The sequence below is a fragment of the Myceligenerans crystallogenes genome (assembly GCF_039529775.1).
GTDB lineage: Bacteria > Actinomycetota > Actinomycetes > Actinomycetales > Cellulomonadaceae > Myceligenerans > Myceligenerans crystallogenes.
This window is the reverse complement of record NZ_BAAANL010000013.1, coordinates 1-43,261: the sequence shown is the minus strand read 5'-3', so window position 1 is coordinate 43,261 and position 43,261 is coordinate 1. Positions and strand designations below refer to the sequence as shown.

Annotated in this window: 36 protein-coding genes and 1 pseudogene; 27 read left to right on the top strand and 10 right to left on the bottom strand. The window is 72.9% G+C overall.

Annotation, left to right across the window (positions count from 1 at the left end):
* Positions 1 to 218 precede the first annotated feature (218 nt).
* On the bottom strand, positions 219 to 677 hold the full coding sequence (locus tag ABD208_RS20300) for an RrF2 family transcriptional regulator (protein ID WP_344106610.1): 459 nt from the start codon (positions 675 to 677) through the stop codon (positions 219 to 221).
* 164 nt (positions 678 to 841) lie between these two features.
* On the opposite strand from ABD208_RS20300, the gene ABD208_RS20295 reads away from it, so the two are divergent.
* Together ABD208_RS20295 and ABD208_RS20290 are read left to right on the top strand one after the other, a co-directional pair.
* Entirely contained in the window at positions 842 to 1,801 is a 960-nt protein-coding gene (locus ABD208_RS20295) for a sulfite exporter TauE/SafE family protein (RefSeq protein WP_344106608.1), read from the top strand.
* A 28-nt stretch (positions 1,802 to 1,829) separates the two neighbouring features.
* Positions 1,830 to 2,375, top strand: coding sequence for a MogA/MoaB family molybdenum cofactor biosynthesis protein (locus tag ABD208_RS20290; protein ID WP_344106606.1), 546 nt, complete (start codon positions 1,830 to 1,832; stop codon positions 2,373 to 2,375).
* Positions 2,376 to 2,378: 3 nt separating this feature from the next.
* On the opposite strand, the gene ABD208_RS20285 is transcribed toward ABD208_RS20290, so the two are convergent.
* The 3 genes and pseudogenes from ABD208_RS20285 to ABD208_RS20275 form a co-directional block, all read right to left on the bottom strand.
* Positions 2,379 to 2,621, bottom strand: a complete 243-nt coding sequence (locus tag ABD208_RS20285; protein ID WP_344106604.1) for a MoaD/ThiS family protein — start codon at positions 2,619 to 2,621, stop codon at positions 2,379 to 2,381.
* A gap of 113 nt (positions 2,622 to 2,734) precedes the next feature.
* Positions 2,735 to 3,202 (bottom strand): annotated as a pseudogene (moaC, locus tag ABD208_RS20280) (cyclic pyranopterin monophosphate synthase MoaC); the annotation flags it as partial.
* Positions 3,203 to 3,258: 56 nt separating this feature from the next.
* Positions 3,259 to 3,549 (bottom strand): DUF4235 domain-containing protein, encoded by a 291-nt coding sequence (locus ABD208_RS20275; RefSeq protein WP_344106602.1) that lies wholly within the window; start codon positions 3,547 to 3,549, stop codon positions 3,259 to 3,261.
* Positions 3,550 to 3,714: 165 nt separating this feature from the next.
* On the opposite strand from ABD208_RS20275, the gene ABD208_RS20270 reads away from it, so the two are divergent.
* From ABD208_RS20270 to pgi, 4 genes are all read left to right on the top strand, one after another.
* Positions 3,715 to 4,734 carry a thiamine ABC transporter substrate-binding protein gene (locus ABD208_RS20270; protein WP_344106600.1) on the top strand — a complete coding sequence of 340 codons (1,020 nt, stop codon included), beginning with the start codon at positions 3,715 to 3,717 and terminating at the stop codon, positions 4,732 to 4,734.
* Between the two features lie 11 nt (positions 4,735 to 4,745).
* Complete coding sequence (locus tag ABD208_RS20265; RefSeq protein ID WP_344106598.1) at positions 4,746 to 6,506, top strand: ABC transporter permease; 1,761 nt, start codon at positions 4,746 to 4,748, stop codon at positions 6,504 to 6,506.
* Complete coding sequence (locus tag ABD208_RS20260) at positions 6,506 to 7,372, top strand: ABC transporter ATP-binding protein (protein ID WP_425561143.1); 867 nt, start codon at positions 6,506 to 6,508, stop codon at positions 7,370 to 7,372. Before ABD208_RS20265 ends, ABD208_RS20260 begins: the two co-directional genes overlap by 1 nt.
* A 78-nt stretch (positions 7,373 to 7,450) precedes the next feature.
* Complete coding sequence (pgi, locus tag ABD208_RS20255) at positions 7,451 to 9,172, top strand: glucose-6-phosphate isomerase (protein ID WP_344106596.1); 1,722 nt, start codon at positions 7,451 to 7,453, stop codon at positions 9,170 to 9,172.
* Between the two features lie 141 nt (positions 9,173 to 9,313).
* On the opposite strand, the gene ABD208_RS20250 is transcribed toward pgi, so the two are convergent.
* Positions 9,314 to 10,471: a PrsW family intramembrane metalloprotease gene (locus tag ABD208_RS20250; RefSeq protein WP_344106594.1), complete on the bottom strand. Its 1,158-nt coding sequence runs from the start codon at positions 10,469 to 10,471 to the stop codon at positions 9,314 to 9,316.
* A gap of 63 nt (positions 10,472 to 10,534) precedes the next feature.
* Between ABD208_RS20250 and ABD208_RS20245 the strand changes: the two genes are divergently transcribed.
* Positions 10,535 to 11,296 (top strand): copper homeostasis protein CutC, encoded by a 762-nt coding sequence (locus ABD208_RS20245; protein WP_344106592.1) that lies wholly within the window; start codon positions 10,535 to 10,537, stop codon positions 11,294 to 11,296.
* Between the two features lie 123 nt (positions 11,297 to 11,419).
* Complete coding sequence (locus ABD208_RS20240; protein WP_344106590.1) at positions 11,420 to 11,962, top strand: GNAT family N-acetyltransferase; 543 nt, start codon at positions 11,420 to 11,422, stop codon at positions 11,960 to 11,962.
* Positions 11,963 to 11,995: 33 nt separating this feature from the next.
* On the opposite strand, the gene ABD208_RS20235 is transcribed toward ABD208_RS20240, so the two are convergent.
* Positions 11,996 to 13,105 (bottom strand): LacI family DNA-binding transcriptional regulator, encoded by a 1,110-nt coding sequence (locus ABD208_RS20235; protein ID WP_425561142.1) that lies wholly within the window; start codon positions 13,103 to 13,105, stop codon positions 11,996 to 11,998.
* 238 nt (positions 13,106 to 13,343) lie between these two features.
* Here ABD208_RS20235 and ABD208_RS20230 point away from each other — a divergent pair, with 238 nt between their 5' ends.
* The 6 genes from ABD208_RS20230 (at position 13,344) to ABD208_RS20205 (ending at position 22,925) form a co-directional block, all read left to right on the top strand.
* A complete protein-coding gene (locus tag ABD208_RS20230) occupies positions 13,344 to 14,642 on the top strand; it encodes an ABC transporter substrate-binding protein (RefSeq protein ID WP_344106588.1) in 1,299 nt (432 codons plus the stop codon).
* Positions 14,643 to 14,647: 5 nt separating this feature from the next.
* On the top strand, positions 14,648 to 15,685 hold the full coding sequence (locus ABD208_RS20225; RefSeq protein ID WP_344106618.1) for a carbohydrate ABC transporter permease: 1,038 nt from the start codon (positions 14,648 to 14,650) through the stop codon (positions 15,683 to 15,685).
* Positions 15,682 to 16,569: a carbohydrate ABC transporter permease gene (locus tag ABD208_RS20220; RefSeq protein WP_425561141.1), complete on the top strand. Its 888-nt coding sequence runs from the start codon at positions 15,682 to 15,684 to the stop codon at positions 16,567 to 16,569. Before ABD208_RS20225 ends, ABD208_RS20220 begins: the two co-directional genes overlap by 4 nt.
* A gap of 58 nt (positions 16,570 to 16,627) precedes the next feature.
* Complete coding sequence (locus ABD208_RS20215; RefSeq protein WP_344106586.1) at positions 16,628 to 19,066, top strand: beta-xylosidase/alpha-l-arabinosidase; 2,439 nt, start codon at positions 16,628 to 16,630, stop codon at positions 19,064 to 19,066.
* 268 nt (positions 19,067 to 19,334) lie between these two features.
* Positions 19,335 to 22,463 (top strand): S8 family serine peptidase, encoded by a 3,129-nt coding sequence (locus tag ABD208_RS20210; protein ID WP_344106583.1) that lies wholly within the window; start codon positions 19,335 to 19,337, stop codon positions 22,461 to 22,463.
* A 105-nt stretch (positions 22,464 to 22,568) separates the two neighbouring features.
* A complete protein-coding gene (locus ABD208_RS20205; RefSeq protein WP_344106581.1) occupies positions 22,569 to 22,925 on the top strand; it encodes an RNA-binding S4 domain-containing protein in 357 nt (118 codons plus the stop codon).
* 47 nt (positions 22,926 to 22,972) lie between these two features.
* Here the strand turns inward: ABD208_RS20205 and ABD208_RS20200 are convergent, their stop codons facing one another.
* On the bottom strand, positions 22,973 to 23,242 hold the full coding sequence (locus tag ABD208_RS20200; protein ID WP_344106579.1) for a hypothetical protein: 270 nt from the start codon (positions 23,240 to 23,242) through the stop codon (positions 22,973 to 22,975).
* Positions 23,243 to 23,657: 415 nt separating this feature from the next.
* Here ABD208_RS20200 and ABD208_RS20195 point away from each other — a divergent pair, with 415 nt between their 5' ends.
* The 6 genes from ABD208_RS20195 (at position 23,658) to ABD208_RS20170 (ending at position 30,514) form a co-directional block, all read left to right on the top strand.
* A complete protein-coding gene (locus ABD208_RS20195; protein WP_344106577.1) occupies positions 23,658 to 25,751 on the top strand; it encodes a hypothetical protein in 2,094 nt (697 codons plus the stop codon).
* A gap of 137 nt (positions 25,752 to 25,888) precedes the next feature.
* The gene (gene dnaK / locus ABD208_RS20190; RefSeq protein WP_344106575.1) at positions 25,889 to 27,766 is read left to right on the top strand and encodes a molecular chaperone DnaK; all 1,878 of its coding nucleotides are present in this window, start codon (positions 25,889 to 25,891) and stop codon (positions 27,764 to 27,766) included.
* The gene (gene grpE, locus ABD208_RS20185) at positions 27,763 to 28,488 is read left to right on the top strand and encodes a nucleotide exchange factor GrpE (RefSeq protein ID WP_344106573.1); all 726 of its coding nucleotides are present in this window, start codon (positions 27,763 to 27,765) and stop codon (positions 28,486 to 28,488) included. Before dnaK ends, grpE begins: the two co-directional genes overlap by 4 nt.
* Before the next feature lie 61 nt (positions 28,489 to 28,549).
* Positions 28,550 to 29,554, top strand: a complete 1,005-nt coding sequence (locus ABD208_RS20180; protein ID WP_344106571.1) for a DnaJ C-terminal domain-containing protein — start codon at positions 28,550 to 28,552, stop codon at positions 29,552 to 29,554.
* Positions 29,555 to 29,562: 8 nt separating this feature from the next.
* Positions 29,563 to 30,036, top strand: a complete 474-nt coding sequence (locus ABD208_RS20175) for a heat shock protein transcriptional repressor HspR (protein WP_344106569.1) — start codon at positions 29,563 to 29,565, stop codon at positions 30,034 to 30,036.
* A gap of 169 nt (positions 30,037 to 30,205) precedes the next feature.
* The gene (locus ABD208_RS20170; RefSeq protein WP_344106567.1) at positions 30,206 to 30,514 is read left to right on the top strand and encodes a DUF1540 domain-containing protein; all 309 of its coding nucleotides are present in this window, start codon (positions 30,206 to 30,208) and stop codon (positions 30,512 to 30,514) included.
* Positions 30,515 to 30,584: 70 nt separating this feature from the next.
* Here the strand turns inward: ABD208_RS20170 and ABD208_RS20165 are convergent, their stop codons facing one another.
* Entirely contained in the window at positions 30,585 to 31,352 is a 768-nt protein-coding gene (locus ABD208_RS20165; protein WP_344106565.1) for a hypothetical protein, read from the bottom strand.
* Positions 31,353 to 31,562: 210 nt separating this feature from the next.
* Here ABD208_RS20165 and ABD208_RS20160 point away from each other — a divergent pair, with 210 nt between their 5' ends.
* Positions 31,563 to 35,417: a sigma-70 family RNA polymerase sigma factor gene (locus ABD208_RS20160; RefSeq protein WP_344106563.1), complete on the top strand. Its 3,855-nt coding sequence runs from the start codon at positions 31,563 to 31,565 to the stop codon at positions 35,415 to 35,417.
* A 1-nt stretch (position 35,418) separates the two neighbouring features.
* Here ABD208_RS20160 and upp read toward each other — a convergent pair whose 3' ends face one another.
* The gene (gene upp, locus ABD208_RS20155) at positions 35,419 to 36,054 is read right to left on the bottom strand and encodes a uracil phosphoribosyltransferase (RefSeq protein ID WP_344106561.1); all 636 of its coding nucleotides are present in this window, start codon (positions 36,052 to 36,054) and stop codon (positions 35,419 to 35,421) included.
* Between the two features lie 98 nt (positions 36,055 to 36,152).
* On the opposite strand from upp, the gene ABD208_RS20150 reads away from it, so the two are divergent.
* The 5 genes from ABD208_RS20150 to ABD208_RS20130 all read left to right on the top strand — a co-directional run bounded on the left by ABD208_RS20150 (position 36,153) and on the right by ABD208_RS20130 (position 40,492).
* Positions 36,153 to 36,590 carry a nucleoside deaminase gene (locus ABD208_RS20150; protein ID WP_344106614.1) on the top strand — a complete coding sequence of 146 codons (438 nt, stop codon included), beginning with the start codon at positions 36,153 to 36,155 and terminating at the stop codon, positions 36,588 to 36,590.
* A 97-nt stretch (positions 36,591 to 36,687) separates the two neighbouring features.
* The gene (locus tag ABD208_RS20145; RefSeq protein ID WP_344106559.1) at positions 36,688 to 37,428 is read left to right on the top strand and encodes an NUDIX hydrolase; all 741 of its coding nucleotides are present in this window, start codon (positions 36,688 to 36,690) and stop codon (positions 37,426 to 37,428) included.
* Positions 37,425 to 38,279, top strand: a complete 855-nt coding sequence (locus tag ABD208_RS20140; protein WP_344106557.1) for a hypothetical protein — start codon at positions 37,425 to 37,427, stop codon at positions 38,277 to 38,279. Before ABD208_RS20145 ends, ABD208_RS20140 begins: the two co-directional genes overlap by 4 nt.
* 153 nt (positions 38,280 to 38,432) lie before the next feature.
* Entirely contained in the window at positions 38,433 to 39,380 is a 948-nt protein-coding gene (locus ABD208_RS20135; RefSeq protein WP_344106555.1) for a hypothetical protein, read from the top strand.
* Positions 39,377 to 40,492 (top strand): adenylosuccinate synthetase, encoded by a 1,116-nt coding sequence (locus tag ABD208_RS20130; protein WP_344106553.1) that lies wholly within the window; start codon positions 39,377 to 39,379, stop codon positions 40,490 to 40,492. The genes ABD208_RS20135 and ABD208_RS20130 overlap by 4 nt, the downstream gene beginning before the upstream one ends.
* Here ABD208_RS20130 and ABD208_RS20125 read toward each other — a convergent pair.
* Positions 40,473 to 41,384 carry a Sir2 family NAD-dependent protein deacetylase gene (locus ABD208_RS20125; protein WP_425561140.1) on the bottom strand — a complete coding sequence of 304 codons (912 nt, stop codon included), beginning with the start codon at positions 41,382 to 41,384 and terminating at the stop codon, positions 40,473 to 40,475. The genes ABD208_RS20130 and ABD208_RS20125 overlap by 20 nt on opposite strands.
* Before the next feature lie 291 nt (positions 41,385 to 41,675).
* Between ABD208_RS20125 and ABD208_RS20120 the strand changes: the two genes are divergently transcribed.
* Complete coding sequence (locus ABD208_RS20120; protein ID WP_344106551.1) at positions 41,676 to 43,112, top strand: family 43 glycosylhydrolase; 1,437 nt, start codon at positions 41,676 to 41,678, stop codon at positions 43,110 to 43,112.
* The last annotated feature ends 149 nt before the right edge of the window (positions 43,113 to 43,261 follow it).

Sequence of the window (43,261 nt, the reverse complement as noted above, 5' to 3'; positions counted from 1 at the left end):
CCGGAAGCTCAGCCCTACAGCGCCGATGGTACTGCCCTTGTGAGGGGGTGGGAGAGTAGGACGCCGCCGGACTTCTTCTGGTCGAGAACCCCGCAGCCACCAGGCTGCGGGGCTCTCCCGTTTCAACACCCGACAAGCCCCCGAGCCACCCGGCCCGGGGGCTTCTTCCGTTCTCCGGCCGGATGCCGGCCGACACCGGCCGAGGGCGACCTCGCCCGTCACGCGTTCTCCCACGCCTCTTCGCTCTGCACCAGCAGGCGGACCTGCTCCGGCAGCCCGTCGGTCACGAGGTCCGCGAGCGTCACCTCTTCCAGCACCATGCGTACGTTCGCGCGCAGCGCCACCCACACGCGAAGCAGCGGCGCGGCAGCCCCCTGGTACTCCAGGTCCGAGGGCCGCGTGCCGCGCACGAACACGAGCGGGCCGTCGACGGCCCGGATCACGTCGGCGATCGTCACCTGGGTGGCCGGCCGCGCGAGCCGGTACCCGCCGCCGGCACCGCGCTGGCTCACCACGATGCCGTCCCGCCGCAGGTCACTGAGGATCCCCTCCAGGAAGCGATACGGGATGGACTGCGCGGTGGCGAGCGCCTCGGCGCGTACCGGCCCGTCCTGGTCGGAGGCAGCCAGTTCTGCGGCGGCTCGTACTGCGTAGTCGGCTCGAGCGGAGATCCTCATAACCGCATTGTCCATCGGGATCTGCGGGTTACGCACAACGCTTCCATGAGCAGCACCGATGCGAGGGAAATCCCGACAGATGGAAAGTGCTTGAAACCCACCGGAATACTAGGATACTCTCCGGGCGGAGGGGCGCCCCCAGCCCCTGGAAGCGGAGACCGCACATGAGAACCCTGATCCTGTTGGCCTTGGTCGGCCTCGGCGCCCAGCTGGTCGACGGCAGCCTCGGCATGGCCTACGGCGTCACGTCGACGACCCTGCTGCTCGCCATCGGCACGAATCCCGCGGCCGCCTCGGCCACGGTGCATCTCGCGGAGATCGGCACGACGCTGGCGTCGGGCGCCTCGCACTGGCGGTTCGGCAACGTGGACTGGAAGGTCGTCCTGAAGATCGGTCTTCCCGGCGCGGTCGGCGCGTTCGCGGGCGCGACGTTCCTGTCGACGCTCTCGACCGAGGTCGCCAAGCCCGTCATGTCCCTGATCCTGCTGGGCCTCGGGCTCTACGTGCTGCTCCGCTTCACCGTGCAGGGCCTGCCGGCTCGCTCGGAGAAGCCGCTGCGCAAGCGCTTCCTCACCCCCCTCGGCCTCGTCGGCGGCTTCATGGATGCCACCGGTGGCGGTGGCTGGGGCCCCGTCGGGACCCCCGCGCTCCTGGCGAGCGGCCGGATGGAGCCGCGCAAGGTGATCGGTACGGTCGACACCTCCGAGTTCCTGGTCGCGATCGCGGCGAGCACCGGCTTCTTCATCGGCCTCGCGGGTGAGGGCATCGACGGCGCCTGGGTGGTCGCGCTGCTCCTCGGTGGCCTCATCGCCGCGCCGATCGCGGCCTGGCTCGTGCGCCACGTCCCGCCGCGCGTGCTCGGTTCGCTCGTGGGCGGCGTCATCGTCCTGACCAACTCGCGCACCCTGCTCGACAGCGACTGGATCGCCGCGCCCGACGCCGTGAAGATCCCCGTCTACGTGCTCATCTGGGCCGGCTGGGCGGCGGCGGTCGCATGGTCGGTGCGCGCGCACCGCGCGAACAAGGCCGAGGCCCTCGCCCAGGCCGAGGACCCGGCCGACGGCACGACGCGGGACCCGGCCGACGACGATCTCGCGCCCGTCCGGGCCGCGGATCCCGCCTGACTCCGGCCGCGCACCCTATGGTGGGTCCGTGAACACGGACCGCGCCGCAGTCATCACCGTGTCCGACCGCTGCGCCCGCGGCGAGGCGGAGGACCGCTCCGGTCCCCTGCTCACGGCCCTCCTGGCCGAGCAGGGGATCGAGGACGTCGTCACGCTGACGGTGTCCGACGGCGTCATCCCCGTCCGCGGGGCGATCCGGCACGCCCTCGCCCGCGGCGCCCGCCTGATCCTCACGACGGGCGGCACGGGCGTCACCCCGCGCGACCTGACGCCCGAGGGCACGCGCGAGCTCCTCGTGGCCGAGCTCCCGGGGATCGCCGAGGCGATCCGTGCCCACGGCGCGAGCTCCGGCGTCCCCACGGCGGTTCTCTCCCGGGGCCTGGCCGGCATCGTCAGGACCTCCGACGCCGAGCAGAGCGCCCTGGTCGTCAACCTCCCCGGCTCCACGGGCGGCGTGCGCGACGGCGCCTCGGTGGTGCTCCCCCTCTGGCCCCACATCCGGGACCAGCTGGCCGGAGGCGACCACGAGGCCCCCGAGCCCACCCAGGAACAGGAACCGGACCAGGCGCGGTAGCGGTCAGCCGCCCGCGAACGGGGGCAGGACGTCGACCGTGACGCCGTCCGGGACCGGGGCGTCGTCCGACGTCGTCCGGGCGCCCGCGACCAGGAGCACGCACCTGGGCAGGACGTCGGCCAGGGCCTGCCCGTGAGCCGCGGCCAGCGCGGCGCGGAGCGCCGCCGGCGTCGTCGGGCCGGGAACGTCTTCCGCGGCGAGGCCCGCGGCCTCGCGGGCACCCGCGAAGTAGCGGACGTGGATCATGCCGGGCTCACCGGACCGGTCGCGTCCGGCCCCGGGAGGCCCGGCCCGGGAGTGTCCTGCCGCGGGACGACCGGCGCGATCGGCTGCGGCTCCGCGAGCTCCGGCGCCGGCGTGTCCGGGCGGTACCAGTCGCCCGACTTGCCGCCCGTCTTCGCGATCAGGCGGACGTCCGCGAGCGAGACGGACTTGTCGAGGCCCTTGACCATGTCCACGACCGCGAGGCCCGCCACGGCGACCGCCGTCAGCGCCTCCATCTCCACGCCGGTGCGGTCCGCGGTACGGACGGTGGCGGTGACGTCGACGCCGTCGTCGGTCACCTCGAGGTCGACGACGGCGCCGTGGACCCCGATGACGTGGGCGAGCGGCAGCAGCTCCGCGGTGCGCTTGGCGCCCGCGATGCCCGCGATGCGGGCGACGGCCAGCACGTCGCCCTTGGGGACGTCGCCCGAGCGCAGGGCGGCGACGACGGCGGGCGAGCAGGACACGTGGCCCGTCGCCGTCGCGGATCGTACGGTCGGCTGCTTGGCGGTGACGTCGACCATGCGGGCCTGCCCGCGGTCGTCGAGATGCGTGAAGGTCACGCGCCCAGCGTAAGCCGGATCGGGGGACCGGCTCCGCCCGGTGACCCGGCTGGCTACTACGCGGCCGACCTCGCCGCGGACCGTGCGGCGATGCGGGCCGCGGCGCGGTGCGCGCCCTTGGCGGCCATGCGCTTCGCGAACATCGCCGTGCCCGCGGCGACGGCGGCGAAGACGGTCGCCTGGACCAGGTCGAGCTCCGGGTCGTCCGGCTTGTTGGGCGCGTCCTTGCCGGTCACCTGCTTCCACACCAGGGCCAGGGCCTTCTGGGCGACCCAGCCGGCGGCGAAGGTCAGCGCGATCGTGCCGATCTTCACCGCAAGTGTCGGTTCCGTCTCATTGTCGGTCACATACCTACCGTAGCGGCTTCGGTGTCCGACAGCAGAGGTACGCTGCTGCGAAACCCGACAGGGGAGCGCCGCAGGCAGAAAACCGCGGAGCTGAGAGTGCGGACCGCCGCAGACCCTTGAACCTGACCCGGTTAGCACCGGTGGAGGAAGTCGAAAGGAACGACCATGTTCGTGTTGCGCCGAAACCGTGCGCTCGCCGTCCTCACGGCCGCGGCCGGGGCGGCAGTCCTGCTCGCGGGCTGCACCAGTCAGCCCGACGGCGAGGCCGAGCCGGACGCGCCGGCGTCGCCGGACACCGTCCGGCTCGTCACCCACGACTCCTTCGTGCTGAGCGAGGGCCTCGTCGAGGACTTCGAGAAGGAGAGCGGGTTCACCGTCGAGGTGAACAAGGCGGGCGACGCCGGGGCGCTCGCCAACGAGCTGGTGCTGACCCGGGGCGCGCCGCTCGGCGACGTCGTGTTCGGCGTCGACAACACCTTCGCGTCGCGCGTCACGGACGCGGGGGTGATCGACGGCGACCTCCGGCCCGTCGACAAGGGCGACGTCTGCGTCAACGCGGACAAGGCGTGGTTCCGGGAGCAGAACCTCCCGGTCCCGGAGACCCTCGACGACCTGGCCGACCCGCGGTACCAGGGGCTGCTGGTCGTGACGAACCCGGCGTCGTCGTCCCCGGGGCTGGCGTTCCTGCTGGCGACCGTGGGCGCGTACGGGGAGTCCGGGTTCGGCGACTACTGGGGCGCGCTCGTCGAGAACGACGTGAAGGTCGTCGACTCCTGGGAGGACGCGTACTTCGTGGACTTCTCCGGGTCCGAGGGCAAGGGGGACCGGCCGCTGGTGCTGTCCTACTCGACGTCGCCGGCCTCGACCGTGACCGACGACGGCGAGTCGACCACCACCGCGCTGCTCGACACCTGCTTCCGGCAGGAGGAGTACGCCGGGGTGCTCGAGGGCGCCGCGAACCCGGAGGGCGCGCAGAAGTTCGTGGACTTCCTGCTCGGCGAACAGGTCCAGGCGGACCTGCCCGGGTCGATGTACATGTACCCCGCGGACGACGACGTCGAGCTGCCGGCGGAGTGGGTCGAGCACGCACCGCTCGCGGAGGACCCGCACCAGGTCGCTCCCGAGGAGATCGCGGAGAACCGGGACGCCTGGATCGAGGCGTGGACGTCGATCGTGCTGGGCTGAGGTTCCGGCCGATGAGCGTGCGGAAGCCGCGCGAGGTCCCGGACCCGGGCGGCTCCCGCGCGCTCGCCGGCCGGGACGGCACCGCCGGGTCCGTCACCGGCCGGCAGCTCGTCGTGGCGGCCTGCTGGGGCGCGGCGGTCCTGGTTCCGCTGCTCTTCCTGGGGCTGTTCTTCGCCTGGCCCGTCGCGGCTCTCGTCGCGCGCGGCTTCGTCGCCGACGGCGCGCTGGACCTGAGCGGCTTCACCGAGGTCCTGTCCCGGCCGCGGACGTGGCGGCTGGTCGGGCTGACCCTCGCGCAGTCCGCGCTCGGGACCGTGATCTCGGTGGCCGCGGGGCTGCCGGTGGCGTTCCTGCTGTACCGGCGGACGTTCCCGGGGCGCACGTTCCTGCGCGGGCTCGTCACCGTGCCGTTCGTGCTGCCCACCGTGGTGGTGGGCGTCGCGTTCCGCAACCTGTTCGTGTCCGGCGGCGTGCTGGGGTTCCTCGGCCTGGAGGAGACGCTGGGCGGGATCGTCGTCGCGCTCGTCTTCTTCAACCTCGCCGTCGTGGTGCGCACGGTGGGCGGGCTGTGGGAGCGGCTCGACCCGCGGGCCGCCGAGGCGGCCGCCGCGCTCGGGGCGGCGCCCGCGCGGGTGTGGCGGACGGTGACGCTGCCCGCGCTCGCGCCCGCGATCATCTCGGCGGCGTCGGTCGTGTTCCTGTTCTGCGCGACGGCGTTCGGCGTCGTCATGGTGCTGGGCGGGCCGCGGTACGGGACCGTCGAGACGGAGATCTGGTCGCGTACCAAGGACTTCCTCGACCTGCGCTCGGCGGCCGTGCTGTCGATCCTCCAGCTCGTCGTGGTCTCCGTCGCGCTCGCGCTCGCCGCGCGCGGCCGGAGCCGGCGCGAGCAGGCGTTGCACCTGGTCGGTGAGCGGTCGGCGGCCCGGCCGCTGCGCCGCTCGCCGGGGGACGCGGCCGTGGTGTCGATCACCGCCGTCGTCGTCGGCGGGCTGATCCTGCTGCCGCTCGGCGGGCTCGCGCTGCGCTCCTTCCAGGGGCCCGACGGCGCGTTCGGGCTCGCCAACTACGTCGCGCTGGGGACCACCGGCGAGCGGGACGCGCTCACCGTGACCGTGTGGGAGGCGCTCGGGAACTCCCTGAGCACGGCCGCGTGGGCGTGCGGGATCGCGGTCGTCGTGGGCGGGCTGGTCGCCCTGATCGGGTCCCGCAGGCCGCGCGCTCCCGGCGCGCGGCGCGCGGTGTCCCTGCTCGACGGGCTGTTCATGCTGCCCCTCGGGGTGTCGGCGGTGACCGTGGGGTTCGGCTTCCTCGTCACGCTCGACCAGCCGCTCGGGATCCAGTACGACCTGCGCACCTCGGCTGCGCTCGTGCCGATCGCGCAGTCCGTGGTCGCGGTGCCGCTCGTGGTCCGCACGGTCCTGCCGGTGCTGCGTGCGATCGACCCGCGCCTGCGCGAGGTCGCCGGGACGCTCGGGGCGAGCCCCGGCGCGGTGCTGCGCACGGTGGACCTGCCGCTCGCGGCCCGGTCGCTCGGGCTGGCGATCGGCTTCGCCTTCGCGGTCTCGCTGGGGGAGTTCGGCGCGACGTCGTTCCTGGTGCGGCCCGACGCCGACACGCTGCCCGTCGTGATCTTCCGGCTCATCGGCCGGCCCGGGGCGGAGAACTACGGGATGGCGCTCGCGGCGTCGGTGGTGCTGGCCGTGGTCACGGCCACGGTCATGATGCTGGCCGAGCGCCTGCGCGGCGACGACGGCGGAGGGGAGTTCTGATGGAGGAGAAGGAGCGGGCCGGTGCTGCCGCGGAGGCGCCCCTCGATGGCGCCCCGGGGCAGCAGGGTGGCAGCGCGCCGGATCCGGGGACGTCCGGCGGCGCGGCCGTTCCAGGCCGCGGGGCGGCGCGCGGACTCGGGGTGTCCGACGTCGTCGTGCGGTACGAGAAGCGGGACCGCGGCGCGCGGCGGGGCCGCGCCCTCACGACCGCCGTCGATCACGTGTCGCTCGACGTGGCGAAGGGCGAGATCGTCGCGCTGCTCGGGCCCAGCGGATGCGGCAAGTCGTCGCTGCTACGGGCCGTGGCCGGCCTGGAGCCGCTCGCCCAGGGCACGGTGACGTGGGACGACGCCGACCTGGCGGGAGTGCTGGTGCATCGACGGCAGTTCGGGCTGATGTTCCAGGACGGGCAGCTCTTCCCGCACCGGAACGTGGAACGGAACGTCGCCTACGGGCTCGAGGCGCAGCACGTGCCGCGCGCGGAACGGGCCGCGCGGGTCACGGAGCTGCTGGACCTGGTGAGCCTCGCGGGCTTCGGGCGGCGCCGCGTCGCGAACCTGTCCGGCGGCGAACGCCAGCGCGTCGCGCTGGCTCGCGCGCTCGCGCCGCGGCCGCGCCTGCTGCTGCTCGACGAGCCGCTGTCCGCGCTGGATCGCCGCCTGCGGGAACGCCTCGCCGCGGACGTCCGCGACGTCCTGAGGGAAACCGGGACGACGGCGCTGTTCGTCACCCACGACCACGAGGAGGCCTTCACGGTCGCGGACCGCGTGGGCGTCATGTCGGCCGGCAGGCTCCTCCAGCTCGCCGCGCCGGAAGTCCTCCGGAGCAGCCCGGCGACGCCCGAGGTCGAGGAATTCCTGCGCTGACCGGCGCGGGCGCGGTTGTCCACAGGCCGGGGCGGACCGAGGGGTCGCCGATCGGTGCCGGACAGTAGGTTTGTCCTCATGCGCACCGAGCTTGCACAGCAGCCTGTCGACGCCACCACGACCTCCGCCTGGGCGGACCTCACGCGGCTCTCCGACGCTCTCGAACCCGACCTGCGGGGCTGGTTCGCGAACGACCCGGGACGCGCCGGGCGCTTCGCCTTCCAGGCCGCGGACCTGCACGTCGACCTCTCCAAGAACCTGCTCACCGACGACGTCGCCGCCGCGCTCGTGGCGCTCGCCGAGCAGACCGGCGTCGCCGCGCGCCGCGACGCGATGTACGCCGGGCAGCACATCAACGTGACCGAGGACCGCGCCGTGCTGCACACCGCCCTGCGGCGCCCGGCCGGCGCCGGCCCGGCGCTGCACGTGGACGGGCAGGACATCGACTCGGACGTGCAGACCGAGCTGGCCAAGGTCTACGCGTTCGCGGAGAAGGTGCGGTCGGGCGAGTGGACCGGTGTGACCGGGCAGCGGGTCCGCACGATCGTGAACATCGGGATCGGCGGCTCGGACCTCGGGCCGGTCATGGCGTACGAGGCGCTGGCGCCCTACGTCGCCGAAGGGCTGGAGTGCCGGTTCGTCTCGAACATCGACCCGACCGACGTCGCGCAGAAGACGGCGGACCTCGACCCCGCCACCACGCTGTTCATCGTCGCGTCCAAGACGTTCGGGACGCTGGAGACCCTCACCAACGCGCGGCTCGCGCGCGACTGGCTGTGGCGGTCGCTCGCCGAGGCGGGCGCCGTCGAGGACACGGAGCAGGGCCGCGCGGACGCCGTCGCGAAGCACTTCGTCGCGGTGTCGACGGCGCTGGACAAGGTGGCCGCCTTCGGGATCGACCCGCGGAACGCGTTCGGCTTCTGGGACTGGGTGGGCGGCCGGTACTCCATGGACTCGGCGATCGGCGCGTCGCTCGCGATCGCGATCGGGCCGGAGCGGTTCGCCGAGCTGCTCGCGGGCTTCCACGCGATGGACCGGCACTTCGCCACCGCGCCCCTCGCCTCGAACGTGCCGGTGCTGATGGGCCTGCTGAACGTCTGGTACACGAACTTCCGCGGCGCCCACACGCACGCCGTCCTGCCGTACGCGCAGCAGCTGCACCGGTTCCCGGCGTACCTGCAGCAGCTCACCATGGAGTCGAACGGCAAGTCGGTGCGCGCGGACGGTACGCCCGTCACCAGCGACACCGGCGAGGTGTTCTGGGGCGAGCCCGGCACCAACGGCCAGCACGCGTTCTACCAGCTCATCCATCAGGGCACGCGGCTCATCCCCGCGGACTTCATCGCCGTGGCGCAGCCCGCGTACGGCCTGACGGACCCGGTGGGCGACGGCAAGGCGGTCGAGGCCGGCGCGGACGTGCACGGGCTGTTCCTCGCGAACTTCTTCGCGCAGACCAAGGCGCTTGCGTTCGGCAGGACGGCGGACGAGGTCCGTGCCGAGGGCACGGCCGAGGAGCTCGTGTCCGCGCGCGTGTTCTCCGGCAACCGGCCGACGACGTCGATCCTCGCGCCCGCCCTCACCCCCTCGGTGCTGGGCCAGCTCGTGGCGCTCTACGAGCACATCACGTTCGTGCAGGGCGCGATCTGGGGCATCGACTCGTTCGACCAGTGGGGCGTGGAGCTGGGCAAGAAGCTGGCCCTGGAGATCGCCCCGGCGGTCGCCGGCGACGAGGCCGCGCTGGCCGCCCAGGACGCCTCGACGGCGTCCCTCATCAAGAAGTACCGGGAACTGCGCGGCTGATCGAGACGGCTCGCCCGGCGCGCGGCGGACCCTTTGCCCGTGAAGGGTCCGCCCCGCGCTCCTGGGCCCTGCCGCGGAGGCTCAGGTGGTGCTGTCGGTTCAGGCCGTGCTGCTCGCCCGCTCGGGCCGTGCTCGCCCGGCTCAGGCCGTGCTGCTCGCCCAGGGGAGGCGGGCCGTGCCGCCGCCCGGGAGGAACGTCCCGCGGGCGCGCTGCATGACCCACAGGAGGGCCTGGCGCTGGTTCTCCAGCTCGACGGGTTCCGCCGCGGCGTGCTCCGCGCGCTCGTGCAGCAGCGCGAGTTCCGTGGCGGCCTGCTGGTACTCGCGCATGGCCTCGGCCGACGCCCGGCCGCCGCGCGCCGACGCCCACTCGCGCGCCGCCTTGCGGGCCTTGAGCGAGCTCAGCATCTGCACGTCGACCATGGCCACCACGCCGGTCGGGATGTACTTGGGCAGGTAGTGCAGGATCAGCCCCACCAGGCGGCGTCGTTCCCGCCGCACCACGACGAACAGCACGACCATCACGACGAGGCCGATGAGATACGCCGTGCCGAGGCCGGGCAGGCCGCGCGACGACGCGGCGTTCCACAGGCTGTGCAGGGCGATCGCGCCGGTCAGCCCGATCAGCGGCGCCGCGAAGCGCAGCGCCCCGGGCCGGCTCAGCGCCGCGACCGCGACGCCGATCCCCGTCATGGCGGTGCACAGCGGGTGCAGCAGCGGCGCGACCACCGCGCGCAGGAGGAACACGATCCCGAGCTGGTCCACCTGGGCCGCGTCGATGAAGTACGAGATGTTCTCGGTCGCCGCGAACCCGAGCCCGACCATCGAGGCGTAGATGATCCCGTCGGTGACCCCGTTGAGCTCGTGGCGGTGCCACCAGAGCATGCCGAACAGCACGAAGCCCTTGAGGATCTCCTCCACGATCGGCGCCCCGACCACCGCCGTCCAGTACCAGCCGTCGTCGGCGCTGACGAGCTGGTCGGTGATCACGATGAAGTTCAGGGTGTTCAGCACCATCGCGATCAGCGCGGCCACCCCGGCGCCCCACAGGAACGCGAGCACCAGCGCGCTCTTGGGCTCGGGCTCCATCCGGTCCAGCGCGAGGATGACCGGCAGCCAGATCCCCAGCGGCAGCAGCGCGAGCATCATCCCGACGACGAACGAGGCGCCACCGGTCATGGCGTCGAACGCGAGGACGAGGATGAGGCACAGGGACGAGAACGCGATGGCCACGATCACCCCGGCGGGTGCGCGGCCGGGCGGGCGGCCCTGGAGGATCGCACTGGGGTCGACGGTCATGTGCCGGAGCTTAGTGAAAGTCCTGTACCCCGTGCGAGCCCGGTTCACCGGTAGCCTGCAGCGGTGAACGACATCTCCCTGGAACTCGCCGTCCAGGACATCGCCGGCGCGCGCATCGCGTCCGACGTCGGCGCCCGGCGGGTCGAGCTGTGCTCCGCGCTCGGGGCCTGCGGCGGCCTGACCCCCAGTGCCGCGCTCGTGGAGGCGGCGATCGACGCCGCCGCCGTGGTCCCGGAGGCCGCGGGCGCCCCGCTCCTGGAGGTGCACGTGCTGATCCGCCCGCGCGCGGGCGGCTTCGTCCACTCCCGCGACGAACGCGACCTCATGGCGCGCGAGACGGTCCTCGCCGTCGACGCGGGAGCGGACGGCGTCGTCGTCGGCGCGCTGCGGAAGGACGGCACGGTGGACGACGACGCCGTGCGGGCGCTCGTCGCGGCCGCCGCCGACGCCGAGGTCACGTTCCACCGCGCGTTCGACGTCGTCCCCGATCCGCTCGCGGCCCTCGACCTGCTCGCGGAGCTGGGCGTCACGCGGGTCCTGACCTCGGGCGGGGCCGCGCGAGCGGCCGACGGCGCCGCACGGCTCGCCGAGCTTGCCACGCACAGCGCGGACGTCGGCATCGAGATCATGGCGGGCGGCGGCGTCGGCGTCGAGGACATCCCGGCGCTCGCGGCCGCGGGCGTCGACGCGATCCACCTCAGCGCGCGGCGTCTGGTGTCCGACGACGGCGGGCCGGGTGGCGGTGGCGCCTCCGGCTACGAGACGACCGATCCGGAGCTGGCCCGTGCTGCGGCGACGGCGATCCAGGAGCTGCGGCTGCGGTAGCGAGGCCGGGCCGGCGCGGGCGATCCGCGGGCCGCGACGCCGGTGGCGATGCCGGCCGTGAGGCCGGCTGCGACGCCGGTCAGGGTGGCCGGGGCGGCCCCGCCGTCGTGCGACGATTTCCGCATGTCCTACGAGATCCGGCCCGTCCGTGCCGCCGAGTGGCGCGAGATCCGTGACCTGCGCATGTACGCCCTGCAGGACGAGATGGCGCCGCTCGCCTTCTTGTCCACCCACGAGGAGGAGTCCGCGTACTCCGACGAGTTCTGGCGCGAGCGCGCCCGGACGTCGTCGGTGGACTTCGGGCCCGAGGCGGTCGCGCGGCAGTTCGTCGCCGTGGCCGGCGACGGCGAGTGGGCCGGGACCACGGTCACGCTGATCGAGCGCGCCGGGCAGCAGGATTTCGAGGGCCGGACGATCGAGCACGACGGCGCGCACGTCGTGGGCGTGTACCTCCGGCCGGAGCACCGGGGCAGCGGCGTGATCGACGGGCTGTTCGACGCGGCGCTCGGGTGGGCCCGCGAGGGCGGGCTCGACCGGGCGCGGCTGCTGGTGCACCGCGACAACCCGCGCGCCCAGGGCGCGTACCGGCGGCAGGGCTTCGTGCCGACCGGCATCGCGTTCACGGGCAAGATGGGGCCGGAGCTGGAGATGGCGCGCGAGTTGTGACGTATCTCACGCGTTTGCGCTGATGCTCCCGGCTCAGCCCGCGCGCGGCGGCGCCGTGCTCGCCCGCTCCACCAGCCGGGTGGGCAGGCGGGTGTGGTGGCCGGTGCGCGGGGCCTCGCTGTCGATCAGCGCGATGACCATGCGCAGCGCCTCCGCGCCCATCTCGTGCAGCGGCTGCGCGACCGTGGTGAGCGGCGGCTGGGCGGCTGCCGCCTCCGGGACGTCGTCGTACCCGACCACCGAGAGGTCCTCCGGCACGCGCAGTCCCAGCTCCTGGGCGACCTCGACGACGTGCAGGGCGGAGAGGTCGTTGGCGGCGAAGACGGCGGTGGGCCGGTCGGGGCGGTCCAGGAGTTCGTGCGCCGGGCGGTCCGAGAGGTCCGGGCGGTACCCGCCGGTGAGGACCAGGCTCGGGTCGACGGTGAGCCCGGCGTCGCTCATCGCCTGGCGGTAGCCGAGCTCGCGCAGGCGTGCCGACTCCAGGTCGCGGCGTCCGCCGAGGTGGCCGATCCGGGTGTGGCCCAGCTTGATGAGGTGCTCGGTGGCCAGGCGCGCGCCCGCGAGGCTGTCGGAGTCGACCGTCGCGGGGCCCGTCGGGCCCGTGTGCGGGTCGATGGCGACGACGGGCACGCTCTCGTTCATCGGGACCTGGACCGTGGGCGTCACGATCACGGCGCCGTCGATCAGCGTGCCGCCGAGCCGGGAGAGCGAGCGCCGTTCCCAGCCCACGCGGTCCGAGGTGTCGCCGCCGCCGGAGTAGGCCAGGAGCTCGTAGCCGGTGCCCTCGACCGCCTTGGAGATGGCCTTGAGCAGCTCGGTGCTGAACGGCTCGAACTCGGCGACGAGCACCCCGATCACGTTGGTGCGCCGGCGCCGCAGGCTCCGGGCCACCAGGGAGGACTCGTACCCGAGCTGGTCCACCACCTCCAGGACGCGGCTCGCCGTCGCCTGCGCGACGCCGTACCGCCCGTTGACCACCTTGGAGACCGTCGCGACGGAGACCCCCGCGGCGCGCGCGACATCGGTGATCGTCACCCGGCCGGGCCGGACGACAGCGGGCTCGCCCGCGCCGGATCCGGGGCTGCCGGGGCCGCCCGCCCTGTTCAGGCGCTCGCCCTCGGGCGCGTCCGGGGGCGTCGACATCGATGTCGACGCGTCGTCTACTTGCTCGGATCCAGGTCTGCCTGGAAAATTGGTACTGCTCTGCACGAAGGAGACACTACCTTGGTCCCGGATATGCGTCCTCCGGGGCCTGCTGTTCTGAAATCGTTATCGAAAACGTTTGACGAAACGTTGTGTCGCCTGCCACAGTCCTCGGTGACAGGCTTTTACTGTCAACCAGTCGATGAAGACCAGACCAAGGGGTTCCACGATGACGAGGATGAAGCGAAGCGCAGCCGCTCTCGCACTCGGCTCGGCCGTCGCGCTCGTCGCGACCGCATGTGCAGGCCAGGCCGGTGGTGGCGGCGGCAACGAGGAAAACGCCGACGCGAAGACCATTACCTGGTGGCACAACTCGAACACCGGCGAGGGCAAGGAGTACTACGACAAGCTCGCCGCCGACTTCGAGGCGGAGAACGGTGTCAAGGTCGAGGTCAGCGCCATGGCGCACGAGGACATGCTGACCAAGCTCCAGGCCGCGTTCCAGTCCGGTGACGACGAGCAGATCCCCGACGTGTACATGAGCCGGGGCGGCGGCGAGCTGCTGAACGACGTCGAGGGCGGCGTCGTCCGCGACCTCACGACGGACGCGGCCGAGGAGATCGAGAAGATCTCGGCGTTCGCCGGCCAGTACGAGGTCGAGGGCAAGGTCTATGCCCTGCCCTACACGATGGGCATCGTCGGCTTCTGGTACAACACGGATCTCTTCGCGGAGGCCGGGATCGACGAGGTCTCGCCGAACCCGACCATCGAGGAGTTCTACGGGTACGTCGAGGCCCTCGACAAGGCCGGCATCACGCCGCTGTCGGTGGGCGCGAAGGACCTGTGGCCCGCGGCCCACTACTGGTACTACTCGGTCGTCCGCGAGTGCGCGTTCGAGACCGTCGAGGCGGCCATCGAGTCGAAGGACTACTCGGACCCGTGCTTCGTCAAGGCCGGTGAGGACCTGCAGGGCATCATCGAGAAGGAGCCGTTCAACAAGGGCTACATGGCCACGGACGCCCAGAGCCTCGAGGGTGCGTCGGGCCTGCTCGCGACCGAGAAGGTCGGCATGGAGCTGGCCGGTCACTGGGAGCCGGGCGTCGCGGGCGGTCTGCGCGAGGACGGCCAGGTCCCGGAGTTCCTGGACTGGTTCGCCTTCCCGACGTTCGACGGCCAGGCCGGCGAGCCGGCCGACCAGATGGGTGGCGGTGACGCCTGGGCCGTCTCGGCCGGCGCGCCCGACGCCGCGGTCGACTTCGCCAAGTACCTGCTGTCGGACGACGTGCAGATCGGTTTCGCCGAGCTCGACATGGGCCTGCCGACCAACCCGGCGGCGACCGGCTCGCTGAAGAACGAGGCCCTGAAGGGCCTGATCGAGGTTCGTGACGCCGGCGGCAACACGCAGCTCTACCTCGACACGCGCCTGGGCCAGTCCATCGGTGAGCCGATGAACCAGGAGATCGTGAAGATGTTCGACGGCCAGGCCGAACCGCAGGACATCGTCGACGCCATCCAGCAGGCCGCGGAAGCGGAGTGATCGACGTGGCAGACGACGTGACCACCCCTGTGGCCGCCTCGCCTGCGACGTCCCCCGCACCGGGTCCCGCCGCTCGTGCCACCACGGCACGAGCGGCGGGGCCCGGTGGCGGCCGGCGTCGCGGCGCGCGCTCGCAACTTCGCAAGCGCCTCGAGATCGTGTTCTTCGTGGCGCCTGCCCTGCTGCTCTTCCTGATGTTCGTGCTCGTGCCGATGGCCACCGCCGTGCAGATGTCGGTGTACAAGTGGAAGGGCATCGGCCCCCTGGTCGACTTCGTCGGCCTCAAGAACTACGTCACGGTGCTCACCAGCGAGGCCTTCACCGAGGCGCTCGTGCACAACCTGATCGTCGTGGTGCTGTCGATCGCGATCCAGCTCCCGCTCGGGCTCGCCATCGCGCTGCTGCTGAACCGCGAGATGTGGGGGCAGGGCATCCTGCGCACCATCATCTTCGTCCCGTACGTGCTGGCCGAGGTCGTCGCCGGTGTCATCTGGGCGCAGCTGCTGGTCCCGGAGTACGGCGTCCTGGACGCGATCTCCGCCGCGATCGGGCTCCCGACCCCGGAACAGGGCTGGCTCGGCGACAGCGAGCTGGCCCTCGGTACCGTGATGGTCGTCCTGACCTGGAAGTACCTGGGCCTTGCCGTCATCCTCTTCCTGGCCGGCCTGCAGGGCGTGCCGGAGGAGCTCTACGAGGCCGCGAAGCTCGACGGCGCCTCGTGGTGGCAGGTCCAGCGCCGCATCGCCATCCCGCTGCTCGGCCCCACGCTGCGCACCTGGGCCTTCCTCTCCATGATCGGCTCGCTCCAGCTCTTCGACATGGTGTGGATCCTCACGCGCGGCGGCCCCGCCAACGCGACGAGCACGATGGCGACCTTCCTCATCACGGAGGGCACGGAGCGCAACAACTTCGGGACGGCCGGCGCGGCCTCGGTCATCCTTTTCGTCATCGCGCTGACCATGGCCGTCCTGTACCAGCAGCTGATCATGCGCCAGGACACCCGGTCGGACGTTCCCCGGGTCGCACGGAGGAGGAGCCGATGAGCACCGACACGCTGAACGACCTCTCCCTCCCGCCGACGACGGCGCCGCGCCGGCGCCGGAAGACGCCCGTGCGCCTGACCAGCATCATGGTCTACGGCATCGCGCTGGTCGTCGTCGCGGTCACGCTCGGCCCGGTGCTCTACGGCGTGCTGGGCGGGTTCCGCACCAACGCCCAGATCGCCGAGAACGCCGCCGCGCTGCCCTCTCCGTGGGTGTTCGACAACTACGCGGGCGTGCTGTCCAGCCCCGACTTCTGGCAGTACACCTGGAACTCGACGGTGATCGCGCTGATCACCACCAGCGTCGTGGTGGTGCTGGGCGTCATGGCGGCCTACCCGCTGGCCCGCTACGAGTTCAAGGGCCGCGAGGCGCTGTTCATGGTGTTCGTGATCGGGCTGCTGTTCCCCGCCACGGTCGCCATCGTGCCGCTGTACATCCTCGTCACGCAGAACCTCGGCCTGGCGAACACCTGGATCGGCGTCGCGCTGCCGCAGGCGGCGTTCGCGCTGCCGGTGACGGTCGTGATCCTGCGCCCGTTCCTCATGGCCCTGCCCAAGGAGCTGGAGGAGGCGGCGATGCTCGACGGGACGAGCCGCATCGGCTTCTTCTTCCGCATCCTGATCCCGCTGTCGGGGCCGGGCCTGGTGACCGTGGGCGTGCTCGCGTTCGTCGGCTCGTGGAACGCCTACCTGCTGCCGCTGCTCCTGCTGCAGTCGGAGATGCGGACGCTGCCGCTGGGCGTCGCCGACTTCTCGACGGAGCACTCGGTGAACACCGCGGGCGTCTTCGCCTTCACGTCGCTCGCGATGATCCCCGCGCTGGTGTTCTTCCTGGCCATGCAGCGACGGATCGTCAACGGACTCCAGGGTGCCGTCAAGGGCTGATGAGAACCGTATCGATCACCCTCCAAGGTTCCCCGCACACGCAGAAAGGACAGGTCCGATGACGGATCTCGAAACGGCCCTGCCCGCGATGCCCGAGGTGTCTCAGCGCGTGCAGGACCTGCTCGCCGAGATGACCCTCGAGGAGAAGCTGGCGCAGATCGTCGGTTACTGGCTGGACCAGGGCGGCAACGTCGTCGCGCCCATGCAGGGCGAGATGACGGCCGGCCAGGGGTCGGGCGAGCTCGCCGAGATCACCAAGCACGGCCTCGGTCAGTTCACCCGGGTGTACGGCACGCGCCCGGTCGATCCCGCGGAGCGGGCGGCCTGGCTGTGGAACGAGCAGCGCCGCCTCAAGCGGGAGACCCGGCTGGGGATCCCCGCGCTGGTGCACGAGGAATGTCTCACGGGCCTCGCCGCCTGGCAGGCCGCGACGTTCCCGACGCCGCTGGCCTGGGGCGCCTCGTTCGACCCCGGGCTCGTGGCCGAGATGGGCGGCGCCATCGGCGACTCGATGCGCGAGCTGGGCGTGCACCAGGGCCTCGCGCCCGTGCTGGATGTCATCCGTGACGCCCGCTGGGGACGCGTCGACGAGTGCATCGGCGAGGACCCGTACCTCGTGGGCACCATCGGCACGTCGTACGTGCGCGGGCTGCAGGACGCCGGCGTGCACGCCACCCTGAAGCACTTCGCCGGGTACTCGGGCTCCAAGGCCGGGCGCAACCACGCCCCGGTGAGCGCGGGCCCGCGCGAGATGGCCGACACCTTCCTCCCGCCGTTCGAGATGGCGGTGCTGGACGGCGGCGTGCGCTCGGTCATGGCCGCGTACAACGAGGTCGACGGCGTCCCGCTGCACTCCTCGCAGCGGTACCTCACCGAGGTGCTGCGCGGGCAGTGGGGCTTCGACGGCGTCGTCGTCGCCGACTACTTCGGCGTCGCGTTCCTCACGGTCATGCACGGGATCGCCGCGGACCGCGGAGCGGCCGCGGCGCAGGCGCTGGTCGCGGGCGTCGACATCGAGCTGCCGTCCGGTGACGCCTACCTGGAACCGCTCGCGGAGCAGGTGCGCGCGGGGACGCTCGACGAGCGGTACGTGGACCGCGCGGTGCTCCGCCTGCTCGCGCAGAAGGAGTCGCTCGGGCTGCTCGAGGCGGACGCCTTCGAGGGCGAGCCGCCCGTGGAAATCGATCTCGATTCCCCGCGGCACCGGGACATCGCCCGGCGCCTCGCCGAGGAGTCGGTGGTGCTGCTGGCGAACGACGGCGTGCTGCCGCTGACCACGGCCGACGGCGCGACGCCGCGGATCGCGGTCATCGGCCCGAACGCCGCCCGGCCCGAGGCACTGATGGGCTGCTACTCCTTCGCCAACCATGTGCTCGCTCATCACCCCGGTGTGGAGATCGGTTTCGAGATCCCCTCGGTGCTCGAGGCACTGCGCGGTGAGCTGCCCGGCGCGGAACTCACGTTCGCGGAGGGCTGCGCCGTGGAGGGCGACGACACCTCCGGTTTCGCGGACGCCGTCGCGGCGGCCGGGGCCGCCGAGGTCGCCGTCGTCGTCGTCGGTGACCAGGCCGGCCTGTTCGGGCGCGGCACGGTCGGCGAGGGCAACGACAGCGAGTCGCTCGACCTGCCGGGCGTCCAGCGCGAGCTCGTCGAGGCGGTCGCCGCGACCGGCACGCCGGTCGTGATGGTGCTGCTCACGGGCCGTCCGTACAGCATCGGCTGGGCGCTGGACGACGACGCCGCGGAGCCGGGCACCGGTTCCGCGCGGCCCGCGGCCGTGCTCCAGGCGTTCTTCCCGGGCGAGGAGGGCGGCACCGCCGTCGCCGGCGTCCTGACCGGGCGGGTCAACCCGTCCGGCCGGCTGCCGGTCTCGCTCCCGCGCAGCACGGGCGCCTCGCCGTACTCGTACCAGCACCCGATCCTGGGTGGCCCGTCCGAGGTGACGAGCACCGACCCGACGCCCGCGCGGCACTTCGGGTTCGGGCTGTCGTACACGAGCTTCGAGCGGGAGCTCGTGTCGGTCGACGCCGAGGTGGCGGCGGGCGGGTCGTTCCGGGCCGTTGTTCGCGTCACGAACACGGGGGCCGTGGCCGGGGCCGACGTCGTGCAGCTGTACGGGCACGACGTCGTGGCCTCCGTCACGCGGCCGACCGTGCAGCTGCTCGGCTACCGGCGCGTGACGCTCGAGCCGGGCGCCTCGGCCGAGGTGGCCTTCGAGGTGCCGACGCAGCGGTTCGCGTTCTCGGACCGGGAGCTCGTGCGGATCGTCGAACCCGGCGACGTCGAGGTCTGGGTGGGCGCGCACGCCGGCGAGAGCGTCGTCAAGGTGGTCGCCGAGGGGATCGCGGACACCGACGACGCGAAGGCGTCGGCGGACGGGGCGCCGTCGCCGGCCGGTGCCGGCGCGGCGCGGCACACGCTGCGGATCACCGGCGAGGTGCACCGGGTGACGACGTCCGACCGGCGCTGGGTGGACGCGACGGTGACGCCGGCCTGAGCCGTGGCCTGACCTGACCGCCGAGGTGGCGGGCTCCCCCGGTGGGAGCCCGCCACCTCGGCGTTTCTCCGCCGCTGGCTCGCGGTTGGGCAGGGCTTTGGGAATGATTTAAGAATGAATTTCACCCCGTGGCGGGAATGGGGGGTGAAATCGATGAAATGGGTTTCTTGGATGTTGTCGGAAAGGGATAAAGTCCGGGTGTCTCCCCCCGCCGTCGGCGGGCCGGCGGCCCTGTCAGGGCCCTTCCAGCACCCCCCGGAGAGCATTCATGAACCCCATCTTCACGCGCGCCGTCGCGTGTGCGGCGGCCGTCGTGGTCCTGGCGACGCCGGGTACCGCCGTCGCCGCACCGCCCGGTGACGGCGCGGGGCAGGCGACTGCCCGTAGCTTCCTTCCCGCCTCGCCGGGGCGCGACGGCACGGCGTCGCGGCCCGTGCCCGTCCGCGTGCCGGCGCAGGAGAAGATCACGTCCGCCGCGGTCAAGAAGTTCGACCAGCAGGGCACCACGGACTTCTGGCTGCGCTTCGGTGACACGCCGGACCTGTCGGCGGCCTACGGGATCGCGGACTGGGCGGCGCGCGGGCAGTACGTCGTCGACACGCTGAAGGCAGCCGCCGAGCAGTCGCAGGCGGGCGTGGTCGCGGAGCTCGAGGCCGCGGGCGTCTCCTACGAGACGCAGTGGGCGTCGAACGCGATCCTCGTGCACGACGGGTCGCTGGAGCTCGCGACGGAGCTCGCCGCCGACGCCGAGGTGACGCAGGTGCGTCCGACGGTGACGTACGCGGCGCCGGCACCGGTCGAGGCGACCCCCGTGCAGGAGACGGCGGACGAGGGCGCGCCCGCGGGCACGCTGGCCACGGGGACGCCGACGAGCGGCATCTCCGCCGTCAACGCCGATGACCTGTGGGCCATGGGCTTCACGGGCCAGGGCATCGTCGTCGGCGGCCTCGACACGGGCGTGAGCAGGGCGAACGCGTCCATCGCGGACTCCTGGCGCGGCGCGAGCGGCGGCGCGGACTACGACTGGTTCGACGCGGCCAGGACCGGGCGGACCGTCCCGGGCGACTCCGACGGTCACGGCACCCACACCATGGGCACGATGATCGGCGGGACGAAGTACTGGAACGGCGAGTCCCGCCGGTTCGGCGTCGCGCCGGGCGCCGAGTGGATCGCCGCGAACGGCTGCGCGGGCCGGTGCGCGGACACGAGCCTGATCCGCGGCGGCCAGTGGCTCCTCGAGCCGACGCGCCGGGACGGCAGCGACCCGGACCCCGCGATGCGCCCGCACGTCGTGAACAACTCCTGGGGTGCGTCGTTCTCGACCGACCCGTTCATGGAGGACGTCGTCACGGCCTGGGAGGCCGCGGGGATCTTCGCCGTCTTCGCCAACGGGAACGACGGCGAGGCGGGCTGCGAGAGCTCCGGTACGCCCGGCTCGCGTTCGGCGTCGTACTCGGTGGGTGCGGTGACCTCGGGCGGGACCGTCGCGCCGTTCTCGTCGCGCGGTCCGGGGCAGAGCGGCGCGGTGAAGCCCGACGTCACCGCCCCGGGCGTCGGGGTGCTCTCCGTCACGGCCGACGGCTCGATGGTGAAGTGGGACGGCACCTCGATGGCCGCCCCGCACGTCGCGGGCGCCGTCGCGCTCCTGTGGGACGCCGTGCCGGCGCTCGTCGGTGACGTCCAGCGGACCCGTGCGCTCCTGGACGACGGCGCGCGGGACCCGTCGACCTCCGCGGCGCTCGCCTGCGGCGGCACCCTGGACGACAACAACGTCTACGGCGAGGGCCGCCTGGATGTCGCGAGGTCGTACCAGCTGGCGCAGTCGATGGAGTTCTCCGCGACGCAGGCCCCCGAGATCACGGGTACGGCGAAGGTCGGCGCCACGCTGACGGCCGTGGCCGACGGCGCCGCCTGGACGCCCGCGGCGACGCTCACGTACCAGTGGTACCGCGGCGACCAGATGATCTCGGGCGCGACGCGGAGCACGTACCAGCTCCGGCCCGACGACCTGGGCCGCCGCGTCAAGGTGGCGGTCCTGGGCCGCGCCCCGGGATACCTGCCGACCGAGGTCGACAGCGCGCAGACGGAGCTGGTCGCGAAGGGCACGATGAACGGCAGCCCCTGGATCAGCGGCGCCGTGCGGGTGGGCGGGACGCTCCTGGCGAAGGCCGGGACCGACTACCCCTCGGGCGCGCGGTTCCGGTACCAGTGGAGGTCCGACGGCGCGGCGATCTCGGGCGCGACGGGCTTCGCCTACGTCCCGACGTCGTCGAGGCGCGGCACGGAGATCTCGGTGACGGTCACCGCCAGCCGCAAGGGGTACGACGACGCGACCACGACGGTCGGCGGCGGCACCGTGGGCAGGGGCACGTTCGACCCGGAGCAGCCCTACATCTCGGGTGCCGCGGCCCCGGGCGCGACCGTGTACGCGAAGGTCCCGGCCTGGACGCCGTCGGCGAGCGTCCTCAAGTACCAGTGGCGGCTGAACGGCAACGCGATCTCCGGCGCGCGGGGTTCCTCGTACCGGGTGCAGTCCTGGCAGAAGGGCAAGACGCTGTCGGTCCGGGTCGAGGGCCTGCGCACCGGTTACGCGACCGAGGCGAGCGTCTCCCGGGGGCTCGTCGTCGGCAGGGCGTTCTCGTCGTCGCCGAGCCCGCGGATCTCGGGCAGCAAGGCCGTCGGCCGGAAGCTGACGGCGAGCGTGGGCACCTGGAAGCCGGGGCCGTCGGGCCTGAGCTACCAGTGGTACGCGGACGGGCGCCCGATCTCCGGCGCGACCGGGAGGTCGCTCGCCCTGAAGGGCCCGCAGTACGGCAGGCGCATCAGCGTCACCGTGACGGCCAGGCGGTACGGGTACGCGTCCACGACCCGCACCAGCGACCGGACCTCGGCGATCGGGCGGCCCGCCGTCGGCATCACGTCGGCGGAGAACGGCTGGCTGGTCGGCTGGGACAGCGTTCCGCCCGGGACGTACATCGCCCAGGCGGGGACGTCGTCGTGCGTCTGGGAGCGCATCTCGTCGGACTTCGAGCTGCTCGGCCAGGACTTCGGGTACGGGCAGCGGATCCTCACCCTGAAGCCGAGCGACTACGCGGTCTGGAGCGACGGGTGCGGCGACTGGCGGCCGTACTACGCGGGGATGGCGGAGCGGCGGCGGAGCACGGCGTCGGACGGCGTCTACGTCGTGGGTGACCACCTGGAGCGCGGCACCTACGTGACGGCCGGGCCGCCCTCGGGCGGGAGCTGCTACTACGCGCTTCTCTCGGCCACGACCGGCAACGTGTCGCGCTCGCACGTCATCCGCGAGGCCCGGCCGACCGAGCCGACGACGGTCACGATCCCGGAGGGCGCGCGCGCCTTCGAGACGGGCGGCTGCGCGTGGACCCGCGTCAGCTGACCGGCCTCGGATGAGCGGTCGCTGATCGGACGGGCACCGGCCGGGGTGGTGGATTCCATGGCGAATCCACTACCCCGGCCGTTCTCGTCGGTGGAGAATGGGGCGATGCGAGTCGACGTGTGGCTGTGGGCCGTCCGGTTGTTCAAGAGCCGTTCGGGGTCGGCCGCCGCGTGCCGGGCCGGGCGGGTGCGGATCAACGGGAAGCCCGCCAAGGCGGCGTCGTCCGTCGTCGCCGGCGATCGCGTGACGTGGCGCGATCCGCTGCGGGGGCGCGACGTCGAGGTCGTGGAGCTCCTCGCCAAGCGCGTGGGCGCGCCGCTCGCCGTCAAGGCGTACCTCGATCACAGCGAGCCGCTGCCGACGCGGGTCGAGCGCGAGGCCGTCGGCGTGCGCGACCGCGGGACCGGGCGCCCCACCAAGCGGGAGCGCCGCGACATCGACCGGCTTCGCGGGCGCCGCTGAGCGACGCTGCGCGGGTGAAGCCGCGGGACCGGGACCGGGAGCCGTCGTCAGCCCGGCTCGACGACCTTCAGGTGAAACCCGAGGGCGACCTTCTGCAAGGACGCGAGAGGCGTGTCGCCGTTGTGCCGGCTGATCTGGCGCAACATCGACCCTGAGGCGGCGAGCAGCGCGACCATGACGTCGCGGGCCTCGCCCCGGCTGCGGAGCGCCTCGGTCAGGAGATCCTGGACCAACGGCGCGGCCAGGCCCTTCTCCTCCGCGTCCAGCAGTGCGGTGAGGAGAGCGATCGACAACGAACTGCCCTGGACGCTTGCCATGCGGCCCCCTTCGTGCAAGCAGTGGAACCCATCGGCCGGTGGCCGGACCTGACGCGCCCCCTGCGCGCGTCCGATCGTGGCACCTGTGTATCGCATCCAGGGGAGTCACGCCTGCTGAGAGTTGATTTTCTCCGCACCCAGGTGCTGCCCGGGGGCAGCCGTACGGGCCGACGGCGTGGTGCCACGCCGACTGCCACGTCCCACTGAACCGGATTAGACCGGCAAAACGGAGCCACGTCCAGGCAATCCGCGGGTGAAATCTGCGGATTTCACCCGGTGAGCTGGGGCAATCTCGCTTGACCGGCGGACGCCCGGCCGACAAGGGTTCTCCGGGACGCGCCGCCGATCGGCAGCGGCGCGGCACGACATGAGAACAGGTGGACTACCGCTGATGGACCCGCGCAGGAAGATGCCCGTGCCTGCGGCAGCGAAGGCGGTGGCCGGCGCCCTCGCCGTCGTCGTCTCGCTGATCGGCACGGCGCCCGGTACGACCGCGACGGCGGCTCCCGCCGCACCCCCCGCCCCGGACCCGGTCCACGCCCCCGTCGCGGCGGCGCCGGCGCCGGCGGTCCGGCTCCCCGCGCTCGTCGCGGACGGGCTGGCCGAGGAATCGCACAGCCGTTACGTGTACGACGGCAGGACGCAGACGGTCCGCGTCACGGTCAGCACGACCATCCGCAACGCCAAGCCTGACGTCGGGCTGCGGTACTGGTACTGGAACCGGCACGGCATCCCCGTGCCGCGCAGCGCGCAGGACGTCCGCGCCACGAGCGGCGGCAGCGGCCTGACCGTGGCCTACGAGTCCACCGAGGACCCCGGCACGAAATGGGCGATGGCCTCGTTCGCCCCGCTGCTCTACGGGCAGACCCGGTCCATCCAGTGGAGCTACACCATCGCGGGCGAGCCCATCCGCTCGAAGGGCTACACGCGGGTCGGCAAGGGGTACGCGACCTTCATGACCCAGGCGGTCGGCGACCCCGGGGCGGTGAGCGTCGAGGTCGACGTCCCCCGGGAGATGGAGTTCACGAGCGTGAACGCCTCGTTCTCCGAGAAGAGGTCGGGTGACCGGACCGTCTGGACGGCGCGCGAGGTCACCGACGGATACGGGATCTGGAGCCCGGTCTCGCTCCGCAACGCGGGTGCGAGCGACAAGACGAAGGTCAAGGTCGGCGGCCAGGAGCTCACGCTGCTCAGCTTCCCCGGCGACACGAGATGGACGGCCTTCGCCAAGGCGACGCTCCGCAAGGGCCTCCCCGTGGTCGAGAAGACGATCGGCCAGGACTGGCCGGGCGGGCTCAAGGAGATCCGCGAGGACGTCTCCCCGGAGGTGGTCGGGTTCGCCTGGTACGACACCAGGCACGAGGAGATCGTCGTCGACGAGGACCTGGACGAGCAGCTGTTCCTCCACGAGCTGACCCACACCTGGGTGAACGGCGACTCGGTCGAGGGCCGGTGGCTCGTCGAGGGCCTGACGGAGGCGGTCGCGCGCCGGGTCGTGCGCCAGCTCGGCGGCAAGGTGGACGAGCAGGACGTCGCGCGCGACGCGGACGCCGCGGTCGCGCTGGCCGACTGGGGCGGGTTCACGGACTTCCGGGACGTCGACCACGCCCGCGAGCGCTACGCCTACGCGGCGGCCCCCGCGACCGTCGAGAAGCTCGTCGCCGGCCTCGACGACAAGCAGTTCGCGGACCTGGTCTCCGCCCTGCTCGACGGGGAGTCCGCGTACCTGGACACCACGGAGCGGACGCTGAAACCGGCCGACTGGCGGCGCCTCCTCGACCTGATCGAGGACCGGACGGACGTGCAGGACGCCCAGAAGATCCTCGCCAAGTGGGTGCTCACGGACAAGCAGAAGGCCGAGCTCCCGGCCCGCGCCAAGGAGCGCGAGCAGTACCTCGCCTACGACGAGGCCGACGGCGCCTGGACGCCGCCCGAGGGCCTGCGCTTCCGGATGACGACCTGGGACTTCAAGGAGGCGGCCGCGGAACGCAAGGCGCTCGCGGACGTTCCCGGCGCCGCCCGCCGGGTGCAGGACGCCGCCGCGGCCGGCGGTTTCCCGGCGCCGTCGGCCCTCCAGGAGATGTACGAGACGGCGACGCTCACGTACGAGTACGCCGTGCTCCGCGAGACGATCCCCCGCGCCGCGGGCATCACGGAGCGGGTGAGCGACGTCGTGCGCCGGGTCGGCGCGACCGGCGATCCGTTCACCGAGCTGGGCGAGACCGTGCTGGGAGTGCGTGCCGGGGCCGACGCCGCCGTCCGTGACCTGGACGCCGGCCGGCTGACGGACGCGGACGAGGGTGCCGCGCGGACCGCGCAGCTCGCGGGCCTGGCGCTCTGGGTGGGGATCGGGGTGGTGCTGCTCGCCCTCGGCGCGGTGCTGCTGGTGGTGCTGCTGATCCGCGGGGGACGACGCCGCCGCCGGGTGGCTGCGTCCGTCCCGCCTGTCCCGCCTGTTCCGCCCGCTGCCGGCGTGCCCCGGGAACTCGAGGAGGTTCCCGGGAGTTGAGCCTGGCGGACTCAACTTCGGCGCCCTCGGCTTGCCAGTCCGGCGCCGGCGACCTAAGTTGAGTGCAGCAGACTCAACCCGTGCGGTGGCGGCCGTCCCGTGGCCGCCGCCGGACCCCCTGCGAAGGAGAGAACCTCATGTCCCGAGCTGTCGGTATCGACCTGGGCACCACCAACTCGGTGGTCGCCGTCCTGGAGGGCGGCGAGCCCACCGTCATCGCGAACGCGGAGGGCTCGCGCACGACGCCGTCCGTGGTCGCGTTCTCCAAGACCGGTGAGGTCCTGGTGGGCGAGGTCGCGAAGCGTCAGGCCGTGACCAACGTCGACCGCACCATCTCGTCCGTCAAGCGCCACATGGGCACGGACTGGACGCAGGACATCGACGAGAAGACGTACACGCCGCAGGAGATCTCGGCCCGCATCCTGGGCAAGCTCAAGCGCGACGCCGAGGAGTACCTGGGCGAGCCGGTCACCGAGGCCGTCATCACCGTCCCGGCGTACTTCAACGACGCCGAGCGCCAGGCCACGAAGGACGCCGGCCAGATCGCGGGCCTGACGGTGCAGCGCATCGTCAACGAGCCCACGGCGGCGGCGCTCGCGTACGGCCTGGACAAGGGCAAGGAGGACGAGCTGATCCTCGTCTTCGACCTGGGCGGCGGCACGTTCGACGTCTCGCTGCTCGAGGTCGGCAAGGACGAGGACGACTTCTCCACCATCCAGGTGCGCGCCACCTCGGGTGACAACCGCCTGGGCGGTGACGACTGGGACCAGCGCGTCGTCGAGCACCTCATCAAGCAGGTGAAGAACTCCTCGGGCGTGGACCTGTCGAAGGACAAGATCGCCCTGCAGCGCCTGCGCGAGGCCTCCGAGCAGGCGAAGAAGGAGCTCTCCTCCGCGACGAGCACCAACATCTCGATGCAGTACCTGTCGATGAGCGAGAACGGCCCCATCCACCTGGACGAGAAGCTCACGCGGGCGCAGTTCCAGCAGATGACCCAGGACCTCATCGACCGCACCAAGGAGCCGTTCCACGCGGTCATCCGCGACGCGGGCATCTCCGTGGCGGACATCGACCACATCGTGCTCGTGGGCGGCTCCACCCGCATGCCCGCGGTGACCGAGGTCGTCAAGGAGCTCACGGGCGGGAAGGACCCCAACAAGGGCGTCAACCCGGACGAGGTCGTGGCCGTGGGTGCCGCGCTGCAGGCCGGCGTCATCTCGGGTGACCGCAAGGACGTCCTGCTCATCGACGTGACCCCGCTCTCGCTCGGCATCGAGACCAAGGGCGGCGTCATGACGCGGCTCATCGAGCGCAACACCGCGATCCCGACCAAGCGCAGCGAGGTCTTCTCCACCGCGGACGACAACCAGCCGTCCGTGGCGATCCAGGTGTTCCAGGGCGAGCGCGAGTTCACCCGCGACAACAAGCCGCTGGGCGTGTTCGAGCTCACCGGGATCGCCCCGGCCCCGCGCGGCGTGCCGCAGATCGAGGTCACGTTCGACATCGACGCCAACGGCATCGTGCACGTGTCCGCGAAGGACCGCGGCACGGGCATGGAGCAGTCGATGAAGATCACCGGCGGATCGGCCCTCCCCAAGGACGACATCGACCGCATGGTCAAGGACGCCGAGGCGCACGCCGAGGAGGACAAGAAGCGGCGCGAGGACGCGGACACCCGAAACCAGGCCGAGGCCTTCGCGTACTCGATGGAGAAGCAGATCGCGGACAACCGTGACAAGCTCCCGGCGGACGTCGTGTCCGAGGTCGAGGCGGACGTCGCCGCGGTGAAGACCGCCCTGGAGGGCGAGGACGCCGCCGCCGTGAAGTCCGCCTACGAGAAGCTCGGGGCCTCCTCCCAGAAGATCGGCCAGGCGCTGTACGCGGCGGCCGAGTCCGAGGGCGGCCAGCCGGGCGCCGACGGCGCCCCGGCCGGTGGCGCGCCGAAGCCCGCGGCCGACGAGGACGTCGTCGACGCCGAGATCGTGGACGACGAGGCCGACAAGGACAAGAAGTGAGCGACCAGACGCCGCAGGCCTCGCCCGAGCCCGAGGGCTCGGGCGGGCGCCCCTTCGAGTTCCGGGACAAGCGCAAGGTCGACCCCGAGGCGGGCACGCCGCGCACGCCCGCGGCCGGTGCCGCGGGTGCAGCGGGCGGCGACTCCGCCGGCGGCGCCGCGGGTACGCCGGGGCCCGAGGCACCGGATGCCGCCGCGGGTGCTGGTGCGGGTGCTGGTGCGGCGGACGCCGCGGGCGCCGACCCGCTGGAGGCGCTCGACTTCGAGCCGTCCGGTGAGGCGTCCGACGACGCCGCGGTGCTCGCCGCCAAGGCGGAGGCCGCGGAGCACCTCGACGCGCTGCAGCGCGAGCGGGCCAGCTTCACGAACTACCGGAACCGCGCGATCCGCGACCAGGAGGCCGCGCGCAAGCAGGGCGTCCAGGACGTCCTCGCGGCGCTGCTTCCCGTGCTCGACGACGTCGAGCGGGCCAAGCAGCACGGCGAGCTCAGCGGCCCCATGGCCGCCATCGCCGAGAAGCTGGACCAGTCGCTCGCCAAGTTCGGCGTGGAGCGGTTCGGCCGGGTGGGCGAGGAGTTCGACCCGCAGGTGCACGACGCCCTGATGCACAACACCGACGCCGAGGCCACGAGCACGACGGTGAACCTCGTCGTCGAGCCGGGGTACAAGATCGGTGAGAAGGTCGTCCGCGCGGCCCGCGTCGGCGTCGTCGGCCCGGAGTGACGCAGGTGGCGGGCGCGGGCGGCCGGGGCCGCCCGCGCCCGCCGGAGGAGAGTGAGGTGCCGTGACCGGTCAGGACTGGATGGAGAAGGACTTCTACGCCGTGCTCGGCGTCCCCAAGGACGCCGACGACGCGACGATCAAGAAGGCCTACCGGAAGCTGGCCCGGACGCACCACCCGGACCAGAACCAGGGTGACGAGGCGGCCGAGGCCAGGTTCAAGGCCATCGGCGAGGCGTACGCGGTGCTCTCGGACGCCGAGCAGCGCCGGCAGTACGACGCGATCCGTGCCATGGCCGGCGGCGCGCGCTTCTCGGCGGGTCCGGGCGGCGGCAGCGCGAACGGCTTCGAGGACATCCTCGGGGCCATGTTCGGCGGGGGTGGCGCGGGCGCCGCGGGCGGCCCGCGCGTGCGGTACTCGCAGGGCCGGCCCGGCGGCCCGGGCGCCGCGGGCTTCGAGGACATCCTGGGCGGCATGTTCGGCGGCGCCGCGGGCGGCCCGGCCGGGTTCCGCGCGGCGGAGCGGGGCGCGGACGTCAGCGCCGCGACCACCCTGCCGTTCCGCACCGCGCTCGAGGGCGCGACGGTGGAACTCACCGTCGACGGCCGCAAGCTCACCGCGCGGATCCCCGCCGGGGTCAACGACGGCCAGAAGGTCCGCCTGCGCGGCAAGGGCCGTCCGGGTCCCGGCGGCGGCCAGCCGGGCGATCTCCTGGTCACCGTCCGGGTCGCCGAGCACCCGGTGTTCCGGCTCGACGGCGCGAACGTCCGGCTCACCCTGCCGGTGACCTTCCCGGAGGCGACGCTCGGCGCGACGGTCGAGGTCCCGACGCCGTCGGGCGAGACGGTGAAGCTGAAGCTGCCGGCGGGCACCGCGTCGGGCAAGGTGCTGCGCGCCAAGGGCCGCGGGGTGCAGACTCCGAGGAGCACGGGAGACCTGCTCGTCACGGTCCAGGTCGTCGTGCCGCAGAACCTCGGCAAGAAGGCGCGTGCCGCGCTCGACGAGTTCGTGGCGGCGAGCGACGGCACGGACCCCCGGGCTGATCTCACGGAGCGTGCCAAGGAATAGGAGACCCCATGGCGGCCGACGACGCGCCCGTCCTCACCGTGTCCCAGGCGGCCGAGCTCGCCGGGATGCATCCCCAGACCCTGCGTCAGTACGACAGGCTCGGGCTCGTCGTCGCGCGCCGCACCCGGGGCCGGGGCCGCCGCTACTCGCAGCGCGACGTCGCCCGCCTCCTGCAGGTCCAGGAACTCGCCCAGGTCGAGGGCATCAACCTCGCGGGCATCAAGCGCATCCTCGACCTCGAGGCCCACGTCTCCCAGCTGGAGACCAAGCTCGAGCAGGCCCTGATCCAGCTCCAGCAGAGCGGCCGCGTCTTCGCCGCCGGCCCGACGGGCGACGTCGTCGTCGTGCCTCGCGGGCAGCGCGTCCGGCGCGAGGAGGTCATCATCGAGGCCGGCGCCCTCAACCACGCCGAGGCCTCCCGTCGTGCCAGGTCATCCGGCGCCCTCGTGCTCTGGCGCCCCCAGCGCCGGCCGCAACGCTGATTTTCCCCATGCAATTCTTTCGTAAATAGAATTCCCGGACGTGACCCACGGCGCCGTTCAGGCAAGCCTTTCCTGCCTATCGCGGGGGGTAATTCTGGAATATGTTTGTCGGGTCACCAAGGAACACCGGGGCCGGCCCGGGAGCACCCTTCGGACCAGGGAGACGAGCATGAGCACGCTGATGGAGATGCCCGAGGTCGCCGAATGCTCGGTGGAGGGCTGCGGTTACAACCACGACCACGGCTGTCACGCCGGCGCGGTCACGATCGCCGGCCACGCCGGCGACGCGGCCTGCGCCACGTTCATCCCGCTGAGCACCAAGGGCGGCCTGGAGAAGGTCGTCGCGCACGTCGGCGCCTGCCAGCGCGGCGAGTGCGCGCACAACGACCACCTGGAGTGCACGGCAGGCTCCATCCGCGTCGGCCCGGGCCCCCAGGACCCGGCCCACGCGGACTGCCTCACCTTTCAGGCCCACTGACCGGACGCAAGGACGGCGGCGGGCACGAGACCGTGTCCGCCGCCGTCCTTGTGCCCGTCCTTGCGTCCGCTCAGCGACTCAGGTGCGCGAGCAGCATCAACGCCGCGTCGTGCGACGACGGCAGCCGCTCCAGCCACACCCGCGTGGGCCGCCGCACCTCGGCCGTCAGCCCGAGCACCTCGGCGTTCCGCTCGACGACACGCCGGAGCGCCTGACCCAGATCCGCCGTGGCGGGCCCGCGCTCGCACAGCACCGCATAGGTGGCGTCGCTGATCGCCGCCATCGGATGCCCCTCGCCGAACACCTGGTGCAACGTGCGCCCGATCGCCGCCGACCGCGCCAGCCGCTGCCAGGTGTCGAGATCGCCGATCCCGACGTCGAGCATCAGGAGGCAGTGCGTGGTGGTCACCTCGACGCCCTCGCGCTGGGCCCCGCCGTAGGTCTCGCGCAGCCGTTCCCCGAGGTACTCCCCGGTCGGCAGCCCGGTGGCGGGGTCGTGTGCGGTGACCTGCAGCGGCACCCGTTCGTGCTCCCGTACCCAGCCGACCGCCAGCGCGCGCATCACCTTGGGCGGGACGGGAAGTCCCGCGACGCCGAAGAGCACGATCACGTCGTCGAGCGCCTCGGCGATCCCCGCGCCGACCGCCGCGCGGGCAGCACCGAGCCGCTCGGCGGGTGGCTCCGCCGGCCGTTCGTCCGCCACCGCTTCCGCGAGGGCCTCGACCGCCGGGTGATACCAGTCCCCAGGACGGATCCACACGGTCGCCAGGCTTTCGTCGCGCCAGCGTTCACGCAGGCTGCGGATGGGGTTCCGCGCCTTCTGCTGTGACTCGCTCATGATTGTTGGACCCCCACGGGGATACATCATGACGCACATTCCAGGGTGAGAGTCCACTGGTCTGCGGATTTCATCCGGAGTTTCACCCTCCCGGCTACAGGCCCCGAGGGCCTATAGTCTGATCCGGCAGGTGTGTGCGCACTGTCGCCCGGCGGTGGAAATTCGGCGGGTACGGGTCCTATGGCAGGGCACGGCGGCGAGGATGGGAATGTGACGCAAGTCGATCACGGCGCAGGGGACGCGCCCAGTGACGCCGAGTTGATTCTCCAGGTCCGATCGGGAGACCGGGAGGCGTTCGGCGCGCTCTACACCCGGCACGCGTCGGCCGCCCGGGCTCTTGCGACCAAGTACGTGACGAACCCGTCCGACGCCGACGACGTCGTCGCCGACGCGTTCAGCAAGCTCTACGAGATGCTGCGCCGCGGCCTGGGCCCGGACAGCGGCTTCCGCACGTATCTGTACACCGTGGTGCGCCACCGTGCCTACGACGTCTCACGCGGCGCGACGCGTATGCGCCCGGCGGAGGACGTCGAGATCGAGGCGGCGCTCGGCAAGGTGGCCTCCCCGGAGGACCCGACCCTGCAGGGCTTCGAGCGGTCGGTGGTCTCGCGCGCGTACTTCTCGCTCCCCGAGCGCTGGCGCGAGGTGCTCTGGTACTGCCTGGTGGACGATCTCAAGCCCGCGCAGGTCGCCCCCGTGCTGGGCCTCACTCCGAACGGGGTCTCGGCGCTGCTGTACCGCGCCAAGGACGCCCTGCGTGACGGCTACCTGCAGCAGCACCTCACCCATGCGCCGTCGGACACCTGCCGCGCCGTCAACCCGCACCTCGGCGGGTACGTGCGCGGCAGCCTGTCCCGCCGCGAGAAGGCGAAGATCGAGGCGCATCTGTCCACCTGCGGCACGTGCAGCGCACTCGTGCTCGAGCTGGCCGATGTCGCGCACGGCATGAAGTGCGTCGTGGCGCCGCTGGTGCTCGGCGCCGCGGGGCTGGCGCTCGTGGGCTCCGCGATCCCGGTCGGGGCGGGCCTCGCGGGCGCGGTGAAGGCGGCGTCGTCGGCCGCGTCGACGATCGGGGCCGGTGCGTCGTCGGGAGGCGGCGCGGCAGGCGCCGTCGGCGGTGCGTCGGCGGCCGGCGCCGCGGGCGCCGGAGCGGGGACGACGACGGCCGCGGCCGGCATGGGCGCGACGGCCGCGGCCGGGTCGACCGCGACGGCAGGAGCGACCGCGGCGGCGACCGCCGGCGCGACGGCGGGTGCCGCCGGTACCGCGGGGCTCTCGCTGGTCACCGCCGCGGGCGTGGCGGGGATGACCGCCGGCGCCACGGCCGCGGGCGTCGTCGGCGCGGGTGGCGCGGCGGCGACGACCGGCGCGATCGGCGCGGGTCTCGTCACGGTCGCCACCGTCGGTGTCGTCGCGGCTCTGCAGCTCATGGGGCCGTTCGCCCCCCAGGAGGAGCAGCCCGCGGACCAGGCGCCGGCGGCGGCCGTCCAGCGGCCCGAGCCCACGCCGGCGGTGCCGGGGGCGGAGGGCGGCGGCACCGAGGCGTCGGCACCGCCCGCGGAGGAGGACCCCGCCGACCCGACCAACCTGCTCCCGGTGGCGGGCGGCAAGCTGGGCATCGCGTTCGAGGGGGCCGGCGCGGAGCTGGAACCGCGCCGCCCGCAGAACCTCGTCCTCGAACTGGTGAACACGGGTGACACCGCGACCACCGGCACCACCGTCCGGCTGCAGCTCCCCGAGGGCATGGTGCCGGCGGCCCAGGAGGGCCCGTCCGGCGCCGCGTGGAGCCGCGGGTTCGCCGCCACCACCGCCGAGGACGCCGACGACGGGGCTGACGCCCCTGCCGCCGGCCCGCCGGAGGGCGAGGGCGACACCCCGGCGACGGAGCCCGGCCAGAACGCGCCGGGCGACGACGGCGGCACCACCGGGACGGACCCGGACGGGAACGTGCCGGCCAACGGCTCGGGACCGCGGTCCGGGGAGCCCGCGACCCCGTCGTCGTCGGCCCCGTCGAAGACCGGCGGCGTGGGCACGTTCTGCACGCCCGACGCCGCCCCCGGCACGGTGCTCTGCACCGTGGGCGCGCTCGGCGCCGGCGAGGCGCACCAGATGCAGGTCACGGTCCAGGCGTGGTCCGGCGGCAGTTACCCGATCATCGCGGAGCTGTGGGCCGACGGCGTCGAGGCCCTGTCGATCGCGCTCCCGGCACGCGAGGTCTCGCCGTTCGGCCCGGAGCTCACCGCGCTGACCGACGCGACCCAGATCGCCTCGCCCGGGACGGGTGCCCTGCCGGTGCGGGTCGGCAACACGGGTGACCAGGGCGCCGCGCCGGGCTGGTCGATGACGGTCTCCCTGCCCGAGGGCGTGCGCCCGGCGGCGGTCCAGGAGGCGCTCACCTGCACGGGCGGGGAGTCGCGCACCTGGTCGTGCGCCCCGCGGGAGTCCGTGGAACTCGCCCCGGGCGCGTGGCGCGACCTGCCGCTGGCCCTGGTCGCGGTGCCACCGGACGCCCGGGCCGCCGTGGTCCCCGCCAGCGGGACGGCGAGCGTGGCGCCGGCGGGCGCCGCGGCGACCCAGAGCGCACGCGCGCGCCTGGACGTGACGACCGCCTGGGCCGGGGCCGGCGAGGGCGCCGGCAAGGTCACGGCGGTGTGCACCGAGAAGGGCGGCCTGCGGACGGCGCGGACCGAGCTCGCCGCGACCTACGCCAACACGACGCAGTACCAGGTCGCCGTCGCCCTGGAGGCCGGCGGCGCGTCGGTCGCGCACCCGGACCTCCTCGCCCCGGGCGAGAGCGTCACGCTCCGGCGTGACGAGGGCATCCGCGTTCCGGCGGGCCCGGGGAACTGGCTGCTCACCCGCACGGTGGAGGGCGTCACCTACGAGTTCCGCGTTCCCGCGGGCAGCCACGCGGGCGCCGAGTGCTACGCCCCCGCCTGGGACTCGAAGGCGAAGGCCGCCACGGTGAACGACGGCGGCGCGGTGGGCGTGCAGGGCACGCTCGCGAACACCTCGGACGAGCCGATGACCGTCAAGATGGTGGTGAACGCGAAGGCGGGCCAGCTCGCCTCGGAGACCAAGACGGTCGAGCCGGGCGCCAGCGGGACGTTCGCGGTCGCCACCGGGCAGAAGCGCATCTCCGACGGTTCCGTCTCGTTCCAGCTCGGCCGCTGGACCCCGGACCAGGACGGCGACGAGCCGGCGAGCCCGGCCAAGCCCGCGACCTCGCCGAAGGCCGCGTACCGGGGGGCCGTCGTCGCGCCGTCGTACACCGCGGAGCGCACGATGGGCGCGGAGTGCACGTACGACGCCGGGCGTCAGGTCTCGACCGGGAGGTTCCACGTCCCGGTGGACAACACCGCCTCCACGCTGCCGGTGACGTTCCGGCTCGGCGACGCGGAGCTCCAGGTGCCGCCCGGCGAGACGGGGACGCTCACCGTGTCCGTGCCGTGGGGGACCGGAACGCTGCCGCTCGTGATCGGCGCCGGCCGCACGCTGGGCGACGTGGACGTGACGTTCGGCTCGTGCGCGCAGGTGAGCTGGCCGGAGGGCGCGGTCGAGGCGGAGGTCACCGCGCAGTGCGTGGAGGGCTACGCCCACCTCGTCGCGGACGTGCGCAACTCGGGCGACGTGGCGTGGACCGCCAGGCTGGTCCGCCCCTGGTCGGGCCGGGTCAGCGAGCCGGTGCAGGTGCCCGCGCACGGTACGACCCGGCTGGCGCTCGACGGCGCCGTCTGGCTCGACCGGGACCAGCACGTGGTGCTGAAGCTCAGCCGTCACCTCGAGGGCGCCGAGCGGACGGTCGAGAAGAGCTACGCGGTACCGCCGGTCGCCTGCGAGCCGACGACCGACTGCTCCGCCGACTCGGGGGCGACCGCCTGGATCACGGCGCTCTTCGGCGGCTGCACGCCGACGCCGTCGCCCACTCCGGCCGAGCGCGGGCAGACCACGCAGACGTCCACGGACGGACACCACCAGCACCACCACGACGCGTCGCGGCCGACGCCGTCGCCCGTCGTGTCACCGGCCCCGGCGGGTACGCCCTCGGTTCAGGCCACGCCGTAGCTCAGACCACGCCGTAGAGCCGGTCCCCGGCGTCCCCGAGGCCCGGGACGATGTACGCCTTCTCGTTGAGGCGCTCGTCGACGGCGGCGACGACGATCTCCACGTTCACCCGGTCGCCGGAGGCCTCCTCGACGACCTTCAGCCCCTCGGGCGCCGCGAGCAGGCACACGGCGGTGACCTCCCGCGCCCCGCGCTCCACGACGTAGTCGATGGCCGCGACCAGCGTGCCGCCGGTCGCGAGCATCGGGTCGAGCAGGAAGACGTGCCGTCCGGTCAGGTCGTCCGGCAGGCGGTTCGCGTACGTGACGGCCTGCAGGGTCTCCTCGTCGCGCATCATCCCGAGGAAGCCGACCTCCGCCGTGGGCAGCAGGCGGGTCATGCCGTCGAGCATGCCCAGCCCGGCGCGCAGGATCGGCACGACGAGCGGGGCCGGCGCGGCGATCCGCGCCCCGGTCATCGGCTGGATCGGCGTACGGATCTCCTTCGGCTCCGTGGCGATGCCGCGCGTGGCCTCGTAGGCGAGCAGGGTGACGAGTTCGTCCACGAGGAGCCGGAAGGTGGCGGACGGCGTGGTCTCGTCCCGCAGGACGGTGAGCTTGTGGTCCACCAGGGGGTGGTCGGCGACATGCAGGCGCATGGAGGTCACGTTACCCGCGGGCTCGTAGGCTGGGCGGCATGACCGACGGCTTTCCCGGTGTGACGCTCGCCGAGCGCACGGCCACGTGGGAGCTCGCGATGGGCGCCGCGCTCGCCGAGGCGCGCGGGGCGCTCGTGTCCGACGACGTCCCGGTGGGCGCCGTCGTCCTGGACGAGAGGGGCCGCACGATCGCCGCCGGCCGCAACGAACGCGAGGCGGCGGGCGACCCGACGGCGCACGCCGAGGTCCTGGCCCTGCGTGCCGCCGCGGCGGCACGGGGGGAGTGGCGGCTGGAGGGCTGCACCCTCGTCGTCACCCTGGAACCGTGCGTGATGTGCGCGGGCGCCCTGGTCCTGGCCCGGGTCTCCCGCCTGGTCCTGGGCGCCTGGGACCCCAAGGCGGGCGCCACGGGCTCGGTCTGGGACCTGGCCCGGGACCGCCGCTCGAACCATGAGCTGGAGGTCGTCGCGGGCATCCGCGAGGCGGAGTGCGCGGCCCTCCTGAAGGATTTCTTCGAGGCGCGCCGGCCGAGCTGACGAGCAGTTCGCGGAATCCCCTCGAAAAGGCTGGCGCCGGCCGCCGTTCGGCAGTATGGTCACTATGACCAAACAGAACTCCCGAGTCGAGGTGACCGTGTCAGGCCCCATTGCCCCCGAGAACTACGACCCCTCCGCGTACCCCCCGTTCGCCGTCACCGTGGACATCGTCATCGCCACGCTGCGTGGCGGCCGGATGCACGTGCTGCTCGTCGAGCGCGGTGCCGACCCGTACCAGGGCGCCTGGGCGCTGCCGGGCGGTTTCGTCGAGCCCGACGAGGACGCCGACACCGCCGCCAAGCGCGAGCTGATCGAGGAGACGGGGATCGGCCGCTCCACCCCGGTCCACCTGGAGCAGCTCCGCACCTACTCCGACCCGGGCCGCGACCCGCGTATGCGCGTCGTGTCGGTCGCGTACGTCGCGCTCGCCCCGGACCTGCCGGATCCGGTCGCGGGGTCGGACGCCGCCGTCGCCCGGTGGTGGGCGGTGGACGACGTCGTCGACGGCGAGATCGGCCTCGCCTTCGACCACGCCCGCATCCTGTCCGACGCCGTCGAGCGGATCCGGGCCAAGCTCGAGTACGCGACGGTCGCGACGTCGTTCCTGCCGCGCGTCTTCACGCTCGGCGAGCTGCGGGCGGTCTACACGGAGGTCTGGGGCGAGGCGCTCGACCTGCAGAACTTCCGCCGCAAGGTGCTCGCCGTACCGGGCTTCGTGGAGCCCGTGGACGAGGTTCGCACCGGTGTCCCCGGTCCGCGCGCCCAGCTCTACCGCGCGGGCGACGCGACGGAGATCGTCCCGCCCTTCCGGCGTGCGCCCCACGGGGAGGGCAGATGACGCCGGATGTCGTGCTCGCCGCCGCGACCTGGGGCGATCTCGGGACGCCGCGGACGCCGGCCGGGCTGCGGGCGCTGCGCCGCGCGCTGCACCCGGACGTCTGCGCGCACCCGCGCGCGGCCGAGGCATTCGCGCACGTCACCGGCCTGTACGAGGGCCCCGACTTCCGCCTTCGCGTCGCGACGGGCCGGCGCCACGGGCCGGGCGCCCTCCTCTGGCGTCCGGAGCCCGGCTTCGAGGACCTGGCCGACGTCGCCGACCGCGCCCACCGCGCCCTCGCCGGCGTCCGGCACCCTGGCTTCTTCTCGCGCCGGGGCGCCGTCCCGGCGGCCGCGCCCCCGGCGGCGGGCGTCGTCGTGTACGACGACGGTGACGCGTCCGCGCGCTGGTGGTTCCTCGCCGACTTCCCGCGGCTCGACGCGCGGACCACGGTGTGGGTCGCCAAGCGGCTCGCCGCGGCAACGGCGCAGGCGGCCGAGGCGGGCTGGGTGCACGGTGACGTGCACGCCGGGACGGTCGTGCTGAATCCCGCCGAGCACGGGCTGCGGCTGGACGGCTGGTGGTCCGGCGTCCGGCTGGGGGAACGCCTGGAGGTCGCCCCGACGGCGCCCACCCCGCCGCGCTGGCTCGGCGGGGCGCGGGCGGACGCGCGGCTGACGGTGGCGCAGTCGGCGGCGCTGCTTCTGGCGGCCGGGGCTCCCGCGCCGGACCTCGCGGACGTGCTGCGCCGTCATGCCGCGGATCCGGGCGACCCCGCGGACCTGCTCCGCGACGTCGACCAGGTGGCGCGCCGCCTCTACGGCCGCCCGGCCTGGCACCTGCTGCGCGAACCGGACCGCCCGCCGATCTGAGCGGGCGCCGGCGACCCGGAGCACATCTCACCCGCGAAACCCCTGGCGGCGGAGGCGTCTCCGCTGGTATGGTCAGAACGACCTTATAAAAGGTGACAGTAACGAGACAGACGGCGCCCGCGGGCGCCGTCGGGCAGCGAGAAGGAGACCCACATGGGTGGCGGAAGCTGGAGCAGGGACACCTACGACGCCGTGACCGGCGGCCGCGCCGCGGCCGGCGCGACGTTCGGCTACGACGCGGCGGCCCGTCGCAGCGGCGTGTACCGGGCGCACGAGGCGCTCGACCCGACGCGGCTCAACGCGGCGGGCCGCAACATCCGGGAGTCGCGCGACGGGGACGACCACCCGGCGTCCCTGCCGATCGTCGTCGGCTTCGACTCGACGGGGTCGATGGGGTCGGTGCCGCGGGTGGTGCAGGCGAAGCTCGCGACGCTGTTCGGGCTGCTCGTCGGCAGGGGCTACGCGACGGACCCGCAGATCGCGGTGGCGACCTACGGCGACGCGACCTGCGACCGGGTGCCGTTGCAGATCAGCCAGTTCGAGTCGGACAACCGGATCGACGACAACCTCGACCTGCTCCTCCTGGAGGGCGGCGGCGGCGGCAACAACGGCGAGACGAGCAACCTGCTCCTCTACTACCTGGCCCACCACACCGAGACGGACTCGTGGGCCAAGCGCGCCAAGAAGGGCTACGTCTTCCTCGTCGCGGACGAGAAGCAGGTACCGATCGACGCCGCGCACGTGCGCGAGTTCACCGGGGACGCGCAGCCGCTCGGCGGGCTCGGGTTCGCCGAGATCGCGGCGGACGTGTCCAGGACGTGGGACGTGCGGATCCTGCTGATCAACAACGCGTCGGCGAGGCACCAGCGGTCGCAGGAGTTCTACGAGAACCTGTTCGGCCCGGATGCGCTGACCGTCGTGCAGGACCCGAACGCGATCGCCGAGACGATCGCGGCGATCGTCGGGTTCGAGGAGGGCAAGGACCTCGACACCATCACCGACGACCTCACCGCGGCCGCCGGCAAGGAGGTCGCCGTGCGGGTCGGGCAGAGCCTGAGCGCCCGGCGCGACGCCCGCGGCGCGGCCAGGGGCCTGCGGTGACACAGCGCGAGGCGACGGCCGACGTCGTCGTCGGGCTCGGTTTCGGCGACGAGGGCAAGGGCGCGACCGTCGACGCCCTCGTCGCCGCGACCGGCGCCGACCGGGTGGTCCGCTTCAACGGCGGCCCCCAGGCGGCGCACAACGTGATCGCCGGCGCCTGGCACCACACGTTCGCCTCGTACGGGTCCGGCGCGTTCGCCGGCGTGCCGACGTGGGTCTCCGGGTACTGCACCGTGGAGCCGACGTCGGCCGCCGCCGAGCGCGCCGCGCTCGCCCGGTTCGGCCTGGACCCCGTGCTGCGGGCCGACGGCGCCTGCGCCGTCACCGTCGCCGCGCACGTCCTCGCGAACCGCGCACGCGAGACGGCCCGCGGCGGCGGGCGGCACGGCTCCACGGGGACGGGCTTCGGGGAGACGGTCGCCCTCGCCCTCGACCGGCCGGACCTGGCCCCGCGCGTCCGCGACCTCGCCAGGCCGGAGGTGTTCGTCGCCAAGGCGCTCGCTGTCGCCGAGTCGCTGGTGTCCGACGGCGTCCTGGGCTCGTTCGACGCGGACCGGCTCGCGGCGGCGGCGAAGCAGCAGGTCGCCGACGCCGCGGTGCTCGACGTCGTGGACGCGGACCAGCTCCTGGCGGCGCTGGGCGAGGGGCACACGGTCTTCGAGGGCGCGCAGGGCTTCTGGCTCGACGAGTGCTTCGGCTTCCAGCCGCACACGACGTGGTCGACGACGACGCCCGCGAACGCCCGCGCCCTGGCACGCGCGGCCGGGATCGACCAGGTCCGCACCATCGGCTGCACCCGCACCTACGCGACCCGCCACGGCGCGGGGCCGCTGCCCGGTGAGGGCGCGCTGGGCACCCGCCCGCCGGAGCCGCACAACGGCGACGACACGTTCGCGGGTGAGTTCCGCACCGGCGTGATCGACGCGGAGCTGCTCCGGGCCGCCGTCGACCAGACCATGACGGACGTCCTGGCGGTCTCCCACCTCGACGTCTTCGACCGGTTTCAGACGACGGAGGGCCCGCTCCCGCCGGACGCCTTCGGCGAGGTCCTCGTCACGGCCCACGGCCCGGCCCGCGAGGACCGCCGGTGGCTCAGTGCCTCGCCGCCATGACCTGCACCGACGGCCGAGGGGACAACCGCTCCGCCAGTTCCGCCAGCACCTCGCTCGTGCCGTCGTCGATCTTGACCGTCGCGTGGACGTCGCCGCGGGTGATGCCGCGGTTCACGATGACGACCGGCTTGCCGTCCCTGGCCATGCGCCGCACGAAGCGCAGGCCGCTCATCACCGTGAGCGAGGATCCCGCGACGAGCAGGGCGTCCGCCGAGTCGACCAGCGCGTAGGCCTCCTCCACGCGGGCGCGCGGGACGTTCTCGCCGAAGTAGACGATCTCGGGTTTGAGCACCCCGCCGCAGGACTCGCAGGGCGCGGGGCGGAAGTGCGCGGTCTCGGCGACGACGGCGTCGGCGTCGGGCGCGATCTCGATGTCGCCCACGGCGCCGATCGACTCGGCGAAGCCGGGGTTGAGCGCTTCCAGGCGCTCGGCCAGCGCCGCGCGCGCGACCACGCGCGAGCACGACAGGCAGATTACCCGGTCGTAGCGTCCGTGCAGGTCGATGACGTTGCGTGCGCCTGCCTCCTGATGCAGCAGGTCCACGTTCTGCGTGATGATCCCGGCCAGGATGCCGCGCTCCTCGAGCCTCGCCAGGGCGCGATGCCCCGGATTCGGTGCGGTGCGATGCATGTGCTGCCAGCCGACGTGGTTGCGGGCCCAGTAGTGCCGCCGGAAGGCCTCGTCGCCGACGAACTGCTGGTAGGTCATCGGGTTGCGCGGCGGGGAGTCAGGGCTGCGGTAGTCGGGGATGCCGGAGTCGGTGGAGACCCCGGCCCCGGTCAGGGCGACGATCCGGCGGCCTGTCAGCACGCGGACGGCGTCGTCGGTCGTGGTGAGGGAGACCTCGACGGCGACGGGCTGCCAGGTGGTGGGGCGCGCGACGGGTTGCACGGATCGAGCCTACCGACCGACCGCTGCGGGAATCCCCACCCCACAAGCCTCCGTCCTCGCCACACTCTGCAATTGGGAAAGTGTCAGTAGAACTTCCCACCCGCTCTCGGCCACTTCGAATGGATTCGATGTGCTACTGACGCCATCTTGGTGTGGGTTGTGGATCGTTTTGCGTCCGTGTGGGCGGCGGCGGGGGTGTAGCGGTTCAGTTCCTTGACGGGGTCTCTACATCGATGGAAACTATCCTCTGGCGGTCGCGTGTGATCGCTAACACCTCAAGGAGGAGGTCTCATGGAACCGACGAGGGTTCTCGGCCGGCGAGCTCCGCGGGCAGCACTGACGCTGTTCGCCGTGCTGGCGCTCGCCTTCGCTTACCTGGTCGTCCCGGGCGCCGCACCGGCGTCCGCCGCGACCATCGACTCGAACGCCTGGTACGTGCTGGTCAACCGGCACAGCGGCAAGGCGATGGAGATCGCGAACGGCTCGTCCGCGACCGGCGCCAGGGTCACCCAGTACACCCGCAACGACACCTGCGCCCAGCAGTGGCGCTTCCTGAGCTCGGGCGGCTACTACCGGCTGCAGAACCGCTGCAGCGGCCTGGTCGCCGAGGTCTACGAGCACTCGACCGCCGACGGCGCCGACGTCGTGCAGTGGACCGACCTGGGCAACCCCAACCAGCAGTTCGGCGTGCAGGACGTGTCCGGCGACATCCAGCTCATCAACCGCAACAGCGGCAAGGCGCTGGAGCTGTGGGAGTGGTCGACGGCGAACGGCGCGCGCATCTCGCAGTACACCGACACCAACGGCGCCAACCAGCGCTGGCAGCTGATCAAGGTCGGCACCGTCGCGGCGGCGTACCCGGGGCCGGGCGCGGTGTCCGGCGACACCTTCACGCACGACCCGTCCGTGGTCAAGGTGAACGGCCGGTACCTGATGGGCTTCACCGCGAACGGCGTCGGGCTCAAGACGTCGACCGACCGCACGCGCTGGACCGACGCGGGCGCCGCCTTCCCTGGCGGAGCGCCGTGGACCACCCCGTACACCAACGGCAACCTCAACCTCTGGGCGCCGGAGATCCGGTACGCCAACGGCCAGTACTACATGTGGTACTCGGCGTCGTCCTTCGGGTCGAACAAGTCGGCGATCTTCCTCGCGACCAGCCCGAGCGGTAACTCCGGGACCTGGACGAACCGGGGGATCGTCATCGAGTCGACCACCAGCAGCGACTTCAACGCGATCGACCCGGCCGTCACCGTGGACCAGTCGGGGAACTGGTGGATGAGCTTCGGCTCGTTCTGGTCGGGGATCAAGATGATCCGGCTCGACCCGTCGTCCGGCCTGCGGTCCGGCACGTCGTTCTACGGCATCGCGGGCCGGGGCGGCGGCGCGATCGAGGCGCCGACCATCCACTACAAGAACGGCTACTACTACCTGTTCGTGTCGTTCGACCTGTGCTGCCGCGGCGCGGACTCGACGTACCGCGTGATGGCCGGGCGCTCGACGTCCATCACCGGGCCGTACGTCGACAAGAACGGCGTGGCGATGACCAGCGGTGGCGGCAGCGAGATCCTCGCCGGCCACGGCTCGGTCCACGGGCCCGGGCACCAGACGGTGCTCGCCGATTCCGACGCCGACGTGCTCTTCTACCACTACTACAACGACGCCGGCACGGCGCAGATCGGCATCAACCTGCTGCGCTACGACAACGGGTGGCCGTCGGTCTACTGAAGGTCTCGCCGCGTTGCCGGGTTCCGCGGATCGCCCATCCGGTGACATGGCATTCGGTTCGATGTCAGGCGGTTATCGCCGATCAGGCAGTTATCGCGGATATGAGCGCTCACATCCGCGATAACTGCCTGATCGGCGATAACCGCCTG

Coding starts and splice junctions, on each gene's coding strand:
- ABD208_RS20150 (WP_344106614.1), top strand. CDS start 36,153: ATGGGCGCCGCGCTCGCCGAGGCGCGCGGGGCGCTCGTGTCCGACGAC.
- ABD208_RS20215 (WP_344106586.1), top strand. CDS start 16,628: ATGACGGATCTCGAAACGGCCCTGCCCGCGATGCCCGAGGTGTCTCAG.
- ABD208_RS20120 (WP_344106551.1), top strand. CDS start 41,676: ATGGAACCGACGAGGGTTCTCGGCCGGCGAGCTCCGCGGGCAGCACTG.
- ABD208_RS20220 (WP_425561141.1), top strand. CDS start 15,682: ATGAGCACCGACACGCTGAACGACCTCTCCCTCCCGCCGACGACGGCG.
- ABD208_RS20140 (WP_344106557.1), top strand. CDS start 37,425: ATGACGCCGGATGTCGTGCTCGCCGCCGCGACCTGGGGCGATCTCGGG.
- ABD208_RS20230 (WP_344106588.1), top strand. CDS start 13,344: ATGAAGCGAAGCGCAGCCGCTCTCGCACTCGGCTCGGCCGTCGCGCTC.
- ABD208_RS20200 (WP_344106579.1), bottom strand. CDS start 23,242: ATGGCAAGCGTCCAGGGCAGTTCGTTGTCGATCGCTCTCCTCACCGCA.
- ABD208_RS20300 (WP_344106610.1), bottom strand. CDS start 677: ATGAGGATCTCCGCTCGAGCCGACTACGCAGTACGAGCCGCCGCAGAA.
- ABD208_RS20285 (WP_344106604.1), bottom strand. CDS start 2,621: ATGATCCACGTCCGCTACTTCGCGGGTGCCCGCGAGGCCGCGGGCCTC.
- ABD208_RS20270 (WP_344106600.1), top strand. CDS start 3,715: ATGTTCGTGTTGCGCCGAAACCGTGCGCTCGCCGTCCTCACGGCCGCG.
- upp (WP_344106561.1), bottom strand. CDS start 36,054: ATGCGCCTGCATGTCGCCGACCACCCCCTGGTGGACCACAAGCTCACC.
- ABD208_RS20250 (WP_344106594.1), bottom strand. CDS start 10,471: ATGACCGTCGACCCCAGTGCGATCCTCCAGGGCCGCCCGCCCGGCCGC.
- ABD208_RS20265 (WP_344106598.1), top strand. CDS start 4,746: ATGAGCGTGCGGAAGCCGCGCGAGGTCCCGGACCCGGGCGGCTCCCGC.
- ABD208_RS20235 (WP_425561142.1), bottom strand. CDS start 13,105: ATGTCGACGCCCCCGGACGCGCCCGAGGGCGAGCGCCTGAACAGGGCG.
- ABD208_RS20170 (WP_344106567.1), top strand. CDS start 30,206: ATGAGCACGCTGATGGAGATGCCCGAGGTCGCCGAATGCTCGGTGGAG.
- dnaK (WP_344106575.1), top strand. CDS start 25,889: ATGTCCCGAGCTGTCGGTATCGACCTGGGCACCACCAACTCGGTGGTC.
- ABD208_RS20260 (WP_425561143.1), top strand. CDS start 6,506: ATGGAGGAGAAGGAGCGGGCCGGTGCTGCCGCGGAGGCGCCCCTCGAT.
- ABD208_RS20135 (WP_344106555.1), top strand. CDS start 38,433: ATGGGTGGCGGAAGCTGGAGCAGGGACACCTACGACGCCGTGACCGGC.
- ABD208_RS20165 (WP_344106565.1), bottom strand. CDS start 31,352: ATGAGCGAGTCACAGCAGAAGGCGCGGAACCCCATCCGCAGCCTGCGT.
- ABD208_RS20210 (WP_344106583.1), top strand. CDS start 19,335: ATGAACCCCATCTTCACGCGCGCCGTCGCGTGTGCGGCGGCCGTCGTG.
- ABD208_RS20205 (WP_344106581.1), top strand. CDS start 22,569: ATGCGAGTCGACGTGTGGCTGTGGGCCGTCCGGTTGTTCAAGAGCCGT.
- ABD208_RS20175 (WP_344106569.1), top strand. CDS start 29,563: ATGGCGGCCGACGACGCGCCCGTCCTCACCGTGTCCCAGGCGGCCGAG.
- pgi (WP_344106596.1), top strand. CDS start 7,451: ATGCGCACCGAGCTTGCACAGCAGCCTGTCGACGCCACCACGACCTCC.
- ABD208_RS20295 (WP_344106608.1), top strand. CDS start 842: ATGAGAACCCTGATCCTGTTGGCCTTGGTCGGCCTCGGCGCCCAGCTG.
- ABD208_RS20240 (WP_344106590.1), top strand. CDS start 11,420: ATGTCCTACGAGATCCGGCCCGTCCGTGCCGCCGAGTGGCGCGAGATC.